This is a genomic window from Streptomyces verrucosisporus (assembly GCF_017114865.1).
Classification (GTDB): Bacteria; Actinomycetota; Actinomycetes; order Streptomycetales; family Streptomycetaceae; genus Streptomyces; species Streptomyces fenghuangensis.
The window spans coordinates 56,548-114,218 of sequence record NZ_JADEYH010000006.1 but is presented as its reverse complement, the minus strand read 5'-3'; the positions used below and the strand labels follow the sequence as shown (position 1 = coordinate 114,218).

At 73.9% G+C, this 57,671-nt stretch carries 42 protein-coding genes and 3 pseudogenes (1 of these 45 running past the window's edge); 30 read left to right on the top strand and 15 right to left on the bottom strand.

The features are described from left to right. Nucleotides 1-1,171, bottom strand: the 5' portion of a protein-coding gene (gene crtI, locus IQ279_RS10005) for a phytoene desaturase family protein (protein WP_206348020.1). Its footprint begins 383 nt before the window's first position; only the first 1,171 of its 1,554 coding nucleotides appear in the window; it begins with the start codon at nucleotides 1,169-1,171; its stop codon lies beyond the left edge, outside the window. Between the two features lie 21 nt (nucleotides 1,172-1,192). Further along, a complete protein-coding gene (locus IQ279_RS10000; protein WP_206348019.1) occupies nucleotides 1,193-2,515 on the bottom strand; it encodes a polyprenyl synthetase family protein in 1,323 nt (440 codons plus the stop codon). A 317-nt stretch (nucleotides 2,516-2,832) separates the two neighbouring features. On the opposite strand from IQ279_RS10000, the gene IQ279_RS09995 reads away from it, so the two are divergent. From IQ279_RS09995 to IQ279_RS09970, 6 genes are all read left to right on the top strand, one after another. Continuing rightward, complete coding sequence (locus IQ279_RS09995; protein ID WP_206348018.1) at nucleotides 2,833-3,780, top strand: MerR family transcriptional regulator; 948 nt, start codon at nucleotides 2,833-2,835, stop codon at nucleotides 3,778-3,780. A gap of 193 nt (nucleotides 3,781-3,973) precedes the next feature. Further along, on the top strand, nucleotides 3,974-4,984 hold the full coding sequence (locus IQ279_RS09990; protein WP_206348017.1) for a zinc-dependent alcohol dehydrogenase: 1,011 nt from the start codon (nucleotides 3,974-3,976) through the stop codon (nucleotides 4,982-4,984). Nucleotides 4,985-5,116: 132 nt separating this feature from the next. Beyond that, nucleotides 5,117-5,845 carry a class I SAM-dependent methyltransferase gene (locus IQ279_RS09985; RefSeq protein WP_206348016.1) on the top strand — a complete coding sequence of 243 codons (729 nt, stop codon included), beginning with the start codon at nucleotides 5,117-5,119 and terminating at the stop codon, nucleotides 5,843-5,845. A 185-nt stretch (nucleotides 5,846-6,030) separates the two neighbouring features. Next, nucleotides 6,031-6,921 carry a S1 family peptidase gene (locus IQ279_RS09980; RefSeq protein ID WP_206348015.1) on the top strand — a complete coding sequence of 297 codons (891 nt, stop codon included), beginning with the start codon at nucleotides 6,031-6,033 and terminating at the stop codon, nucleotides 6,919-6,921. Nucleotides 6,922-7,040: 119 nt separating this feature from the next. Beyond that, entirely contained in the window at nucleotides 7,041-7,520 is a 480-nt protein-coding gene (locus tag IQ279_RS09975) for a nucleoside deaminase (protein ID WP_206348014.1), read from the top strand. A 114-nt stretch (nucleotides 7,521-7,634) separates the two neighbouring features. Then, entirely contained in the window at nucleotides 7,635-8,051 is a 417-nt protein-coding gene (locus IQ279_RS09970) for a hypothetical protein (RefSeq protein WP_241027882.1), read from the top strand. Between the two features lie 30 nt (nucleotides 8,052-8,081). Here IQ279_RS09970 and IQ279_RS09965 read toward each other — a convergent pair whose 3' ends face one another. Both IQ279_RS09965 and IQ279_RS09960 read right to left on the bottom strand, forming a co-directional pair. Further along, nucleotides 8,082-8,765 carry an adenosylcobinamide amidohydrolase gene (locus IQ279_RS09965; protein ID WP_505011408.1) on the bottom strand — a complete coding sequence of 228 codons (684 nt, stop codon included), beginning with the start codon at nucleotides 8,763-8,765 and terminating at the stop codon, nucleotides 8,082-8,084. Between the two features lie 86 nt (nucleotides 8,766-8,851). Beyond that, complete coding sequence (locus tag IQ279_RS09960) at nucleotides 8,852-9,205, bottom strand: hypothetical protein (protein WP_206348013.1); 354 nt, start codon at nucleotides 9,203-9,205, stop codon at nucleotides 8,852-8,854. A 253-nt stretch (nucleotides 9,206-9,458) separates the two neighbouring features. Here IQ279_RS09960 and IQ279_RS09955 point away from each other — a divergent pair, with 253 nt between their 5' ends. After that, nucleotides 9,459-9,887, top strand: coding sequence for an OsmC family protein (locus IQ279_RS09955; RefSeq protein ID WP_206348012.1), 429 nt, complete (start codon nucleotides 9,459-9,461; stop codon nucleotides 9,885-9,887). Between the two features lie 103 nt (nucleotides 9,888-9,990). On the opposite strand, the gene IQ279_RS09950 is transcribed toward IQ279_RS09955, so the two are convergent. Together IQ279_RS09950 and IQ279_RS09945 are read right to left on the bottom strand one after the other, a co-directional pair. Then, nucleotides 9,991-10,662 (bottom strand): class I SAM-dependent methyltransferase, encoded by a 672-nt coding sequence (locus IQ279_RS09950; RefSeq protein WP_206348011.1) that lies wholly within the window; start codon nucleotides 10,660-10,662, stop codon nucleotides 9,991-9,993. Beyond that, complete coding sequence (locus tag IQ279_RS09945; protein ID WP_206348010.1) at nucleotides 10,659-11,678, bottom strand: NAD(P)/FAD-dependent oxidoreductase; 1,020 nt, start codon at nucleotides 11,676-11,678, stop codon at nucleotides 10,659-10,661. The genes IQ279_RS09950 and IQ279_RS09945 overlap by 4 nt, the downstream gene beginning before the upstream one ends. Nucleotides 11,679-11,760: 82 nt before the next feature. On the opposite strand from IQ279_RS09945, the gene IQ279_RS09940 reads away from it, so the two are divergent. From IQ279_RS09940 to IQ279_RS09880, 14 genes and pseudogenes are all read left to right on the top strand, one after another. Next, nucleotides 11,761-12,357 (top strand): helix-turn-helix domain-containing protein, encoded by a 597-nt coding sequence (locus tag IQ279_RS09940; protein WP_206348009.1) that lies wholly within the window; start codon nucleotides 11,761-11,763, stop codon nucleotides 12,355-12,357. Between the two features lie 369 nt (nucleotides 12,358-12,726). Next, nucleotides 12,727-13,848 carry a phage tail sheath subtilisin-like domain-containing protein gene (locus IQ279_RS09935; RefSeq protein WP_443742656.1) on the top strand — a complete coding sequence of 374 codons (1,122 nt, stop codon included), beginning with the start codon at nucleotides 12,727-12,729 and terminating at the stop codon, nucleotides 13,846-13,848. A gap of 45 nt (nucleotides 13,849-13,893) precedes the next feature. Further along, nucleotides 13,894-14,895: a Pvc16 family protein gene (locus IQ279_RS09930; RefSeq protein WP_206348008.1), complete on the top strand. Its 1,002-nt coding sequence runs from the start codon at nucleotides 13,894-13,896 to the stop codon at nucleotides 14,893-14,895. Nucleotides 14,896-14,985: 90 nt separating this feature from the next. Continuing rightward, nucleotides 14,986-16,905, top strand: a complete 1,920-nt coding sequence (locus IQ279_RS09925) for an ATP-binding protein (RefSeq protein ID WP_206348101.1) — start codon at nucleotides 14,986-14,988, stop codon at nucleotides 16,903-16,905. Then, entirely contained in the window at nucleotides 16,896-17,264 is a 369-nt protein-coding gene (locus tag IQ279_RS09920; RefSeq protein ID WP_241027881.1) for a hypothetical protein, read from the top strand. Before IQ279_RS09925 ends, IQ279_RS09920 begins: the two co-directional genes overlap by 10 nt. Beyond that, a complete protein-coding gene (locus tag IQ279_RS09915; RefSeq protein WP_206348007.1) occupies nucleotides 17,261-20,407 on the top strand; it encodes an eCIS core domain-containing protein in 3,147 nt (1,048 codons plus the stop codon). The genes IQ279_RS09920 and IQ279_RS09915 overlap by 4 nt, the downstream gene beginning before the upstream one ends. A gap of 3,160 nt (nucleotides 20,408-23,567) precedes the next feature. Next, complete coding sequence (locus IQ279_RS09910) at nucleotides 23,568-24,788, top strand: hypothetical protein (protein WP_206348006.1); 1,221 nt, start codon at nucleotides 23,568-23,570, stop codon at nucleotides 24,786-24,788. A 17-nt stretch (nucleotides 24,789-24,805) separates the two neighbouring features. Continuing rightward, a pseudogene (locus IQ279_RS27905) lies at nucleotides 24,806-25,480 on the top strand (hypothetical protein); the annotation flags it as partial. Nucleotides 25,481-25,494: 14 nt separating this feature from the next. Then, a complete protein-coding gene (locus tag IQ279_RS09900) occupies nucleotides 25,495-25,875 on the top strand; it encodes a LysM peptidoglycan-binding domain-containing protein (RefSeq protein WP_206348004.1) in 381 nt (126 codons plus the stop codon). Next, a complete protein-coding gene (locus IQ279_RS27900; RefSeq protein WP_241027880.1) occupies nucleotides 25,865-27,004 on the top strand; it encodes a hypothetical protein in 1,140 nt (379 codons plus the stop codon). The genes IQ279_RS09900 and IQ279_RS27900 overlap by 11 nt, the downstream gene beginning before the upstream one ends. A 98-nt stretch (nucleotides 27,005-27,102) precedes the next feature. Continuing rightward, nucleotides 27,103-29,262 (top strand): putative baseplate assembly protein, encoded by a 2,160-nt coding sequence (locus IQ279_RS09895; protein ID WP_372445112.1) that lies wholly within the window; start codon nucleotides 27,103-27,105, stop codon nucleotides 29,260-29,262. Continuing rightward, entirely contained in the window at nucleotides 29,259-33,107 is a 3,849-nt protein-coding gene (locus IQ279_RS09890) for a putative baseplate assembly protein (protein ID WP_206348003.1), read from the top strand. The genes IQ279_RS09895 and IQ279_RS09890 overlap by 4 nt, the downstream gene beginning before the upstream one ends. Before the next feature lie 70 nt (nucleotides 33,108-33,177). Then, nucleotides 33,178-34,851, top strand: a pseudogene (locus tag IQ279_RS27895) (hypothetical protein); the annotation flags it as partial. A gap of 64 nt (nucleotides 34,852-34,915) precedes the next feature. Continuing rightward, nucleotides 34,916-35,287 (top strand): annotated as a pseudogene (locus tag IQ279_RS09880) (peptidoglycan-binding protein); the annotation flags it as partial. Nucleotides 35,288-35,408: 121 nt separating this feature from the next. On the opposite strand, the gene IQ279_RS09875 reads toward IQ279_RS09880, so the two are convergent. The 3 genes from IQ279_RS09875 to IQ279_RS09865 form a co-directional block, all read right to left on the bottom strand. Continuing rightward, nucleotides 35,409-37,631, bottom strand: a complete 2,223-nt coding sequence (locus IQ279_RS09875) for a catalase (protein WP_206348001.1) — start codon at nucleotides 37,629-37,631, stop codon at nucleotides 35,409-35,411. 250 nt (nucleotides 37,632-37,881) lie between these two features. Next, nucleotides 37,882-38,703, bottom strand: coding sequence for an SAM-dependent methyltransferase (locus IQ279_RS09870; RefSeq protein WP_206348000.1), 822 nt, complete (start codon nucleotides 38,701-38,703; stop codon nucleotides 37,882-37,884). A 153-nt stretch (nucleotides 38,704-38,856) separates the two neighbouring features. Beyond that, the gene (locus IQ279_RS09865) at nucleotides 38,857-39,867 is read right to left on the bottom strand and encodes a pyridoxal-phosphate dependent enzyme (protein WP_206347999.1); all 1,011 of its coding nucleotides are present in this window, start codon (nucleotides 39,865-39,867) and stop codon (nucleotides 38,857-38,859) included. A gap of 256 nt (nucleotides 39,868-40,123) precedes the next feature. Between IQ279_RS09865 and IQ279_RS09860 the strand changes: the two genes are divergently transcribed. The 4 genes from IQ279_RS09860 to IQ279_RS09845 all read left to right on the top strand — a co-directional run bounded on the left by IQ279_RS09860 (nucleotide 40,124) and on the right by IQ279_RS09845 (nucleotide 44,607). Next, entirely contained in the window at nucleotides 40,124-41,107 is a 984-nt protein-coding gene (locus IQ279_RS09860; RefSeq protein WP_206347998.1) for an aldo/keto reductase, read from the top strand. A gap of 135 nt (nucleotides 41,108-41,242) precedes the next feature. Beyond that, on the top strand, nucleotides 41,243-41,899 hold the full coding sequence (locus IQ279_RS09855; protein ID WP_206347997.1) for a hypothetical protein: 657 nt from the start codon (nucleotides 41,243-41,245) through the stop codon (nucleotides 41,897-41,899). A gap of 36 nt (nucleotides 41,900-41,935) precedes the next feature. Beyond that, nucleotides 41,936-42,967, top strand: coding sequence for an ABC transporter ATP-binding protein (locus IQ279_RS09850; protein WP_206347996.1), 1,032 nt, complete (start codon nucleotides 41,936-41,938; stop codon nucleotides 42,965-42,967). A 2-nt stretch (nucleotides 42,968-42,969) separates the two neighbouring features. Beyond that, nucleotides 42,970-44,607, top strand: coding sequence for an ABC transporter permease (locus IQ279_RS09845; protein ID WP_206347995.1), 1,638 nt, complete (start codon nucleotides 42,970-42,972; stop codon nucleotides 44,605-44,607). Between the two features lie 141 nt (nucleotides 44,608-44,748). Here the strand turns inward: IQ279_RS09845 and IQ279_RS09840 are convergent, their stop codons facing one another. After that, complete coding sequence (locus IQ279_RS09840) at nucleotides 44,749-44,943, bottom strand: antitoxin (RefSeq protein ID WP_206347994.1); 195 nt, start codon at nucleotides 44,941-44,943, stop codon at nucleotides 44,749-44,751. Between the two features lie 293 nt (nucleotides 44,944-45,236). Here IQ279_RS09840 and IQ279_RS28635 point away from each other — a divergent pair, with 293 nt between their 5' ends. Next, entirely contained in the window at nucleotides 45,237-45,377 is a 141-nt protein-coding gene (locus IQ279_RS28635; RefSeq protein WP_307792286.1) for a hypothetical protein, read from the top strand. Between the two features lie 235 nt (nucleotides 45,378-45,612). Here the strand turns inward: IQ279_RS28635 and IQ279_RS09830 are convergent, their stop codons facing one another. Continuing rightward, nucleotides 45,613-45,852 (bottom strand): hypothetical protein, encoded by a 240-nt coding sequence (locus IQ279_RS09830; protein ID WP_241027879.1) that lies wholly within the window; start codon nucleotides 45,850-45,852, stop codon nucleotides 45,613-45,615. Between the two features lie 60 nt (nucleotides 45,853-45,912). Here IQ279_RS09830 and IQ279_RS09825 point away from each other — a divergent pair, with 60 nt between their 5' ends. From IQ279_RS09825 to IQ279_RS09810, 4 genes are all read left to right on the top strand, one after another. Further along, nucleotides 45,913-46,932 carry a hypothetical protein gene (locus IQ279_RS09825; protein WP_241027878.1) on the top strand — a complete coding sequence of 340 codons (1,020 nt, stop codon included), beginning with the start codon at nucleotides 45,913-45,915 and terminating at the stop codon, nucleotides 46,930-46,932. Between the two features lie 72 nt (nucleotides 46,933-47,004). Beyond that, complete coding sequence (locus tag IQ279_RS09820; RefSeq protein ID WP_206347993.1) at nucleotides 47,005-48,867, top strand: HSP90 family protein; 1,863 nt, start codon at nucleotides 47,005-47,007, stop codon at nucleotides 48,865-48,867. Then, nucleotides 48,867-51,827 carry a tetratricopeptide repeat protein gene (locus tag IQ279_RS09815; RefSeq protein WP_206347992.1) on the top strand — a complete coding sequence of 987 codons (2,961 nt, stop codon included), beginning with the start codon at nucleotides 48,867-48,869 and terminating at the stop codon, nucleotides 51,825-51,827. Before IQ279_RS09820 ends, IQ279_RS09815 begins: the two co-directional genes overlap by 1 nt. A gap of 227 nt (nucleotides 51,828-52,054) precedes the next feature. Next, complete coding sequence (locus IQ279_RS09810) at nucleotides 52,055-52,792, top strand: peptidoglycan recognition protein family protein (RefSeq protein WP_206347991.1); 738 nt, start codon at nucleotides 52,055-52,057, stop codon at nucleotides 52,790-52,792. A 129-nt stretch (nucleotides 52,793-52,921) separates the two neighbouring features. On the opposite strand, the gene IQ279_RS09805 is transcribed toward IQ279_RS09810, so the two are convergent. The 4 genes from IQ279_RS09805 to IQ279_RS09790 all read right to left on the bottom strand — a co-directional run bounded on the left by IQ279_RS09805 (nucleotide 52,922) and on the right by IQ279_RS09790 (nucleotide 57,546). Next, entirely contained in the window at nucleotides 52,922-53,353 is a 432-nt protein-coding gene (locus IQ279_RS09805) for a subtilase-type protease inhibitor (protein ID WP_206347990.1), read from the bottom strand. Between the two features lie 404 nt (nucleotides 53,354-53,757). After that, a complete protein-coding gene (locus IQ279_RS09800; protein WP_206347989.1) occupies nucleotides 53,758-54,642 on the bottom strand; it encodes a slipin family protein in 885 nt (294 codons plus the stop codon). A 185-nt stretch (nucleotides 54,643-54,827) separates the two neighbouring features. Next, a complete protein-coding gene (locus IQ279_RS09795) occupies nucleotides 54,828-56,390 on the bottom strand; it encodes a sodium:solute symporter family protein (RefSeq protein WP_206347988.1) in 1,563 nt (520 codons plus the stop codon). Between the two features lie 229 nt (nucleotides 56,391-56,619). After that, nucleotides 56,620-57,546, bottom strand: coding sequence for a 5-dehydro-4-deoxyglucarate dehydratase (locus IQ279_RS09790; RefSeq protein ID WP_206347987.1), 927 nt, complete (start codon nucleotides 57,544-57,546; stop codon nucleotides 56,620-56,622). Between the last annotated feature and the right edge of the window lie 125 nt (nucleotides 57,547-57,671).

The following is a 57,671-nucleotide window of genomic DNA, read 5'->3' as shown; positions in this document are numbered from 1 at the left end:
GGTCCCAGTCGCGGGGGCCGGTGACCAGGTTGGGGCAGGGGGCCAGCACGTAGTGCAGGTGCCTGCCCTCCGGGGCCAGCGCGGGATCGGTGGCGGTGGGCCGGGTGATCAGCAGTGAGGGGTCGCTCATCAGCTCGCCGGTCCGGGTGAGCTGCCGGAACGTCGACCCCCAGGCGGAGCCGAACGACAGCGTGTGGTGCGCCAGTTCGGGCCAGGTGCGGTCGCCGCCCGCGTGCAGGACGACCGCCGAGGGCGCGTACCGCAGCGGAACCGGGCGGCGCGGCGCGCCGCCCAGCAGGCGGTGGGCGATCGGCAGGTCGCAGGTGAGCACCACCGCGTCGCAGGCGATCCGCTCCCCGCCCGCGGTGCGCACCGCCGCGGCGCGCCCGCCCGGCGAGCGCTCCAGCTGTGTCACCTCGGCGCCGTGGACGAAGCGGGCCCCGGCACGGGCCGCGGCGTCGGCCATGGCCCGGGGGACGGCGTGCATGCCGCCGCGCGGGAACCACACACCGGCGACGGTGTCCATGTAGGCGATGACGGCGTACGCGGCCAGCGCCCGGGTGGGCGGCACCCCGGCGTACAGCGCCTGGAAGGAGAACACACGGCGCAGCCGCTCGTCCTCCAGGAAGCGCGCGACGCGCCCGTGCCAGGTGCCGAATCCGCCGAGCGCGGCCAGTCTGGCCAGGTCGGCGCCCAGCAGCCCCAGCGGCGAGTCGAAGTTGGCGTCGATGAACGAGCGCATCTGCACCCGGTACAGCCGCTCCAGCCAGTCGCGCAGCCGACGGTACCCGGCCGCCTCCTTCGGGCCGGCCACTCGGGCGATCTCGGCCTCCATGGCGTGCGGGTCGGTGTGCACGTCCAGGCAGGCGCCATCGGCGAAACGGGCGCGGTAGGCGGGGTGGAGGCCGATCAGCTCGACGTGGTCGGAGAGCCTGGCGCCCACCGCGGCCATGGCCTCGTCGACCAGGTCGGGCATGGTCAGCACGGTGGGACCGGTGTCGACGCGGTAGCCCGCCCACTCCTCGCGGCCGGCCCGGCCGCCCGGCCCGTCCCCCCGCTCGACGACGGTGACCGAGCGCCCGGCGCCCAGCAGGTGCAGTGCGGCGGACAGCCCGGCCAGCCCCGCCCCGACGATGACGACGTGGTCGCCCGGCCCGTGCAGTCTTCTCATCCGGATTCCTTCGGCAGGTGTTCAGCGGGTGGGGAGGGCGGCGGCGTCGCGGTGGGCGCCGCCCGGGTGGTGGCGGCCGGCGTCCGGTTCGCCCAGGACGGCGTAGAGCAGCGCCGAAAGCTTCCGGGCCGGAACCCCGTCGAGCGCGGCCTCCTCCAGCGCGGCCAGCGCCTCGCCGGCCAGGCCGCCGACGCGCCGCTCCACGGCCTCACGGGCCCCCAGCCCGGTCAGCACGGCGCGCACCCGGTCCAGTTCCCCCTCGGTCAGCGCGGGGTCGCCGAGCGCCCGCTCCAGCAGTTCCCGGTCCGCGCGCCGGCCGCGGACGCGGGCCAGGCGCAGCCCCAGGGCCATCAGGTGGGTGGGTTTGCCCTGCCGCACGTCGTCGCCCGCGGGCTTCCCCGTACGAGCCGGGTCCCCGAAGACGCCCAGGAGGTCGTCGCGCAGCTGGAACGCCACCCCGGCGCACCGCCCGGCCCGTCGCAGCGCCGAGGTGGTGCGCGCGTCCGCGCCGGCCAGCGCCGCCCCCAGGTGCAGCGGGCGCTCCACGGTGTACAGCCCGCTCTTGAGACGGGCGATGCGCAGGGAGGAGGAGGGGGAGGGCGCGCCGGCCGCCTGCCCGTACAGGTCCAGGTACTGCCCGGCCACCATCTCGGTGCGCATCGCACGCCAGACGGGACGGGCCCGCCGCCGGGCCTCCTCGCAAGGGGACGCCGCGTCCCACAGGTCCTCCGCCCAGACCAGGGCCAGATCACCCGTCAGAAGGGCGGCGGACGCCCCGAACACGTCCGCGTCCCCGCGCAGGCCCTGGGCACGGTGCCGGCGGGCGAGGGCCACATGGGCGGCGGGCGCCCCGCGGCGCAGGGGTGAGTCGTCCATCAGGTCGTCGTGCACCAGCGCACAGGCCTGGATCAGCTCCAGCGCGGCGGCCGCGTGCAGCACCGCCTCCGCGTCGGCGTGCTCCGGCGTACCGCCACCCGCCCGCCAGCCCCACCACAGGAACGCCGGGCGCAGCCGCTTGCCGCCGCGCCGCACCAGATCGATCAGGCAGTCGGCGACATCGGCGGTGAACCGGTCGCTGATCCGCCGCGCCTCGGCCCGGCGCAGCGTCAGATGGTCGGTGAGCACGGCGTCGACGGCGGCCGTGATGTCACGGTCGGGGTCCCCGGAGAGGGGGGCGCGGTCCGTACGGCGGCCCGCGGGATGTTCCGCGCGGACCTCGTCCGGACGGTGCGGCGGGCGGGGTGCGGCCCGGACGGTCTGCTCTCCTCCCAGGGCGGCCGACACGGGATGTGCGGGTGCGGGGCTGGCAGGGGCGAGGGCCAGGTCGGTGGCCTGGTGCCGCATCGCGGCTCCTTCCCGGCGCGGGGCCGAGACGCCCGGCGCACATACGGACAGAAGTTTTCACACCCGAACATTGAAGACAATGCTCTCAGTACGGGCGCTCTGGACGGGTGAAGCGGAGGCATCGCGCGGCGCGGATGGGCGACGGGGAGGAGTGCGGTGCGGACGCACGTGTGAATGCCCCCTCCAAGGCGCGACGGGCCGTTCGGGGCGGCTCGTCGCTTCGCGGGTGCCCATGTCCGGCGGAGGCAAACAAAGTTGTGCACAACTTGTACAGCCGGTGACTTGCGCCCGATCCGACCTGGGCGGACGATGACGCCATGCCTTCCGCTCGCCCCCACCGCGCCGCCGCGCGTCCGGCCTTCGGGCAGGAGGTGGACCAGATCCTGCTGCCGGTGGGTGTGGTGGCCGAGCGCCTGGAGATGAGCACCGCCGCCCTCCGCGCCTGGGAGCGCCGCTACGGCCTCGCCCCCTCCGGACGGACCCCCGGCGGACACCGCCGCTACTCCGCGCGGGACCTGGAGCGGCTGGAACGCATGCGTACGCTCGTCCGCCGTGGCGTACCCGCCGCCGACGCGGCCCGCGCGGTGGCCGCGGCCGGCCCGCCGGACGCGGAAGCGGAAGCGGGGGCGGGCGAGTTGACCGAGGCCATGCACGCGCTGGACACCGCGGCCGTCCAGGCGGCGGTGTCGGCCGCGCTGGCCCGGCTCGGGGCCGCCGGCGCCTGGACGACCGTGCTCGCGCCCGCCCTCGTCGCCATCGGCGACCACTGGGAGGAGACCGGCCGCGGCGTCGAGGTGGAGCACGTCACCAGCGGCATCGTCGAGAGCGCCCTGCGCCGTCACGCCCAGGACAGCGCCGTCGCGCTCCCGCCGGCCCCCGGCGCCTCAGCCTCCGGCGCCTCCGGCCCCGTGCTCCTGGCCGCCGCGCCGGCCGAGCACCACACGCTGCCGCTGACGGCCCTGGCCGCCGCTCTGGCCGAAGGGGGCCGTGCCGTCGTCCTGGCCGGCGACCTGCCCCTCCCCGCCCTGACCGACGCCCTCGTCCGTGCCCGCCCCGGCGCGGTGGTGCTGTGGGCCCGCTCTCCCGCGACGGCCGACCTCTCCTGGCTGCGGACCGCGCTGGAGACGGTCCCCGTCCCCGTCCCCGTCCACCCGGCCGGACCGGGCTGGCCTCCGGACGTCCCCGGCGCCGCGGCCCCGCTGCACGACCTGCCCGGCGCCCTGACCGCACTCCTGGGTGCGGACGGAGGCCGGCGCCCCGCCTGAATCCGCGCCGCGCACCGCCGCTCCGCCCGTGCCGCACCACCGCTCCGGCCGGGGCCGTACGGCACCGGGGAATGGGCCGTTCGGTCCCGCGGACTGCTCCTGTCGGACCTGCCGCCGCCCCCCGTGAGGAGGGAGAGTGAGGACTGAGAACAGGAATCCGGTACGCCGGAACCGGACACGAGGAGCCAAGGCCATGAGAGCAGCAGTCGTCCGAACCCTCGGCGAACCCCTGGTCATCGAGGACCGGCCCGATCCGTGGCCCGGCTCCGCGCAGGTCAGCATCCGCGTCGAGGCGTCGGGTCTGTGCCACACCGACATCCACGCCGCCCGCGGCGACTGGCCGGTCAAGCCGAACCCGCCCTTCGTCCCCGGCCACGAGGGCGTCGGCATCATCGAGCGGCTCGGTGACGACGTCACCCATCTGTCGGTCGGCCAGCGGGTGGCGGTGCCCTGGCTCGGCTGGGCCTGCGGGCGCTGCGAGCACTGCCTGTCCGGCTGGGAGACGTTGTGCGAGCGGCAGAAGAACACCGGCTACGGCATCGACGGCGGCCACGCCGAGATGATGCTCGCCCACGCCGACTTCGCCCAGCCGGTGCCCGACGGCATCGACCCCCGCGAGGCGGCCCCGCTGACCTGCGCGGGCGTGACGACCTACAAGGCGGTCAAGGTGGCCGGGGTGGGCCCGACCGATCTGGTGGCCGTCTCCGGCATCGGCGGACTGGGACACCTCGCCGTCCAGTACGCGAAGATCGCCGGAGCCACGGTGGCGGCCGTCGACGTCACCGACGACAAGCTCTCCCTCGCCGGGGAACTGGGCGCCGAAATCCTGATCGACGCCCGCAAGGAGGACCCGGCCGAGGTGCTCCGCAAGCACGGCGGAGCCCACGCCGCCATCGCGCTCGCCGTCGACGACCGGGCGACGGAGGCGCTCCAGCGCGGCCTGCGGCGCGGCGGGAAGCTGGTGCTCGTCTCGCTCCCGGCGGGCGGCGCCCTGAGCATCCCGGTCTTCGACACCGTTCTGAACGGCACCTCCGTCATCGGCTCGATCGTCGGCACCCGCCAGGACCTCGCGGAGGTCTTCGCCCTCCACGCGGCCGGACGCACGAAGGTGGTCTACGAGACCCGCCCGCTGGAGGCCGTCAACGACTGCGTCGAGGAGATCCTCGCAGGCCACGTCAGGGCCCGTGTGGTCTTCGAGATGTGACGCCCCGCCGGCCCCGGCAGGCCGTCTGCCGGAAAAGCTCTCCGCCCCTGTCGCAGCCCCCGCCGGCAGGGGCGGAGAACTGTTCCGCGGCAGCCGGCCCGCCCGCTCGTCACGGTTCGTTACGGTGGTCACATGTTCACGGCCCAGGGCCCGACCCTCCCCGAACTCGCCGTGCAGGCGCTGTCGTCCGTCGAGCGCGGCTACGACCTGCTCGCGCCGAAGTTCGACCTGACGCCGTTCAGGACATCGGACCGCCTGCTGGAGGCCACCGCACGCACGCTCGAGCCGCTGGGGCCGTTCGGAGAGGGCCTGGACGTGTGCTGCGGGACCGGCGCGGGGACGGGCGTCCTGCTGCGGCTGTGCGAACGGCGTGCCGTGGGTGTCGACTTCAGCGCCGGCATGCTCGGCGAGGCCCGCTCCGCCCACCCGGGGGCCCCGGGCGGGCCGGAGGTCGGCTGGGTGCGCGCCGACGTACGGAGGCTGCCCTTCGCCGGGGCCTTCGACCTGGCCGTCAGCTTCGGGGCGTTCGGGCACTTCCTGCCCGGGGAGCGGCCCGGGCTGTTCGCGGGGGTGCGCGCGGCGCTCCGGCCCGGCGGCCTGTTCGCCTTCCCCGTCGGCGCGCCGCCCCGGGTCGGGTCGCGCGCCTACTGGACGCTGTGGGGCTTCGACGCGGCGATGCGGGTGCGCAACGCGCTGTGGCGTCCCCCGTTCGTCATGTACTACCGAACCTTCCCCCTCCCCGGGGTGCGCCGTGAGCTGGCCGACGCGGGGTTCGAGGTGGGCACGCTGCCGCTGGAGGAGCTCGGCCGGCGGGAGGACGGCAGCCCCCGCTGCCGACTGGTCGTGGCCCGGCGCACCTGAGAGGCGGACGGGCGCGAGGAGGCGGGAAGGCGGTCTTGTGCGGGACACCGCAACGGTCCGATACTCATTCCGTTGATGTCAGGTGCACGTCATCAACGGCCCTCGGTGGACACGTCTCCGCGCGCCGCGCGACACCCCCCACGTGCCGTCGCCCACCGGCTTCCCCACCACGAGGAGGAGACCACGTGAGGACCAGGCGCACCACCACGAGGAGCACCACCGGAAGCACCGCCCGCCGCGCCCGGCTGCTGGCCGCCGCGATCGGCCTGGGCATCGCCGCCGTGACCACCGCACCGAGCGCCACCGCGGCCGCCCCGCGCGCCTACGGCGCGGCCGAGCTCTCCCGGGTGAGCGATGCCGTGCTCCACACGGACGTCGACGGCATCGCCTGGCACACCGACGACCGGACCGGACACGTCGTCGTCACCGCCGACAGCACCGTCTCGCCCGCCGACGTCGCGGCCCTGCGGAAGGCCGCGGGCGCGGACGCGGGCGCGATCAGGATCGAGCGGACACCGGGCACCATCGCCCCGCTGGGCTCCGCCGGAGACGCCATCTACGGCAACGGCTACCGATGCTCGCTCGGCTTCAACGTCCTCAGCGGCGGCACGTACCACTTCCTCACCGCCGGGCACTGCGGCGACGTGGTCGGGACCTGGTACGCCGACTCCGGCCAGCGCACGCTCATCGGCCCGACCGTGAAGTCGAGCTTCCCCGGCAACGACTACGCCCTCGTCCGCTACGACAACACCTCCCTGAGCCACCCGGGCGGCTTCACCCCGGCCGACGCCTACGTGGGCCAGTCGGTCAAGCGCACCGGATCCACCACCGGCACCCACAGCGGCACCGTCACCGCCCTGAACGTCACTGTCCGCTACAGCGGGAGCGGCACCGTCCGAGGCATGATCCAGACGAACGTCTGCGCGGAGCCCGGCGATTCCGGCGGCCCGCTCTACGACGGCTCCAAGGCCCTGGGCATCACCTCCGGCGGCAGCGGCGACTGCCGCAGGGGCGGCACCACCTTCTACCAGCCCGTCCCCGAGGCGCTCAGCGCCTACAAGGCGATCATGTACTGACCCGGCCGGGCGGGGGCGCGAGCCCCCGCCCTCCCCGGAGGGGGTGCGGCGCGGACGAGCCCGGCCGGTGAGGGCGCAGTAGCATCCGAGCCGCGGGATCACACACCGCGGAGGCCGTCATGGTGGACGACGCCGGGCTGCGCCATCTGCGCCGCTGCCTGGAACTGGCGACCGGGGTGCTGGAGGCGGGCGACGAACCGTTCGGCTCCGTACTCGTCGGCGGGGACGGGACGGTCCTGGCCGAGGACCGCAACCGGGTCGCCCCCGGCGACCGCACCCGCCACCCGGAGTTCGAGCCGGCGCGCTGGGCCGCCGCCCACATGACACCGCGGGAACGGGCGGCGGCGACCGTCTACACCTCCGGGGAGCACCGCCCGATGTGCGCCGCGGCCCACGCCTGGGTCGGGCTGGGCCGCATCGTCTACGCGAGCTCCTCCGCGCAACCGGCCTCCCGGCTGGACGAACTGGGTGTGCCCGCACCGCCGGTGCGGACGCTGCCGGTGGGGGAGATCGCACCCGGTGCCGCGGTGGAGGGGCCGGTGCCCGGCCTCGCGCGGGAGGTGCGCGAACCGCACCACCGCCTCCACGGCGCGGCCTGACCTCCGGAAGGGGGCGAGCGGCCCGGCGGCCGGGCAACCCGGCCGCCGGGCGGGGCGGTTCGCAGAGGGAGGCGCCTCCCGAGGCGCGGCGGCCCGCCGCTACGCTTCGGTCCCATGCAGCAACCGTTCGAAACTCCGGTGGCCCCCGCGCGCCGCCGCACGGGCCCGCTCCTGGCCGCACTGGCGGCCGGACTGGTGATCGGCGGCGCGGGCGTCGGGGCCGCATGGGCTCTCACCGGCGAAAGCGGCGGCGAGGGCGGCCCGGCGGCCGACGCGCGTGCGGCGTGCGGCGTCCTGGACCGCTTCGACGAGTCGCGGTACACGGACAAGGGGCCGGCCGGCGAGGCGGCGCTCAACCGCTGGGGAGCGGCACAGGCCCTCTCCGCCTCGGCCGCCGCGGGCGACGAGCGGTACGAGCCGCTGGCGGAGGCGCTCAGGAAGTCGTACCACCGGGTTCTCTCGACTTTCGAGTTCGACGCGCAGGCGAAGAAGGACCTGGAGCGGGCGCGCGGGATCTGCGCGGACCTGTGAACCGGGCGGACCCGCGAGCCGGACGGGCCGTCAGCCGTCAGCCACCGCCGTACGGGTGCAGGCCAGATAGGTCGCCCGGTGCACGGCGCGGGCCAGGCGGGCGCCCCACTGGGAGCGGGGGCCGGCGAAGGGCTCGACGGCGGTCGGACGGCCCGGCACAGGCGGCGCGGCGGCGACGCACACCGCGTCGGTCGGTGTGCCCGAGGCGTCCACACCGGCGTCCCGCAGCGCCTGCACCTTGGCCTCGGTGGCCGTGGTCACGGCGTTGACCAGGGCGGCGTCCGACAGTGCGACCGGCACCGAGACCACGATGTTGATGGTGCCGGCGGGCAGCGGTACGTCGCTGCCCGCGCCCGGAGCCGCGGCCCAGCCGTGTACGCCGATCCCGGCCGTGACCAGGGCCTCGGCCCCCTCGTCCACCGCGAGGCAGTGGTCCAGCACCCGGGCGGCGGTCATCAGGCCCACACCGGGGCCCTCCGCGCCCGCCAGCCCGGCCAGTTCGGCCAGGTGCCGTCCGGCGTCCAGGCGCGCGTAGCCCGGAGGCACCTGGGCGTTGAGTACCCAGCCGCGCTCGCCGAGCCCGCCGCCCAGCAGTGCGCTGCTGATCATCCGCCGCCCGGACTCGGGCCGCCAGAACAGCATCGGCCAGGAAGCGTCCTGCTCCCGGTGGTGCAGGACGCGTACGCCGGCCAGGGAGCCGTGAGGGGATCGCAGGAGCACGCTGCACCCTAGCGCGGGGCCCGCGGGCGGGAGCGCGGGGGCGCCCGGTGGCGGGTGCCCGGTGGCGGGTGCCCGGCGGCTCAGCGGAACTCGTGGACCACCCGGATCCGCCCGACGATGTGTGCGTTGAAGTCGTCGAGCTCCTCCGCCGGGACCCACAGCTCGAGGATGGTCTCCCCGCCGGCCCGCCGCACCGGACAACGGGACAGGAAGCCGGTTGCGACCTCGAACCGCGTGACGAAGCCCGCCCCGTCGTGCTTCACGTTCCAGTCCCTGGCGATCCTGATCGCGTAGTCCTCGTTCAGCACCGGGTAGAAGACCGGCTGTTCGGGCAGCCGGGGCGGCCAGGCGCGCCACCGGGACTCCCGCACCAGCGCCAGCTCCTTCGGCCCGGTGGGCCGCCACAGGGTGGTCGTCGGAGGCCGGCCTGTCATCGGGTATTCCTTCGGTGCGTGCGGGAGGCGGAGGGAACGGCGGGCAGGTGTGCAGCCGCGCCGGGCGGGAAGAGACGCTACCGGCGCCCCGGACCGCGGGCCATCGGTTATCCGTTCCGCGCGGTCCGTGGACGCCGGCCCCGGCGCGGCACGCGCCGGGCCCGGACCGGTTCGCCGGACCGGAGCGGCCTTGCCGCATAAACTGATCACCGCAGATCTTCTTGTCACTCACAACCCGTCAGGAGCGACAGTCATGGCCACCACCCGCACCGCCAAGACCCACTGGGAAGGCAACCTCCTCGAGGGCAAGGGCAACGTCGCCCTCGAGTCCTCCGGTATCGGCACCTATCAGGTGAGCTGGCCCGCCCGTGCCGAGGAGCCCGGTGGCAAGACCAGCCCCGAGGAGCTGATCGCGGCGGCCCACTCCTCCTGCTACTCGATGGCCTTCTCGGGCGGCCTGGCGCGCAAGGGCCACACGGTGGAGAAGGTCGACACCCAGGCGGACGTCACCTTCCAGCCGGGCGAGGGCATCACCGCCATCAAGCTGACCGTTCGCGCCACCGTCCCGGGGCTGTCCGAGGAGGACTTCCAGACGGCCGCCGAGGAGGCCAAGGCCAACTGCCCGGTCAGCCAGGCCCTGGCCGGCGTCAAGAACATCACCCTGGACGCCCGTCTCGTCTGACGTGCCGGAACCGGTGCGCGGCCCCGCGCACCGACGGGCCGGCCGGGAACGCGCAGGCGTTCCCGGCCGGCCCGGTCCCGTCTCCGGGCCCGGTCCGGAGGTATCAGCCGGGCAGCCGCCGCAGTTTGAGCACGGCGTCCTCCAGGACGGCCCGCTGCCCCTCGGGGCCGGTCGCCTCACGCCGGTACTCCCCGCTCACCAGCGGCTCCCACTCCCGCTCCGGGAGGCCGAGCGAGCCGAGGACCTCCGCCGACGTGGGCAGAGGCGGGTGGTCGTCGTGGCCGTGGTCGGCCGCCCACGGGGGAGGGCCGGCATGCCCGACGACCAGCAGGACGCCGCCCGGCGACACGGCCGCCGCCGCATCGCGCAGGATCCGCTCCCGGGGCAGCTCGACGGGGGAGGGGGCGTGCAGGAAGTGGGCGGAGACCAGGTCGAAGACGCCGCGGGGGAAGGACTCGGCCAGGTCGTGCCGCTGCCAGTCGATCCGGTCGGCGACGTCCGCCCGCCGCGCCCGCTCGGCTCCGCGTTCCAGGGCGGTCCGCGAGACGTCCACCGCGGTGACGCGCCAGCCCTGCCGCGCGAGCCAGACCGCGTCGGCCCCCTCCCCGCATCCCAGGTCCAGGGCGCTGCCCGGGGCCAGATCCGCCGTCTCGCGGACCAGGGCGGCGTTGGGCTCGCCGCTCCAGACCCGCTCGCCCGCACCGTAGAAGTCGTCCCAGAACTCCCCGGGCGAGGCGCTGTCCGTGCCGTCGCCGTTCGTCGTGTGACCGCTCATCGCAGAACCTTCCCTCCGAGGCCGTCGCGGGCCGCGACGGCCCGGTCGGTCTCCTCCTCGACCAGATCGGCGTTGATCGCCGCCGCCGCGTTCACGCCCGCGGCGGCGGAGCCGACGACCTGCCCCGTCAGATCGGTGGCGTTTCCGGCCACCCACACCCCGGGCACGGCGGTGGCACCGGTGGCGTCGGCGGGGATGTGCTCGCCGACGACGTGGCCGCCCTTCACCTGCCCGGCCGTCTCCAGCCCCAGATCCGCCAGGAAGCCCGCACGGGCGGCGAACCGGGGGGCGACCACCAGCGCACGGCACGGCACGGTCCGCCCGCCCACCAGACGCACCCCGGCGAGACGGCCGCCGTTTGTCTCCAGGCCGGCCACCTCGCCGTCGACGACGGCGACACCGCGGGCGGCGAGCCGCTCGTACTCCCGGTCGCCGGGCTCGGGGCCGGTGTGCCGGAACAGGGTCACGTCCGCGCTCCACTGCCGCCACAGCAGCGCCTGCCGGACGGCCGCGGGCCCGGTGGACAGCACACCGATCGTCCGGTCGCGCACCTCCCAGCCGTGGCAGTACGGACAGTGCAGGACATCGCGTCCCCACAGCCGCGCCAGCCCCGGCACCCCGGGCAGCTCGTCGACCAGGCCCGTGGCCACCAGCAGCCGGCCCGCCGCCACGGCGGTACCGTCGTCCAGGGAGAGGCGGAAGCCTCCGGTGGGCAGGCGCTCGGCGGCCGTGACGGTACCCGGGGCGATCTCGCCCCCGTAGCGCAGCACCTCGGCGCGTCCGGCGGCCGCCAGCTCCGGGGGCGGTGTGCCGTCGAACCCCAGATAGCCGTGGACACCGGCGGCCGGGGCGTTGCGCGGCCGCCCGGAGTCGACCACCAGGACCGAGCGGCGCGCCCGGGCCAGGGTCAGCGCCCCGCTCAGCCCGGCGGCGCCGCCCCCGACGACCACCACGTCGTAGAGGCGCTCGGCGCCCCGGGCGAATGAGATCGTGGAATGCCCGTCATGTCCGTTCATGTCTCTCCTTCCGTCATGCGGCAAGCCTCCGCCCAGGACCGTCCGCTTGACAAACATCTTTGCCGGAACGGCAAATAGAAGGATGGCCGACGACGACCTCGAGAACGTTCTGACCGGTGTGGGCCCCCGGCTGCGGACCCTGCGCCAGGCGCGCGGCGCCACACTCTCCCAGGTGAGCGAGACGACCGGGATCTCGCTCAGCACCCTCTCCCGGCTGGAGTCGGGGCAGCGCAGGCCCACCCTGGAGCTGCTGCTCCCCCTGGCCAGGACCTACAACGTCCCCCTGGACGAACTCGTCGGCGCGCCCGCCACCGGCGACCCCCGCGTCCACCCCCGCCCCTTCACCCGGTACGGGCAGACCTTCGTGCCACTGACCCGCAGCCTGGGCGGCCTGCACGCCTACAAGCAGATCATGCCCGCCGGGTACGGTGCGGGCAGGCGGCCCGAGCAGCAGACGCACGAGGGTTACGAGTGGCTCTACGTCCTGTCCGGACGGCTACGGCTGGCGCTGGGCGAGCACGACCTCGTCCTGGGGGCGGGAGAGGCCGCCGAGTTCGACACCCGCACCCCCCACGGCCTGGCGAACGCGGGGGAGCGGCCGGTCGAGTTCATCAGCATCTTCGGGCCGCAGGGCGAGCGGATGCACGTACGCGCCCGGCCCTCGAAGGACGAGGGGTAGCGGCCCGTGCCGGAGGCCGGAGCGGGCGGCACGGGCCGGGCGTGGGCCGGTTCCGGCCACGGCGCAGGGCGCCGGATCCTCTCCGGGACGGACGGGATCCGGTGCCGGCCCGCGCGGATCGCAAATCGCCGCGCCGAGGCCCGCTCAACCAGCCGGTGCGGGTCACCGGCTTCGCGGACTTCGAGCGCCGCTTCGGCGGGCTCACGGCGCAGAGCGCCATCGCCTACGCCGTACACCAGTTCTTCGGCAACGGCGGCACCACCGCGGTGGTCGTGCGCGTCGCCGCGGCCGGCACCGGCGAGGAGGCCGGCGCCTCCAGGTCGTCGCGGGTTCCACCGACCCCCGTGACACCGTCCGCTTCGTCGGCGAGTGCGCCAAAGACCTGGGCCTGGAGGCCACATCAACCCGCCGGTCTTCCCGCTGACCGGAGGCGTGGACGGAGACCCGCCCGGCCCGCGCGACATCATCGGCGACGAGGCCGGCAAGACCGGGCTCCACGCGCTGCGCGACGTCGACGACGTCAGCCTGCTGTCCCTCCCGGAACTCGCGGCGTACGACTCCACCGACGACATGATCACGGTGATCTCGGCCGCGCAGGCACTCTGCCGGGAACGGCGGATCCTCCTGCTCGCGGACGCCCCCGGCTTCTGGGCCGACGTCGACAGCGCCCGCGCCGGACTGAGCGCCTTCGACCCCGTACGGGACGGGCAGACGGCGCTGTACTTCCCCCAGGTGCAGATGATCGACCCGCTCACGGGAAGGATGCGCTCCTTCCCGCCCTCGGGCGCGATCGCAGGCGTCTGCGCACGCACCGACGCCGAGCGCGGCGTGTGGAAGGCACCCGCGGGCACCGCGGCACGGCTGGCGGGCGTGCGCTCGCTGAGCGTGCGGCTCACCGACCGGGAGAACGCCCTGCTGAACCCGCTCGGCGTCAACTGCCTGCGCACCCTGCCGGCCGTCGGATCGGTGGTCTGGGGCGCCCGCACCCTCCAGGGCGCGGACGCCCTCGACAGCGAGTGGAAGTACGTCTCCGTGCGGCGGCTGACATGCACATCGAGGAGAGCCTGTACCGCGGACTGCAGTGGGTGGTGTTCGAACCCAACGGCGAGCAGCTGGCCCGGCCGCCGCGGACCACCGGCCGCACTGCGGCCCCGCCGCGCCCCGGGACGGAACCCACTCCCCGGCGCGGCGGGCACACGGTCCCGGCGCGTGCGGATCGGGACGCGCCCTCCGCGGCGGCGCCCGCCCCCGCCTCCCGGAACGTGGGCCCCGCCTCCGCACCCAACGCCGCGGTGCCCCTGCGGCCCAGTGCCGCCGGCGCCTCGGCGGCACGTGACGCCGCACGCGCCGCCGGGAGGCGCCGGCCCCGCACGGCGGAGCGGACCGTACACGTTCGGATCGGCCGGCTGGAGGTCAGCGCCGCGCCCCCGGCCACGGATCCCACCGGCGCGGACCGGCCGCAGCGGCCGGCGCGGCCCGCACCCGCGCTGAGCCTCGCGGACTACCTGGCCGGCAGCGAGCGGAAGGACTGAGGAGATGAGCAACGCACTCGCCATCGCCATGATCACACAGGCACTCGCCCTGCTGATCGAACACAATCTGCGGCCCGAGATCGACATGCAGGTCGCGGTGAAGACCGAGCGCCCACCGGCGGAGGCCACCGACGACGCCACCATCACCGTCTTCCTCCACCAGGTCACCCCGAACACCTCCCGGCGCAACGACGACCTGCCCACCCGCGCCCCGGACGGCACCCTGCTCAGGCGCCCGGCGGCGGCCCTGGACCTGCACTACCTGATCAGCGCCTACGGCAACGAGGCGGAGCTGGTCGGACAGCGGCTCATCGGCTGTGTGGTACGCACCCTGCACGAGTTCCCGGTACTACCGGGACATCTGATCGAGGAGGCCGCGCAGCGGCCGTACCTGGCGGGCGGCGACCTGGCGGAAGCCGTCCAGAGGGTGCGCTTCACACCGGCCCGGATGGACATCGACGAGACCTCCAAGCTGTGGGGGATGCTCCACCGGACGCCGTACTCGCTGTCGGTCGCCTACCAGGCGGCCCTGGTGCTGATCGAGGGCCGCGAACAGCCCGTCGTGCCCCGGCCGGTCCAGCGGCACACGGTGCGCGCACTGCCCTTCGGGGCCCCGGGCGCGCCCGAGCCCCCGAGACGGCCTGGCACCGGCACCGCCGATCCCGCCACCGCACCCGCCACCGCCGTACCGGCGGAACGTGCGTCCGGGACGGCCGCCCGGAAGGTGGCGGCCCGAGCCGGCCGCACGAGCGGTATGGCCGCCAGGTCCGCCGTGCCCACGTCGCAGGCGGAGGCCGAGGGTGAGCTGGAGACGCCGGCCCCCGCCAAGGAGACGCCTGCCGGGAAAGTGCCCGCCGAGAAGACCGCCGCCAAGCGGCGCGCCGCGGCCAGGACCGCCGCGCCCCGGACCCGTACGCGTAAGCAGTCCGGCACCGGCTCCACACGCGGAGGCGGGAGCACACCGGCGGGCAGCGACGACGGCACCACGAACGACCGGGAGGGCTGAGACGAGGTGACGACGACGGGGGCGGACAGGCACACGGACGGCACCGCCGGCAGGACGGGCGCTGCCGAGGGCCCGGCGCTGGCCGCAGCCATGCGCGCCGTCCTGGCCCGCCTCGACGCCCACGCCGCCCGTGCCCGAGGGACGGCCGACGGGGCCACGGACACTCCCGAACCCACGAGTGCCTCCGAACCGGCCGGCGCCTCGGAACCCGCCGCGCTCGACGCACTCGTCCGCTGCTTCGGACTGACCCCCTTCGAGCGCGAGATCGTCCTGCTGCTGGCCGCCGCCGAACTGGAGCCCACCACCGGCAGCCGCTGCGCCGCCGCGAGCGACGATCCCGAACGCACCCACCCCACCTTCTCCCTCGCGCTCGCCGCCCTCGGCGAGCCCCACTGGAGCGCCCTCACCCCTGTGGCACCGCTGCGCCGCTGGCGCCTGGCCGAACTCGACGACGAGACCCGGCTGACCACCACCCGGATCCGCCTGGACGAACGCGTCCTGCACTTCCTCCTCGGCTCCCCGTACCTCGACGCGCGGCTGCACGGCATGCTCACCCGAGCCACCTCGCCCGACGGACTGCCGCCCTCCTTCGAACACGCCGCGGACCGCGTCGCCGCGGCCTGGGCCGGGGCCGGCCCCGGTACGCCGCCGAGAGTGGAACTCACCGGCGGCGACCGGCACAGCCGCCACGACATCGCCGCGGCCGCCGCCCGCGCCTGCGGACTCGGCCTCTACGCCCTGAACGCCGAGGACCTGCCCACCGACCACACCGAACGCGACCGGCTCGCCCGGCTGTGGCAGCGCGAGGCGATCCTGCTGCCCGCCGCCCTGCTGCTGGAGGCGGGCGCACCGGACCGCGAACAGGACGCCGCGGTCGATGCGTTCACCGCCTCCGCCGCCGTACCGCTCGCCGTCTCCAGCCCTGATCCGAGACGGACGGAGCGGACGCGCGCCGAGCGCGTCACCGTGCCGGCGCTGGGGGAGGAGGAGCAACTCGGTCTGTGGGCCGACGCCCTCGCCGGAGTACCGCGGATCGGGGAACGGCAACTGCGCGGGCTGGTGGCGCAGTTCGCACTGCCGCCGCACATCGTCCGCTCCGCCGCCGCGGCCGTACGCCGACAGGCCGGTCAGGACGGGACAGCCGGGGCGGACGTCTCCGGACTGGCCTGGCGGGCCGGGCTCGCCGAGGCCCGCATCGGCCTGGACGAACTGGGCCGCCGTATCGAGCCGGAGGCGGGCTGGGAGGATCTGGTACTGCCCGAGCGCCAGTCGCGCGTCCTGCGCGAGATCGTCGCCCATGTACGGCAGCGGGGCACCGTGCACCAGGAGTGGGGCTTCGCCCGCACCCTGCGCCGGGGCCTGGGAGTCACGGCGCTGTTCGCGGGCGGTTCTGGTACCGGCAAGACCCTGGCCGCCGAGGTGATGGCCCGCGAGCTGGAGCTCGACCTGTTCGTCGTCGACCTCTCCCAGGTCGTATCCAAGTACATCGGCGAGACCGAGAAGAACCTGCGCCGCGTCTTCGACGCCGCCGAACGCGGCGGCGCACTGCTGCTGTTCGACGAGGCCGACGCCCTGTTCGGCAAGCGCAGCGAGGTCAGGGACAGCCACGACCGCTACGCCAACCTCGAGGTCTCCTACCTGCTGATGCGGATGGAGGCGTACCGGGGCCTGGCGATCCTGACCACCAACATGAAGAAGGCGCTCGACACCGCCTTCATGCGCCGCATCCGCTTCGTCGTCGACTTCCCCTTCCCCGGCGAGGCCGAACGGGCCGAGATCTGGCGCCGGGTGCTGCCCGGGAGTGCCCCGGTCAAGGACATCGATCCCGAGCTGCTGGCACGGCTTACGGTCGCGGGCGGCTCGATCCGCAACATCGCCCTCTCCGCGGCCTTCCTGGCCGCCGAGGAGGGGGACGTACTGCGGATGCGCCACATGCTCGCCGCCGCGCGCACCGAGTACCTGAAGCTGGAACGCTCCCTGACGCCCTCGGAGGTCCGCGGATGGGTGTGAACGAGGCGCCGCGCCACGCCGCGCACGACGCCGTGCGCGACACGGCCCGCAACACAGTCCGCGACACGGCGGTCCGGGTGGACATCGGCGAGCTGGTGCTCGACGGCTTCGACGCGAGGGTTGACCCGGAGCGGGGCACGGCCGCGTTCGAGGCGGAGCTGGCCCGGCTCGTGCGGGAGTGCGGCGTACCGCTGGCGGCGGACGGCGGGGGGCGCGCCCTGGAGGCCCTGTCCGGCCTGCCGCCGCTGCCCGCCACCACCTCGCCGTCCCGCCTCGGCGAGGCGCTGGCACGCGCGGTGCACGCGGGTCTGTCGGGACGTGGCGAGACGGGGCCCGCGGACGGGAGGGGGCGCCGATGAGCTCGCACACCGCGTCACAGGAGACCCGCTCGGCGCAGGACGCCAAACGCCGTAGGCGCAGGGAGCGAAAGGAACGCGGCGCCAAGTCTCCCGTGCCCGAGCCCAAGGACATCGTCGGCGGCGCCGGACTGCCGCTCGACGCGAGCGTCCGCCGCGAGCTGGAGGAGCGGCTCGGCCACGACCTGGGCCGCGTACGCCTGCACACCGACCGGGACGCCGCCGCCCTCACCGACCTGCTCGGCGCGGACGCCGTCGCCGTCGGCCAGGACATCTTCTTCCGAGAGGGCGCGTACCACCCGGGCGCCGCCGACGGCATGCGCCTGCTCGCCCACGAACTGCTCCACACCGTCCAGAACCCCGAGGGCCTCGGCGCGCTGCGCGCCGGCCGCGACCTGGGCTCGGTGAGCCTGCCGCAGCAGACGGTGGAGCGCGAGGCGGAGACGGCGGCGCAGGACGCGTTCCGTGACGGCGGGGCGAACGGCGCGGTGGCCGAGCGCGTCGAGGAGGGCCGGGCCACCCCGGGCTGGATGCGCTACGCCACGGTCGACGCCGATCAGCGGCGCATGGAGCAACTTGATCCGGCGATGCTGCTCGACCGTCTGACCAACGGTGTGCTGCGCTCGCTGCGCGGCGACCCGCAGGACCGCTCCAAGCGCGTGCGCATGCAACTCGCCCGGTTCTCCTCCGAGATGCAGGACGCCGTTCTCGACCGGCTGGAATCACGCCTGCTCCCCTTGGAGTTCGACAGGCTGATCGAGCTGGTCGAGGAGACCGAGGACGAGGGCACACTCGCACCGGAGGCGCTCGGTGCCCCCGAGGCCGTCCCGGACGCGGCCGAACTACCGCAGGAGGAACGGGAGGATGCCGGAGCCGCCGACCGCAGGCAGCAGGCCGAGGACGAGCGGTCCCGCGACGACCGGAGCGACGGACAGCCGACGGGCGAGGAGCGGCAGGACACCGAGGGGACTACCGGACAGGAGGAGAAAGGGAGGACCGCACCGGAGCGGCTGGACCGGCGACGGCGTGACCGCAGCGGCACGGACGCGGTCCGCCCGGGCGCACGGCGGCCCGCCGGGAGCTCCGGGAGCTCGGGGAGTTTCAGCGGAGGCCCGGGAACGGCGGGTACGAGCGGCGGCCGGGACACGGCTCCGGGCGGCGGAGCCGCCCAGCCCCGGCAGCAGGACGGCAGCGGTACGGGCGGCCGCTCCGAGGAGCCCCGAGTCAGTGCCCCCGCGGTGAGCAAGGAGGAGTCCGCGGCCAGGAACCGGCCCGGAGCCGTGGAGCCCCTGATCGCGGGGCAGCGACCGGGCCGGGCGGACAAGCGGGACACGCGCGAGGGCAGGCGGGCCGGCGTGGAACCCGGCCCCCTGCTGAGGACGGCCGACCCGGGCGACCGCAGCACCCTGGAAGGAAAGCGGCCCCAGGACGAGCCGGCGCTCACACAGGACGAGCCGATCGGCCTGGAACCCGGCCCGAGCGGTGAGCCCGGAGTGCTCGACGGGCTCGAGGACGGGCGGGCCGCCGACGGGGACAGCGCGTGGAACGTGGAACTCAAACCCGAGGACTTCCTCCCCGCCACCGACCTGGACGTCTCCGGCGTGCCGACCGCAGACGAGAGCATGCCCGGCTCGGGCACCGGCGGGCGGATGCCGGGCTTCCCCGAACCGCCCGCCATCAAGGCGGAACAGGTACGGGCCAGGCGGGACGAGGAGGCCGCTTCCGAAGACACCGGGCTCGCCGAACCGTTGCCCGCCGGCAGCGGCGCGTCCGTCTCCCCGGCGGCCGATGCCGAAGCCGGTGACCGTACGGCGCGTGGCCTCGGCACCTGGACACCGGGTCGACGGGAGGCCGACTTGCGGCCTTCGTCCTCCGAAACCTCCGGTACCGCCGACGACCGCACCGACTCTCCTGAACCGAAGCCCGGTCCCGCGGCTCCAGAAGCCCCGCGGCAGCAGGAGGAGGAGCGGGAAACCGAACCGGAGAGGGGGCCGGGACCCGAGACGGCCGATACGGGGGCCTCGAAGGAGGAAGCGACGGATTCCGAAGATTCTGGGTCCTCCGGCACCGACACCTCCTCCGGCACGTCCCCCGCGTCCTCCACCGCCACGGCTCCGAGCGCGGGTACCTCGGGCGGGCCCCCAGGGGGCGGCGCCGTCGGTACGACAGCTCCCGGACCGGCCACGGACACTCCGGCAGAGGCGTCCCCGGCCCGGGACACTCATGTCGCGGGCGCGGACGGCGGTGACGGATCCACCGCCGGCGCCACGCCGGGGGACGGGGCGGGCTCCCGGCAGCGGCGGGAGCCCCCGACCCCGGCGCCCCGGCCCGAGCCCGCTCCCGCGCCGAGGTCCACATCCAGGCCCTCACGGTCGGTCAGCGGCGGTGGCGGCACCCGTAGCGCATCGGGCGGCGGCGGGGGAGGGGGCGGCGGTGCCCGCCCCACCGCCTCGTCCCGGCCGAAGAAGGACCCCGCGGCCCCCAACCTGTCGAAGGTGACGCCGGAAGCCAGCCTGTCCACCGCCGCCGGGCTGAGACCGCACCGCGCACTCGAAGCGCTGGGCGGAGTGAACGGCGCGGTCGACAAGACGGTCGGTGACGAGCACCAGGCCCTCCAGGACGCGCCGCCGACGACGGAACGCCCCGCGGGCGCCCCGCAGACCCTGCACGGCGCGCCGAAGACTTCGGCTCCGGGACAGTACTCAGGTGACCCGGCCGCCCGGGTCGACGCTCCGGAGAAGGAGAAGGCCGAGGTCACGGGAGACAAGGCTCCGGAGGGCGAGATTCCGGGGAGGACATCGAGGAGCTCAGCACCCTCGAAGGCCTTCTGGCGGGCGGGGCGCAGCTCGTGGTGGGGGCGATCAACGGTGTCGCCGACTTCCTGGGAGCCGACGAGGACCTCATCGACTCCGACGCGGTGGTCCAGTGGATCCTCGACCTGCCCACCGAGGACGAGATGCTCGCCCAGGCGGACGTCGGCACGGCGCCAGGGGTCGGCCTCCAGGGCGAGACGGACGGGCGCGCTGGCGAACAGGGCGGTGAACTCGACGCCAAAGGCCAGGAACTCCACGCCTCCGGACGCGACGACGCCGGGCGCCCCCTGGGCGAGGCCCAGATCTACCCCGATGTGCCCGAGGAGACCCTGACCGCGAAGGTCCGGCGCGGAGGGGGACAGGGCGGCCCCGGCGGAGGCGGCGGTCCGTCCGTGGGCGGACGCATCCCGCCCGAGGCCGTGTCCGCGGTGGCGGAGCACGAGCGCGGACCGCAGATCCAGACCGCGTTCACCGACGGACAGAAACAGATGTCCGGCAAGCGGCAGGCCAAGGACAGGGGCTTCCGGGAGTCCCAGGAGCGCCACAGGCGGCAGGTCCGCGGCGAGGTCGAGAGCAACACCCGTACGCAGGCCGCCGAACGCCGGAAGACCAGGGCCGAGGCGGAGTCCTCCCGTGAGCGGTGGCGCAAGGAGCAGGACGGTGAACTCGATTCCCTCGGCACGAAGAAGACCGAGAAGACCGAGAAGATCCGCAAGGACGTCAGGGAGAGGGAGGAGCAGACCGACAAGGACGCCGAGGAGCACCGCAAGAAGAAGCAGGAGGACATCGGCAAGGAGAGGACCAAGGCCGAGGACGACGCCAGGAACAAGCGCGACACGGCCAAGAGCGACTCCGGCAACTGGCTCTCCAGGGCGTTCGACTGGATCCGCGACAAGCTCATCGAGCTGAAGAACGCGATCGTCGGCTTCTTCCACGCCGCCCGCGAGGCGATCACCAGCCTCATCAAGGACTTCAAGGGCACCGTCACCGGCTGGATCGAGGCGGCCCGGCAGTTCATCGTCGACAAGTTCAGGGAGTTCACCGAGGCCCTGGTCCAGCTGGGCAAGGACCTCCTCGACGCGATCGTGGAGATCGCGAACCGGCTGCGGACCCTCATCATCCGCATCAGGGACGCGGCCATCGCCCTGGTCAACCGGATCGCGGACGAGCTGAAGCGGGTCGTCACCGAACTGCTCGACGAGATCGGCAAGATCCTCAGCGGCGTCCTCGATGCCCTGATGGAGGGCCTCCGGGCGGCGGTCGATGCCGTCAGGAGCGCACTCAAGGGCATCATGGACTTCGCCATGGGCCTGCTCAGCGCCCTGGGCGAGTGGGCGATGATCGCCGCCGACATCCTCTCCGACCCGGGTGGCTGGCTCAGCGGCGCCAAGGCATCGGCCGAGGACGGAGCCAGGAACCATCTGTTCCGGGAAGTCACCTCGGCGATCAGGAACTGGTTCAACGAGAAGATCCAGGAGATCCTCGGGCTCCCCAAGGCCGTCTTCGACAAGCTGATCGGCGGGGGTGTCAGCAGGGAGCGGATGGCCAAGGAGGCGTGGGACGCCGCGCTCCCCCAACTCCCCGTCATCATCGGGGAGATCATCATCACCAAGGTCATCGCCAAGCTGATCCCCGGCGCCGGCTGGGTGATGGCGATCATCGACGCCTTCAAGGCGGCCTGGGAATCGCTGAGCGAGATCCTGCGGGCCTTCGGCGCCTTCATGGACTACCTCAAGGCCGTCAAGGGCGGAAACGCCGGTGTGCTGTTCGCCAAGGCCGTGGCCTCGGGCGTGGTGGCCCTGCTGGAGTTGGCCTACCAGGCACTGCTCAGCGGCATCGGCAAGTACGTGGGCAAGGTCGGCGACCGGCTCAAGGGCGTAGCGGCCAACCTCGGAAAGAAGAAGCCAGGCGCCAAGGACGAGGACGAACCGCGGGACGCCGACAGGCCGCCGACGGTGGACAAGCCGAAGGACGATCACGACCCGAAGAAGCGCCCGGACCCGCAGGAGGAGGCGAGGAGGGCGCAGGAGCGCACGCGCCGGGCGAACGCGGAGATGTCACGCAAGCCGCCGGCCAAGCCGAAGCGGCCCCGCCCGCAGACCCGCCCGATCCGGCGGCCGGACTCGCCCCGGTCCCGCCCCGACACCCCCCGCCCGGACGACCGCGCACGTACGGACCGGCCCGGCCGCCGCACCCAGGACACCGGACGGGACGGTGACCAGGACCGTGCCCGGACCCGTCCGCGCCATGAGACGGAGGGCACGAGGCCCACCACCTCGCGCCGGCGCCGCCCCTTGCCGGAGAGCCGTGCCGCGAACCGAGTGAAGCAGACGGTCAAGGCCGCCCGGAACCGCATCCGCAGGGCCAAGCAGGCCCTGGACCGCAAGGACCGCGACGGCCGCCTCGGCCGCTCCCTGGACAACAACGCCCGCCGCATGCGCGACGCCTACCGCCGTCGCCGCGACCTCCTGCTCGACCAGCGCCGTCGCCGCCAGGAGCGGAGGCGACAGCAGCGGAGAGCAGGTGAACAGAGGCGGTGGCAGCATGAGCGGCGACGGCTGAGGGAGAACTCCCCTGAGTCGAAGACGGACAGACTGCGGAGGATCGTTGCGCGAGTCCGTCCCCGGCTGAAGCGTTTGCTCGACCGGGGGGTGCACCGCCAGGTGATGCGGGCGACGCTGGCGGGAATGCGCGCCTGGTACCGGCTCACCGCATTGGAAATTCAGGGCCGGGAGAAGTTCGCCATCATGGCGCACCTCAACCCCGAAATGCCGGCGGGGGAGGGTGAGGTCGACGTACCATTGAATCCGGAATTGGATAAGCTTCTCAAGGACCACCCTCTTGATGTCCCGAAGAACCAGTACGTGCAGATCGGTGAGACGCTCCCGTATGTGGAGGGAGCACGTATCCCGCGCGACGGCATACCCCGGCCGGGACAGCGCGCAAAGAAGAAAGACGATTTGACGCCCGACCACATTCCCTCCGGTGCCGCGGTCTTTCTGGCGGCGAAGAACAGCCAGAAGGTGAAGCTGGAGGAAGCGGCGGCGAGAGATCCGCGACTGCGGGAGCTCCTGGACCAGGAGGCAGGTGAGGAACTGACCGAGCGAAGCCAGGCAGAACTTGAGAAAAAACGGGAGGAAGTGCTCGGTGGGCCGGTTCTGCGTACGCGGAAGGATCCCAATGGAAGGGCTCATTACAATAATGCCCTGGCGGTCATGTTGCCTAATAGAATACACAAGGAAGGGCGTACCTACGGTAACAAGAACACCGACGCTCAGATCCAGGAGGATGCCAGGAATCTCACCCTGGCGGCGAAGAAGGACTTTGAATACTATTTCAAGTTCCTCAAGGGGCCGCCACCTCCCGACGAACTGACGAAAGAATACGTAACCCACTTCGCCCGACACTACAAGAACTTGGTCGACAAGCGGATCATCGATAATTCTCTGGAGATCGATGCGCTGATTTTGAAATACCTGAAAGAAGCCAAGAGATGAAATTTCTGCATGAAGTCGAGAAAATTCTGGCACGAGAGGACATCTCGGTTCCGGAGCGGCGGGTGCAGGTGTTCGCGCGGCTTGCGGCGGAGCCGGACCGTGGAATCTCGGCCGCGCTCGAGTGCCTCCTTCGGACTGACAACCGGCGCGTTGCCGCCTATCTCACGCAATACTTCGAGTTCATTCCCGGGGCCGTGGAGGAGAAGACACGCGCAGCGGACCGGTTGCGACATGAACCTCGGCTGCTCTCCGCCGTCTCGCGGTTGGTTCCCTGGCTGCCCGGGGCGATGATCGACGAACTCGTTTCGGACTACCTGGCGCGCGGTGATTCCGTGCCCGCACTTTCGGACGTGGTCTTCGTTGTCGGGAAGTATTTTCCGGAACGGCTTCGTCCGTTCGCGGAACGGATCGATGACGAGTACGTCCAGCGAGCCTTGCTGTCCGGGGCGCCCGACAGTAAGACGGAAAGTTTTCTGAAGGACTGGCGCCGCAGTGGTGACCCGCGCGCATTGATCGCTCTCGCCTACGCTCGAACCGAGCGGTCCAGGGAAATCATTCGCTCTCTGCGTGGCGAGATCGAGGATTCTGCGCGGTGGGAGACGCTGCTCGAACTGGCGGGACAGCTTCCGGATACGGGGAAGCCGGCGGGGAGTTGGCCGGCGTTTAGGGGGTTTGTATCCGGCCGAGAGGAGGGCCCTCATGCCGTTGGAGGCAATACGGAGGGCGAAGTGCCGGTGTGCCATATGTGTGAGGCACCCGCAGCGCGCCTACTCGAACTGTCCGCACAATCACTTCCGTATGAATTTGCAAACGACCCGATTTTTTACTGGTACTCATGTGACTGCGGCGTCATGGATTCGGTCACCGTCCGGGTGGATGCCAGTGGCATGCATGTCTTCTACGGCCCCAAGGGGGTGAGTGATCCAGGTGTGTCAATTACGCCGGGGGAACTGTCTCTTGTTCTGGAAAGGCATCCGAATCAGACGGGAATCAGTCTCCGGGAAATGCCGGGAAATGCTGGTCATCAGGTTGGAGGTCTACCGGCATGGCGAGATCCGGACATTCATCCCAGGTGTCCCGACTGTGGAAATTCCATGCCCTATGCCGCGACGATGGACTGCGGTCGGACTCCGTTCGGTGACATGAATTATGACGGGATCATCTACTGCTTCTGGTGTGACGGATGTCGTGTGTCGTGCACGCAGATCCAACACTGACGAGATCGGGGAATCCTTTGACCCGCTACGCGGACATTCCCAGGCCCATCCGGTCCGGGATCGTGATCGTCGACCCCGAGCGGGGGATACCGCAGCGCATCATCGTGCTGCAGTTCAACCCCGACACCCTGGAGCGCAGCATCAGTCCGCAGGCCGCGGGTGGGAGCGGTGACGCCGGGGGCGGGGGGAGCGGAGGGGACCGCAACGAGGCGCTGCGGCTGAAGGGGCCGGCGCAGGAGACGTGGAAGTTCACCGCCGAGATCGACGCCACCGACCAGCTGGAGCTGGCGGCGCCCGACGGAATCCATCCGCAGCTCGCGACGCTGGAGATGCTCGTACAGCCGACCACCGCCCAGATGAGGGAGGCCACGCGGCTGTCGAGGAAGGGCGCCATCGAGATCAGCCCGATCGAGATGCCGCTGACCCTGTTCACCTGGGGCAGCAAGCGCGTCATGCCCGTGCGGCTGACGGAGCTGTCGGTCAACGAGTCCGCCTTCGACGTGAACCTGAACCCGATACGGGCGAGCCTGAGCATCGGGATGAAGGTGCTGACGGTGAGCGATCTGCCCGCCGGGCACCGCGGCGCCGAGCTGTACCTGGCCCATCTGGCGCAGAAGGAGCGGCTGGCCGGCACCGCGCGGGCGGGGACTTCGGGGGCGCTCGGTCTGACCGGGGCCGACATCGGAACGGGAGGGTGTGAGAGGCCATGGCCGACGAGAGCGGGACCTACGGCGGTCCGCAGGACGGGATCCCAGGATCACATCCGTATCCGAGGACGAGCCGCTACCACGACGCCGAGATCGCCGTGCACCGGATGCCCGACGGCACCGAAGTCCGTTACGCCAGACGGCGGTTGCTGCCCCCGCTCCCGGAGGAGGGGGAGGAGGGGACCGCCGTCCACACCGTCAGCGGCGGCGAGCGCCCCGACCAGCTCGCCCAGCGCTACTTCGGCGACCCCTCCCAGTGGTGGCGGATCGCCGACGCCAACCCCGTCCTCGACCCGCGCGAGCTGACCGCCGAGCCGGGACGGGAGATCGACGTGCCGCTGCCCGGCGGCTTCCCGGGAGGAGGCGCGCATGGCCGATGAGCGTGTCGGCGGCGGGCCGATCCACCTGACCCTGAGCATGGGCCCCCACCTGGCCCGGCCCGTGCCCGAAGCGGTGAGCGAGGCGCTGCTGTCCGCGCAGATCACCAGCACCGCGGGCGAACGCTCCGGTTTCCAGCTGGCGTTCGACCTCACCAAGAAGGGCGCGATCATCTCGAACCTGCTGCCCGAGGGGTTCTTCGACCCGCGCACCCGCGTCATCGTCACCACGACCGTCAAGGGCACGCCGACCGTCCTCCTCGACGGCCTGATCGTGCGCCAGGAGATCGGGGCGAGCAATCAGCCCGGCCGGACGACCCTGACCGTCACCGGCGAGGACCTGAGCATCCTGATGGACCTGGAGGAGAGGGTGGACCGCTACCCGAACCTCTCCCCGGCCCGCCGGGTGGAGCGCATCCTGGCCCGGTACGCCGACTACGGCGTCCACCCGGACGTCCACCCCGAGCAGATCGTCCAGCAGCCCCGCGCCGAGCACCGCGTGGACTACCAGACCGGCACGGACCTGGCCTACGTCAAAGAACTGGCCCGCGCCAACGGCTATGTCTTCTACCTGGAGCCCGGCCCGCGGCCCGGCCGCTCCACCGCCTACTGGGGCCCGCAGCGCCGCGTCGGCCTGCCGCAGCACGCGCTCAACGTCAACATGGACGTCCACTCCACCGTCGACCAGCTCACCTTCGCCTACGACGGCGCCGCCCGCGAGGAGCCGCAGGCCCACTGGCAGGATCCGCGCACCCGCGAGTCCACCCTGATCCCCCAGCCCGACATCGGCCCGCTGCGGCCGCCGCTGGGCAGGCGCGCGAGCCCGGCCCTCAAGCGCCGCCGGCTGACCGGCACCGCCAAGAAGGACCAGGCGCAGGCCAGGGCCGAGGCGCTGGCGAGGGCCGCGACATCCGCCGACGCGATCTCCGGCTCCGGGCAGCTCGACGTCAACCGCCACGGCTACGTACTGCGCCCGCGCGAACTCGTCGGCGTGCGCGGGGCGGGCGTGACCTACGACGGCGAGTACTACGTCACCTCCGTCACGCACAACCTCACGCCCGGCTCGTACCGGCAGAACTTCACGCTCTCGCGCGAGGGCCTGATCGCGCTCAGGGACACCGTCCGCCCGTAGGGGCCACCGAGACCACACAGACCGACGAGGGGAGCGACGAGGCCGCCGGCGAGGGCCGCCGGGAGCGGCGGCTGGACCTGCGCCCCGGCGACCTGCTGGTGCTGGAGGAGGTGAAGGGCCCGCGCTCGGGCACCCCCGGCGACGCCGACCCCACCCGTCGGCAGGCGGTACGGCTGACCTCCGTCACCCCGGCCGTCGACCGGCTGTGCGACCAGCCGGTGCTGGAGGTCACCTGGGCCCGCGAGGACGCGCCGGCCTCCCCGCTGCACCTGACCACGCCCGGCGGCCGGGACTGCGAGCCGGTGGAGGACATCACCGTCGCGCGCGGCAACGTGGCCCTCGTCGACCACGGCCGCTCGCTCACCTTCTGCGGAAACCTCCCCGAGCGCCTGCGCGTACCGCCGGTGCCCGCCGTCGTCCCGTCCTGCGGGCCGTCATCCGGCTGCCGGACGGGCCCGGACGCGGCGGAGGGCAACCGGCCCGGCAGGCTGATCATGGACCGGCTCCGGCAGACCGGCTCCGGCAGACCGCTGACACCGGCGCACATCCGCCAACTGTCCGAGGCGGTCGGCGAGGAGGCGGTACGGCGGGCCGGGCTCGGTGTGGAGAGGGCGGGACGGAAGGGGGAGAAGGCGGTGCCCGGCACCGCCTACGAGCAGGAGGCCGCGCTGGAGGCGCTGCTCGCCCAGTCCGTCCACCCCGGTATCGCCCCGCGTCTCCGCCCACGCCTGCACCGCTTCCCCGTCGCCCAGACCGCGCCGTTCCCCGACCCCCGCCATGTCTCGGCCGGCCAGGCCGAACGGCTGGCCGCCGTCCCCGGACGGGCGCGGCAGCGGCTGGTGGAGCTGTGGCGCAGCGCCCGCGACCGCGACGGGCTGGACGAGGGGGAGATCGCCGAACTGGCCGTGCTGTTCGGGATGGGGACGCTGGAGCGGCTGGAGCTTCGCCGCCGCCCGGTGCCCGCTCTGCGCGAGCTGCTCCACCGAGCCGAACGGCTGCTGGCGGCGAAGCTGCGCCGGCTGGAGGTGCTGACGGCACGGGCCCGGGCCGGACGGGTCCTGGACGGGCGCACGGCCTGGGAGATCGCCCACGACTGGGGCCCGGTGTACGCCGCCGGACTCCACCCGGACGAGCCGGAGCTGCACGGACCCGCGTCCGCGCTGACCCCTGATCCCCGCGCGGCGCTCCCGGCCGTACGGCTGACCGGCGGAAGCGGAAGCGGAAGCGGAAGCGGGGACGGCGGGGACGGAGAGGAAGCCGTGTGGGAGCCGCGCCGCGACCTCCTCGGCAGCGGCTCCCGCGACCGCCACTTCACCGGTGAACTGGAGGACGACGGACGGCTCGCGCTGCGCTTCGGCGACGGTGTGCACGGAGCCCGGCCCGAACCGGGCACCACCTTGGAGGTCCACTACCGGCTGGGCGGCGGCACGGCCGGCAACGTCGGAGCCGAGGCCATCAACCACCTGGTGCTGTGCCGGGAGGCCGGGAAAGCCGGAGAGGCCGGAGAGGGGACGGACGCGGGCGAGCCACTGCCCGTGGCCGGGGTGCGCAACCCGCTGCCGGCCGCCGGCGGCACCGGGCCGGAGCCCGTCGACCAGGTGCGCCGGCTCGCCCCGTCGGCCCCGGGGCGGGTGCGGCTGCGCGCCGTGACCGCGCGGGACTACGCCGAACTGGCCTCCGCCCTGCCCGGCGTGCGGCGTGCGGCGGCCGAGATCCGCTGGACGGGCAGTGTGCGGGAGGCGCACGTGGCCATCGACGCCGACGGCACCGGACAGGCGCCCGCGGAACTCCTCGATGCGGTGGCGCAGTCGCTGGAGGCCTACCGCCTGATCGGCCACGACCTGGTGGTCGGGCCCGCGCGGCCGGTGCCGCTGGACATCGAGGTGGAGGTGTGCGTGACGCCCGGCCACCAGACGGGCCGGATCCTGGCCGACCTGCGCATGGTGCTCGGCAACCGCCGGCTGCCCGGAGGCCGGCTCGGCCTCTTCCACCCGGACGCGCTCGGTTTCGGCGAGCCGGTACGGCTCAGCCGCCTGGTGGCCGTAGCCGCGGCCGTCCAGGGAGTGGAGAGCGTACGCGTCACCAGGCTGCGGCGGCTGTTCGCGGACTCCTCCACAGACGCCCCGGATCCGGCAGGCGGCCCGGTACCGGACGACGGGGTGCTGCGGCCGGCCCCGCTGGAGGTCGCCCGATGCGACAACGACCCGGAGCGGCCGGAGAACGGCCGCCTCGTCCTGAGGCTGGGAGGTACGCGATGACCGGTGACCACAGCGGCGGCCGCTCCCACGGCCGCGCACCCGGCGGCGGGCGCCACGACGAGCGCCGCGCGCCGCGGGCCCCTCACAATCCGCCGGGACGCACCGCGCTCGACCACCGGGTGGGCGAGTACGGCTCCTTCCTGGCGGCGATGCTCGACCGGCTCGCCTCGCCCGCCTATCCGGCCCTGCGCCGGCTGACCGTCCGCACCCCCGACGACCCGGCGATCACGCTGCTGGACGCCTGGGCGGTCCTGGGCGATCTGCTGACCTTCCACTCCGAGCGGATCGCCGACGAGGGCTATCTGCGCACCGCCGACGACCACCGCTCGCTGGTACGGCTGGGCCGGCTGGTCGGCTACCGGCCGCGCCCCGGGATCGCCGCCGACACCCATCTGGCGTACACGGTGGACCGCGACCCGCGCAGCCGCGAGGACGTCCCCGTGCTGATCCCGCGCGGCTCGCGAAGCCACAGCGTGCCCGCCTCCTCCCGGGAGGAGGCGCAGACGTTCGAGACGACCGAGGACCTGACGGCCCGCTGGTCGTGGAACGACCTGAGGGTGCGGCGGCGCCGCCCGGCCCCGCTGACCCACGAGGATCTGCGGGAACGCTCGGAGCTGTACGTCGCGGGCACGGCCAACGCCCTGTCGGTGGGCGACCGCCTGCTGTTCGTCTTCGGCGGCGCCGGCCCCCAAGGCCCCGGAGCGCCCGAAGGCCCTGCGGGCTCCGGGAGGCGGCTGCTGCTGCCGGTGACGCGCGTCCGCATCGACCGGGACGACGACAGCACGGCCCTCGGCCTGCCCGTCTCCCCGCCCCCGACCCTGGCCGAGCTGGTCGGCGAGCTGCAGCGCTGGATCACACCGGCCGCCGACAGCCCCAACCCCCGGCCGGTGGGCAGCCTGCTCGTCGAGGAGTTCGACGAGCAGGTGCTCGGCCGGCTGCGGGCCGACCTCGACCTGCTGGACACCCCCGCGGCGCTCACCCGCCGGATGGAGGAACCCGTGGACCGGCTGGAGGAGGCGCGGGCACTGGCCGGGCCCCACCGGGAGAGCGCCGCCTGGTTCGAGCGGCTGGCCGCCGTACTCGTCGACCTCCGGGAGAGGGCGGCGGAGCTGGAACCGCTGCGGCCGGACGGCTTCGAGGGCCGGTTCGCGGCAGGGGGCACCGCGGGCACCGGAGCCGGCGAAGGGCCGGGTGGCGCGGCCGCCCGCGCGCTCGGCGGGCTGCTGCCCGCGCTGCGCTCCCCGGGCACGGGCACGGGATGGGCGACGCACCGCCCGTCCGCGGCCGGCGCCGCACCGGCGGACCCCGCACGGCTGTTCGGACCGGAGTCCGACCTGGGCGCACGGCTGGCGGCGGCGCTGGACCCGTCGCTGTCCGGCGAGCTCCACCGGGCCTGGCGCCGCTCGGCGCCGGCCGCACCCCCGGTCCCCGGGGCCCTCACCGATCTGCTGGCGATGCGGGTGACGGCCGCGCCCTTCGGCTCGACGGCGCCCCTCAAACCGGTGCAGGACGAGCGCGGCCGGGTGATCCGGCAGTCCGACTGGCCGCTGACGGGCAACACGCTGACCACCGCGCGGATCGTGTTCGACACGACCGGGAAGGTGCCGGTCAGGGCCGAGTTCGTGCACGCGGAGACGACCGCGTCGGTGCAGCGCGCCGAGAACCTCCCCGCCGATGTCCGCTTCGCCCTCGGCCCCGGGGAGGTCCGGCTGTCCACCCGCACCGGGCAGGACAACGACCTGAGTCGGCTGCGGCGGCGCCCGGTCGACTCCCGGGAACCGGGGGTCACGGCAGAACTGAGCGGCGGGCTGCCGGAGTTGACGCTGTTCGTCTCCAGGCCGGGGGCGGACGCCCGGGTGCAGGTCGCCATAAGGAACGGCGAACCGCCGCTGCAGTGGCACCTGGCCCCGGACAGGCCGGAGCGGGCCACGTACGGCGGCCACGAGCTGACCGTCGTGTACCGGACCGGCGGGGGGCCGGCGGCCGTGGAGATCGGCATCGCCACCGTCCCCGAGGCCGTCCACCGCAACGTCCTGGCCCTGGACACCGTGCACGAGAGGATCACCGCGGGCAGCTGGGTCGCGATCGAGCGCCCCCGCAAGGGCGCCCCGGACGGCGTCCCCGGCGACAGCGGGCTCTCGCTGGTCACCACCCGTGTGACGGCCGTGCGCACCGGCTCCTACGCCCGGTACGGAATCACCGGGCGGGGCACCGAGCTGACCCTCGCCGACCCCTGGCTGGACGAGCACGACGTGCTGCTGTCCCACATCCGGGACGCCACCGTGCACGCGGCGGGCGAGCCGCTGCGGCCCGCCGACGAGCCGCTGGGCGACGACGTGGGCGGCAACGAACTCGAACTGGCCGAGCTGTACGACGGGCTGAGGCCCGGCCGGACGCTGATCCTCTCCGGCGAGCGCACCGACGTCCCCGGCACCACCGGGGTGCGCGGCACCGAACTCGCGGTGATCGCCGCCGTCGAACAGCGGGTCGATCCGGAACTGCCCGGCGACCACGTCCACACCGTGCTCACCCTCACCGCCGATCTCGCCCACCGCTACCGGCGCGAGACGCTGGTGATCCACGGCAACGTGGTGCCCGCGACACACGGCGAGAGGCGCGACGAGGCCGTCGGCAGCGGCGACGCGGGCCGGGCGGGCCAGAGATTCGCCCTCTGGAACGCCCCGCTGACCTGGCTGCCCGCGGACAGCGCCCTGGGCGCCCGGCCGGCCCTGGAGGTACGCGTCGACGGACTGCTGTGGCACCCCGTCGGCAGCCTCGCCGGACACGGACCGCAGGAGCGGGTGTACGTCATCGGCGCTGATGCCGAAGGCCGCACCACCGTCACGTTCGGCGACGGTGTGAACGGCGCGCGACTGCCCACCGGGCACGAGAACGTACGGGCCCGCTACCGCTCCGGCACCGGCGGCGCCGCCAACGTCGCGGCCGGCCGCGTCACCCAGGCCGTCTCCCGGCCGCTGGGCGTCACCGCCGTCACCAACCCGCTGCCCGCGACCGGCGGCACGCGGGCCGACGGACCGGAGGCGACCAGACGCGGCATCCCGCTCGCCGTCTCCGCGCTCGACCGGCTGGTCTCCGTCCAGGACTACGAGGACTTCACCCGATGCCGGGCGGGCATCGGCCGGGCCAGCGCGCGGGAGGTGTTCGACGGGCGGCGGCAGGTGCTGCACGTGACGGTCGCGGGCGTGGACGACGCGCCGATCGGCGCGGACGCCGACACCCTGCACGCCCTGCGCACCGCCCTCGCCGCCCACGGCGACTCCCGGCTGCCGGTGCGCGTGGACGTGCGCGAGCCGGTGCTGCTGCTCCTGGCGGCCCGGGTGGCGGTCGGGCCCGACCACTCCTGGGCCCTCGTCGAGCCCCGGCTGCGACAGGCGCTGCTGGACGCGATGGGCTTCCAGGGGCGGGAGCTGGGGCAGCCCGCCCGGCTGTCGGAGGTCCTGGCGACGGCCCACTCGGTGCCCGGCGTGGAGCACGTGGACGTGGACGTCTTCTCGGGCGTGCCCGCGTCCGCCCTGCCCGGCGGCCCGCTCCTCCCCGGCGGGGGACGTACCGGACCGCAGGAGACCGTGCAGGCCCGTCCCGCCCGGTACGACGAACACGTCCACACCGTCACCGCCGAGGACGGCGAGACGCTCGGCTCGATCGCCGCCCGCCACGGCATCACGCTCGCCGAACTGCTGCGGCTCAACCCCGACGTCACCGACACCCGGCCGCTTCCCAGGGGCCGCTCGGCCTACGTCTTCCGCGGTGTCCGCCCGGCCCAGCTCGCGATGCTCACGCCCGCGGCGGCGGACACGCTGATCCTCACGGAGGCCCCCCGATGAGCCCGGCGGCTCCCACGGTCCGCACGGCCCCGATCCCCACGACCCCGACGGACGACGGAAGGACACGGCCATGAGCAGGGAGCCGGACGGGCTCGCCGAACTGCTGCCGCAGTGGCACAGGCTGCGGGACGGCGGACACGGGACGCGGGAGGCGGGGGAAGAGCCCCTGCATGCCCTGCTCGCCGTGATCGCCGAGCAGGTCGACCTCGTACGCACCGGAGTGGAGCAGCCCTACGACGACTGGTTCGTGGAGACCGCCGCCGACTGGGTGCTGCCCTACCTCGGCGATCTGGTCGGCTACCGGCCGCTGCCCGGCTACGAGCGGGTCCTGGCCACCGGCCTGCGGGACGGCAGCCCGGACGACGTCTCGCGGCAGCGGCTGGCCCGCGCGCTCGCGCCGCGCCGGGACGTGGCGTCCACGGTCGCCAACCGGCGCCGCAAGGGCACCCCCCACCTGCTGGAGGAGCTGGCGCGGTCGGCTGCGGACTGGCCCGCGCGAGTGGTGGAGCTCTCCCGGCTGACCGCCCACCACCAGCCGGTCGGACTCCACGGCACGGGCACCGCGGCGGCCGGCCGGCGGCGGCTCGAGCGCGGCCGCCTGGCCGACCTGCGCGACGGGGCGGCACTGGACCTGGCGGGCGGCCCCTTCGCCACCACGGCGCGCTCGGCCGACGTACGGCGCGCCGGCTCGCGCCGCACGCCCGGCGGGCACACCCCGGCCGGAGTCGGCCTGTACGTGTGGCGGCTCAAGCCGTACCCGGTCACGAACGCCCCCGCCTACTGCGTCGACCGGGCCCGCAGCCTCTACACCTTCTCCATCCTCGGCAACGACACCCCGCTGGTGACCCGGCCCGAACCGGAACCGTCGGCCACCCACGTCGCCGCGATCGACAACGTCCCCGCGTACATCCGCCGCCGGCAGCTGAGCGACCGGCTCACGGACTACTACGGGCCGGGCAAGTCCTTCGTGATCCGGCGGGACGGGGACGGGGAGCCGGTGCCGCCGCCGGACATCACCGTCGCCGACCTCACCGGCTGGCGCTACCGCCCGCGCCGCGGCCAGGTCGCGGTCGACCCGGTGCTCGGCCGGATCGCCTTCGGCCCCCGCTCCGCGCCCCGCCGGGGTGTCTGGGCCGACTACCACCACGCCTTCCCCGACGACACCGGCGGCGGCGAGTACGCCCGCCCCGGCCGCACCACCCCCGACGCCGCCACGGTCTACCGGGTCGGCCCCGGCCGTGCCCACCAGCGCATCATGGACGCCTACGCGCGGTGGCGCGAGGACCGGCGGGCCGGGCGCTGCGGTCCCGAGGGCGTCATCGAGATCACCCACAGCGGCGCCCACCAGGAGCAGCTCGACTTCGACCTCGGCCCCGGCGACCGGCTCCAGCTGCGCGCCGCCGAAGGCGCCCGACCGGTGATCCGCCTGCTGGACTGGTACAGCAACCGGCCGGACGCGCTCAACATCCGCGCGGACGAGGAGTGCGCACCGGGCCGGGACGCGCCGCGCGTCACCCTGGACGGACTGCTGGTCAGCGGACGCGGCCTGAACGTCACCGGGCCGGTCGGCGAGGTCGTCGTCCGGCACTGCACCCTGGTGCCGGGCTGGTCGCTGGAACCGGAGTGCGAACCGCGTTCACCGGACGAGCCGAGCCTGGTCCTGGAGCGCACCACCGCGTGCGTGCGGATCGAGCGCAGCATCCTGGGCACCGTCCGGGTCACCGGCGACGAGGTGGGCGCCGACGAGCAGACGGCGATCCAGCTGCACCGGGCCCGCACCGTCGCCGCCGACCTGATCGGACGGCCGGGAGTGGCAGCCGGGCAAGGTGGACCCGCGCGGCTTCTCGATGGACGCCCTGCGGGGCCGTATCGCCGGGCGCCTGGGCAGAAAGGCGGACGGCCCCGCCGAGCCCGCGCCCGAACCGCCCGCGCGGTACGAGCCGTACCCGGGCGCGGACTTCTTCCGGGTCGGCCGCAGGAGCGCGATCGTCACCGCGATGGGCAAGCGGCTCGTGGCCGAGGGCTGCGGGCGCTACAAGGTGGGCCCCGGCCCCCGGTGGAGCGAGGCCGACCGGCAGTCCTACGCCGCCTGGCAGCGCAAGCTGGGCTTCACCGGCAAGGACGCCGATGGCATCCCCGGCCCCACCAGCTGGAAGAGGCTGCGCGTCCCCAACGTCTGACGGCACGCCACGCGCCACGCGCCTCCGACGGGCGCCGTACGGGGCCGTGTCGCAGGCGGGAAACCGGCCTTCCCGGCGCGCCGGGCCCGGCCTTCCGGCCGGGCCCGGCGGGGGATGATCGTCATAGGGCCGCGGGGAAGCGCTCCCAGACCCGGTGGCGGGCCAGCAGCCGGACGACCTCGGGCAGGACGTCCAGGCCGTCGCCGCCGCCGACCACGCCGGGCGCGTCGGAGGCGATGCCCGCCGCCCGCCAGACCCGCTCGGCGCCCGCCCAGCCGCCGAGGGCCTTGGAGTGCCGGTACGCCTCGCCGGCCAGCAGCACCACCCGGGGGTCGACCGCCGACCCGGCGTCCTCGCCCCGGTTGCCGCTGCCGGCCTTGGCGTCCCGGGCCCCGTGGGCGTCGGCGGCCGGAGCGGGCGCGCCGGCCAGGAGCAGGGCGTCGAACTCGATGGAACGGGCGGCCGCGAAGGTCCGCTGGACGGTGACGGGGTCACCGGTGTCCGCGCCCAGCACACCGCCGGTGGGCGCGACCACCAGCGGCACCATGCCCTGGTCGAGCACCGCCTGCCGGACCGCGCGCACGGACTCCAGATCGCCGCCGTCGGTGACGATCCCCACGATCCGCCCGGCCACGGGCCACTCGCGCCCCACCTGGGAGAGCGCCGGGCTGGACGCCACATCGGCCAGGGGCTCGGACGGCTCGGGCGCCGGCAGCCCGAGACCCTCGGCGACCTCCCGGCACAGCCGGGGGTCGATGTTGGCGAGCGTGCGCAGCACCCGCTCCCTGATCGCGTTCTCGTAGCACCGGCTCAGCTCGAAGGTGTAGGCGGAGATCACGTGCTCCTGCTCGACCGGCGACAGGCTGAGCCAGAACTGCCGCGGCTGGCTGAAGTGGTCGGCGAAGGAGGCCGGGGCCTCCCGCACCTTCCGGCCGGCCGGCACCTCCACGGGCACCTCGACGTACGCGCCCGCGTCGGCCCCGGCGGTGAACGGGCAGCCCCCGTCCAGGGAGTTGGGCCGGTAGGGGGCCGTGCCCCGGTGCACGGCGGTCTGGTGCATGCCGTCCCGCAGCATGTCGTTGACCGGCGCGTGCGGGCGGTTGATCGGCAGCTGGGCGAAGTTGGGTCCGCCCAGCCGGGTGATCTGGGTGTCGATGTAGGAGAACAGCCGCCCGGCCAGCAGCGGGTCGTCGGTGACGTCGATGCCCGGCACCAGATGGCCCGGGTGGAAGGCGACCTGCTCGGTCTCGGCGAAGAAGTTGCTCGGATTGCGGTCGAGCGTCAGCAGCCCGATCGGCTGCACCGGGGCCAGCTCCTCGGGGACGATCTTGGTCGGGTCCAGCAGGTCGATGCCCTCGAAGGTCTGCTCGGGCGTGTCGGGGAACGTCTGGATGCCCAGCTCCCACTGCGGGTGGGCGCCCGCCTCGATCGCGTCGGCGAGGTCGCGCCGGTGGAAGTCGGGGTCGGCGCCGCCCGTGATCTGGGCCTCCTCCCACACCTGGGAGTGCACACCGAGCTTCGGCTTCCAGTGGAACTTCGCCAGCGTCGTTTTGCCGTCGGCGTCCACCAGCCGGAAGGTGTGGACGCCGAAGCCCTCCATCATCCGGTACGAGCGCGGGATGCCCCGGTCGGACATGTTCCACAGCGTGTGGTGGGTGGCCTCGGTGTGCAGGGAGACGAAGTCCCAGAAGGTGTCGTGCGCGCTCTGCGCCTGCGGGATCTCCCGGTCCGGGTGCGGCTTGCCCGCGTGGATGACGTCGGGGAACTTGATGGCGTCCTGGATGAAGAAGACCGGGATGTTGTTCCCCACCAGGTCGAAGACGCCCTCGCCGGTGTAGAACTTCACCGCGAAACCCCGGGTGTCCCGGACGGTGTCCGCGGACCCCCGGGAGCCGAGCACCGTGGAGAAGCGGACGAAGACCGGGGTCTCGACGTCCTTGCCCAGGAAGGCGGCCCTGGTCACACTCGCCGCCGTGCCGTACCCCCGGAACACGCCGTGGGCCGCGGCGCCCCGCGCGTGCACCACGCGCTCGGGGATGCGCTCGTGGTCGAAGTGGGTGATCTTCTCCCGCAGATGGTGGTCCCGCAGCAGCACCGGCCCGCGGGCGCCCACCTTCAGGGAGTGGTCGGTGTCCGGCAGCCGGTGTCCCTGCGCGGTGGTGAGGTACTCCCCGCCCTGCGCCATCACCGCCCGGTCCGCGCCGGTGGGCTGCCCGGTGGGGCTGACGGTGGCGGGGCCGCTCTGGTCGGGCTTGGGAGGCAGCGGCCCCCGGGGCTCGGTCGGCTCCTCGAGCGAGGGCGGCTCGGGACCGGGGCGGCCGGGAACGGGGTGCTGCTGTTCCATATTCACTCCTCCGTGGGGGCAGACGGGCAACGGCACACTCGTCACCTGCGAACCGGACGTCGAAACGCGAAAAGCGAAAAGTCACCTTCCCGTACCTCCCGTCCGTTCCGGTCAGCCCCCCGGAGCCCCGGCACGCACGCGGCTGTTCCCCCGGTGGGCCCTGCGCGCCCCCGCCCGGCCCGAGTCCCCGCCACCGCCGTGCCCGCCGCGCTTCCGCCGGCCCGCCGGTCCGGGCGAGCCCGGGCGTCCGTCAGGGCTTGCGGGCCACGCCGCAGTAGAAGGCCACCTCGTCGGGGAGTCCACCGGCCGGCGAGGGCTCCGGCCGCCATCGCGAGCACGACACCACGCCCGGCTCCAGCAGTTCCAGCCCGTCGAAGAACCGCGCGACCTCCTCGGGCGTGCGCTGGTGGAGCTTCGGCGTGCCGACGCTGTTCCAGTACTCGACCGCCGAGTCCACGTCGTCCAGCCCGGGGGCGGTGATGGTGTGCGACAGCACCAGGTGACTGCCGGAGGGGACCGCGTCCATGAGCCGCCTCACGATCGCGCGGGCCCGGTCGGTCTCCTCGACGAACATCACGATGCCCAGCAGCATGACCGCGACCGGCTCGGTGAAGTCCAGAGTCCTGGCCGCATCCCGCAGGATGGCGTCGGGGTCGTGCAGATCGGCGTCGAGGTAGTCGGTGACACCCTCGGGGGTGGAGGTCAGCAGGGCCCTGGCGTGCGCCAGCACGATGGGGTCGTTGTCGGTGTAGACGATCCGGGCGTCCGGGGCGGTGCGCTGGGCGACCTCGTGGGTGTTCTCGCTGGTCGGCAGGCCGGTGCCGATGTCCAGGAACTGCCGGATGCCCGCCTCGCCGGCCAGATGGGTCACCGCACGGCCCAGGAACGCCCGGTCGGCCCGGGCGTAGTCCAGGATGCCGGGGTGGATGCTGCGGACCTGGTCGCCGGCGGCCTTGTCCACCTCGTAGTAGTTCTTGCCGCCCAGCCAGTAGTCCCACATCCGGGCCGAGTGCGGGACGGTGGTGTCGATCCGGGCCGACACCTGCTCGGACGTGGTCGTTCCATCTGCCATAACAGCCCCTTCCTGAGGTCCTGCGCGATTGCTCCCGCCAAACTACGCGCTCGAACTCGCCCTGGCAGCACGTCTGTTGATCAGATGTTGATCAGAGTCGGCCGTCGGCAGCCGGCCGGGCGGAAGCCGCTGCGAGGAGACGGAGGAGGCGGTTCAGAGCCCGGCGGCGTCCTCGTCCGTGTCCTCGGCGGTCAGTCCGGACTCCGCAGCGGCCAGCGCCGGCGCGTGGCCGAAGAGACCGGGCAGACCGCCGGAGTGCAGCAGGACCGTGCGCTGCCCGGGCCGGACCGTGCCGTCCGCGACGGCCGCGGCCAGACCGGCCAGTGCCCGGCCGGTGTAGACGGGGTCGAGCACGAGCCCCTCGGTGCGCGCGGCGAGGAGAAGCGCGGACCGGGCCGCTTCCGTCAGGGTGCCGTAGCCGGCCCCCACCTGGTCCATGCGCAGTCGCAGCGACTCCGGCCGGCAGTACGCGCCGGTCAGGCCGGAGGCCAGGCGGGAGACGGTGACGGCGGGGGCGGACACGGCGCCGACGTGGACGCCCAGGACCCGGTGCGCGCCCAGCTCGCCGACGAGCCCCGCCATGGTCCCCCCGGAGCCGACGGCCGTGACCACCGTGTCCAGGCCGGGAGCCTGGGCGAGGAGTTCGCGCCCGCACTCGGCGTAGCCCCGGGCGCCGGGCACACTGGAGCCGCCGAAGGGGACGAGCGACGGAACGGCGCCCTGCCGGCTCAGCTTCTCGGCGATCCCGTGTGCGACGGAGTCGAGCGCTGCCGCGCCGGTGTCGCCGGCCCACACCACCCGGGCGCCGAGGAGCCCGTCGAGCGCGAGGTTCCCGGAGGAGGACGCCCCCGGACGGCCGGCGAGCACCAGGACGGCCCCCAGGCCGAGCCGGGAGGCGGCCGCCGCCGTCAGCCGGGCGTGGTTGCTCTGCGGCGCGCCGGTGGTGACCAGGACGGTGGCACGCTCGGCCAGGGCCGCCCCGCACAGCCACTCCAGCTTGCGCACCTTGTTGCCGCCGCCGCCGAGACCAGTGAGGTCGTCCCGCTTGATCCACAGGTCCTCCGCCTCCAGCCCGAGGGCGAGGGCGAGGCGTGGCGCGGGTTCGAGCGGCGTCGGCCAGGTGGCGAGGACCGCCCGCCGCGGAGCGCCGTCCGGTGTCGTCAACTGTGTGGTCACCTTGGTGTGCCGTCCGTGAGCGGGGCCTCGGTGGGGGACATGGTGGCACACGGCGGCGGCGCTCCGGGGGACCCCGGCCTCCGCGACCCCGGCGTCGGCCTACCGCGCGGGGTCCGCCGCCGCGCGGTTGACCGCCGGGAGCCGCGGGGACGGTTCACCTTCGTAAGGGTCTCCCGTACCCGGGAGCCGCGGCAGCGGCGGCGTGACGCGGTGACGCGGTGTCGCAGGAGGAGGAAACGGCGGGATGAGAACGAACCGGCTGGGGCGCAGCACGGTCGAGGTCACGGAACTGGGCTTCGGCGGCGGACCGCTCGGAGGACTCTTCGAGCCACTGGACGACGACACCGCGGCCGGGGCGCTCGCGGCGGCCTGGGAGGGCGGCATCCGCTACTTCGACACCGCCCCGCACTACGGCATCGGGCACTCCGAGCGCCGCATCGGCGGCTTCCTGCGGAGCAGGCCCCGGGAGGAGTACACGCTGTCGACCAAGGTCGGCAGGATCCTGGTCCCGCAGGAGGCGGAGGGCCGCACGGACGAGAGCTTCCAGGTGCCCGCCACGCACCGCCGCGTCAGGGACTTCTCCCGCGACGGGGTGCTGCGCAGCGTCGAGGACTCGCTCGCCCGCATGGGGGCCGACCGCGTCGACGTGCTCTTCCTCCACGACGCGGAGGAGTGCTTCGAGGACGCGCTGCGCCACGGATACCCGGCGCTCGCCGAACTGCGCTCCCAGGGCCTGGTGGGCGCCATCGGCGCGGGGATGCACCACACCGGCATGCTGACCCGGCTCGTGGAGGAGACCGACGTCGACGTGGTCATGCTGGCCGGCCGCTACACCCTGCTGGACCACAGGGCCCTGGACGACCTGCTGCCCGCGTGCGCCGCACGCGGCGTCTCCGTGCTGGCGGCCGCGGTGTTCAACTCCGGGATCCTCGCCGAGCCGCGCCCGGCCGCAGGGGCGCGGTACGAGTACGCGCAGGCCTCGCCGGAGGCGCTGCGGCGGGCGCACCGCATCGCCGACGTCTGCGAGGCGCACGGGGTGACGCTTCCGCGGGCGGCTATGGCGTTCCCGCTGCGCCACCCCGTCGTCGCGGGCATCGTGCTCGGCATGCGCTCGGCCGGGGAGGTGCGGAGCGACATCGAGGCGTTCGGGGCGGGCGTACCGGAGGGCCTGTGGGCCGACCTGTACGAGCAGGGCCTGATCGACGGGCGCGCACAGGCGCCGGGCTGAGGAACCGCCCGGCGCGGCCCGGTCCGGGCGCCGGGCCGCGGGGCACCGCACGAGCGCGGGTGCGCCCGGCCGGGCATCCTGGACCTCGCGGGGCGATCCGGCCGGGAACGCCCCCTCTCGCCGGAAGGGGTGCCCATGGTGCGGAACGCCCGGCGGTTCCACGGGTGGATCGCCGGTGTGGGAACGTCCTCCGGGACGCGGATCGTCCTCGGACACTGGCCCCGGTCGCCTTTCGGCCCGTTCGGCGACGTGATGCTGGAGCGGGCCGACGGGCAGCGGCTGCTGCTGGCCCCGTCCCGGCGGGTCGCGGACTTCGTCGCCGCGGTCTACCGCTTCGACCGGGTGCTGGTCGTCCCGGTGGCGGTGGAAGCGGCCGGACGGCACTGGCACGTTGCGGCCGGACCGCTGCGGATGCGCTTCACCACCGGCCGCCGGGGCGCGCTCGGACTGCTGCTGCGCTGCGTGCCCGCACCGCTCGCCGCCCGGCCCGCCTGGGTCGCGCTCACCGATGTCCCCGCCCGGCTGATGCCCGGGGTGCGGACCAGGGGCAGCGCGGGCGGCGGATACCGGGAGTGGTACGGCGTACGGGACCTGCGCGGGATCACCACGGTCGAAGCCTCCTGGGAGGGCCGGGACCTGGGGCCGCTCGCGCCGGTCGACCCGCCGGTGCGGTTTGGGTTCGGCTCCGCGCCCCGCACGCCCGCCCTGGTGCGGGTGGTCACCACCGTCGCGGGGCCGCCGGGATCCCCCGTCCCGGCTTCCGAGCCTGCCTCCGGCCGAGGAGATCTGTAGCGTGGGAGGTGTCCTTTCGGACCTCGGAGGTGCGGCATGCGCGTTCCGGCCATACACACCGAGGGGCTGACGAAGCACTTCGGTACGGTGACCGCTCTGGAGGACCTGGACCTCCGGGTGGAACAGGGCGAGATCTTCGGCTTCCTGGGCCCCAACGGGGCGGGCAAGTCCACCACGATCCGCCTGCTGCTCCACCTCGTCCGCCCGACCGCCGGGACGGCGCGGATCATGGGGGTGCCGGTCGAGGACGTCGAGCGCGCCCACCGGCACGTCTCCTACGTCTCGGGCGACGTCTCCCTGTGGCCGCAGCTGACCGGCATGGAGATCCTCACCCACCTGGCCAACCTGTCCGGCGGCGCCGACGAGGCCTTCCGGGACGAGCTCATCGAACGGCTGAGGGTCGACCCGGGCGTGCGGGCCCGCTCGTACTCCAAGGGCAACCGGCAGAAGATCGCGCTGACCGCAGCGTTCATGACCCGGCCCGACGTGCTGCTGCTGGACGAGCCGACCAGCGGTCTCGACCCCCTGATGGAGGCGGAGTTCCAGGCGCTGGCCCGGGAGGCCGCCGACCGCGGCCAGACGGTGTTCCTCTCCTCGCACCTGCTGGACCAGGTGGAGGACATCTGCCACCGCGTGGCGATCCTGCGCGCGGGGCGGCTGGCGGAGGTCGCGGCGCTGGAGGATCTGCGCAAGCTGAACACCACGGTGTTCGAGGCGGTCCTGGACGGTCCCGCGCCCCGGCTCGACGGAGTGCCGGGCGTGGTCGCCGTGGAGCGGATCGACCGGGGCCTGCGGGTGTCCGTCACCGGACCGCCGTCGGCCGCACTCTCCCGGCTCGCCTCGGCCGGGCTGGTCAGGCTCCGCAGCCGGGAACCGAGCCTGGAGGAGATCTTCCTGACCTACTACGAGGCCACCTCCGGGCAGCGCGGGGCCGTCGCCGCCGCGCACGGCGCCCCGCCGGGCGGTGCCGGACCCGGTGCCCGGGAAGGGCGGGGCCCGGCGGATCCGCAGGGCGCGCCGAGTCCGCGAGGCGCACCGGCCCCCGGGACCCGCGCCAGGAGGCGGTGACGATGGCCGGGGCCGCGCCCGCCCCCCGGATCGCCCGCCCGGCGCGGCGGCACCGCACGGAGGCTGCGATCGCCCGGCTGGCGGCCCGGCTGATCCGCCGGGGCACCCTCGTGCTGGCCCTGTCGACCGCCCTCTACGCGGTCGTCGAGGTCCTCACCTATCTCGCCGCCTACCCCGACGCCGCGTCGCGCCGCACCATCTCCACCTTCCAGGACAACCCGGCCGTGCGGATGCTCCAGGGCATCCCGCACGCCGTCGACACCCCCGGCGGCTTCGCCGCCTGGGACGCCGGCTGGCTCCTGGCCGCGATCGCCGGGATCTGGGCACTGCTGGCCACCGGACGGCTGCTGCGCGGCGAGGAGGAGACCGGCCGGGCCGAGTCCGTACTGGCGGCACCGGTGCGGGCGGGCCGCGCCCTGCTGGCGCACCTGCTGGTCGTCGCCGCCGCGATCACCGTGATCGGCGCCGCGATCGCGACGGCACTGACGCTGTCGGGCGCCGCCGCGGCGGGATCGGCGCTGTTCGGGCTGGGCGTCGCGGGCTTCGCGGCCACGTTCGCCGGGGTCTGCGCCGTCACCGCGCAGGTCTTCGAGGTGCGCCGCCGGGCCACCGGCACCGCGGCCGCGGTGCTCGGCGCGTCCTTCCTGCTCAGGATGGCCGCCAACAGCAGCGACTCCCGCGGGTGGCTGCGCTGGCTGACCCCGTTCGGCTGGATGGACGAGCTCCACGCCTACCGCGACCCCCGGTGGGCGGCCCTGCTCCTGCTGCTGGCCGCGCCGGTGCTCCTGGGCGCCGTCGCCGTGAGGCTGCGCGCACTGCGCGACACCGGCGGCGCCCTGATCGCCGGCTCCGACAGCCGCCGCGCCCGGCTCGGGCTGCTGGGCGGCCCGACGGCGTTCGCCTGGCGCGGAACGCAGGGCATGCTGGCCGGCTGGCTGACGGGTATCACCCTCTACGCCCTGGTGACCGGCTCGGTGGCCAAGGCGGTGACCGACTTCGTGGCCGAGCAGGCGTCCTACCGGGAGATGCTCCGGCGGCTCGGGTGGGACCTGCAGCGGGTCACCGAGGGCTACCTGGGCACCATGGGTCTGCTCTTCGGCCTGCTGCTCTGCCTCCACGCCTGCTGGCGGATCGGCGCGGCGCGCGCCGAGGAGGCCTCCGGACGGCTGGAGTCCACCCTCACCAGGCCGGTCTCCCGGCGCCGGTGGCTGGGCGGCCACATCCTGCTCGCCCTGGCCGCCTCCCTGCTGCTCGCGGCCGTCGCGGCACTGGCCGTGTGGGCCGGCTCGGTGGCCGGCGGGGCAGAGGTGGAGGCGGCCGGCGCGTTCGGATCGGTGCTGAACACCCTGCCCGTGGTGGTGCTCCTGACCGGCCTGGCCGTGCTGGTGTACGGCGTCGCGCCCCGGCTCACCGTGGGTCTGCCGGTGGCCGTCGCGGTCGCCGCCTACCTGGTGGAGACGATCGGGACGGCGCTGGACTGGCCGGAGGCAGTACTGGACCTGTCGCCGTTCCACCACCTGTCCACCGTGCCCGTCGAGCCGTTCGAGCCGCTGCCCGCGGCGGTCATGACCGGCCTCGGGCTGCTGGCCGTACTGGCGGGCGTCGCGGCCTTCGAACGCCGGGACGTCGCCGGGGACTGAGGGCGTGTGGGCCGACGGGCCGGTCACACGCCCTCAGTCCTCCGGAGGGGGCTTCCGCGGACAGGGAGGGCAACGGGGCCGCCGGCGCTTTCAAGCGCCGGCGGCCCCGCCGCCCGTACGAGGGCCCTGCCTCGGTTCGCCCTACCGCAGCTGGTCCTCGTCGTTGCCGTAGGAGCGGCGAACGGACTCGGAGGCCTTGTCCGTCTGTGTGTCGTACTTGCCGCCGGTGCGCTCGTCGATCGTCTGCTCGGCGCGGTCGACGCCCTTGTCCGCCTGGTCGGGGTGGCGCTTGGCCATCTTCTTGGCCTTGTTCGCCATGTCGCCCAGCTTGCCCATAACGGCCTCCTCGCAGTGGTGTCGTACCGTCTTGTCCTGTATCGCCTAACCGCTGGCAAAAGGTGGAAACGTGTCGTTCTCCAGTGGATGGGCGCCGGGGCCGGGAAACCCGGGCGCGGCCCCATCCTGTGCCGATCGCCGCAGGTCACCGGAGCCGACCGGTTTTCCCGGCCCCGGCGCGGGGGCACGCGGTCGTATGCCGTTCCGGCGCCCCCGCCCTTCGGCAGGAGGGCCCGCCCCGGCGGGCCCGGCCGAGGCCGGGCGGCAGGCGGCACCCGGGGAGCGAGCGCTGTATGACCGTCTCTTCCGATCCGCCTCCGATCACCTCCCCCGACGAGCTGGTCCGCCTGGTCGAGAGCGGCGGGCGGCTTTACGTCCGCTGGTCCCGCGGCCCCGGGCCGATCTGGGGTGGACGGCCAGCACGGACGACCTGACAGGCGTCCCGCTGCCGGGGCTGTCCGTCAACGCGCTGGACGCCGAGCCAACGAGCCGCTGGTCAGGGAGGTGGAGCCGATCGCCCGGGCCGACGCGCGGGTGATCTTCGAGGCGGAGGAGGTGGCCCGGCAACGGGGGAGGTGGGGGCCGCTGGACCGGACCGCGGGAAGCGGGGCGCAGCCCTCCCGCTGACCGGGCGCGGCTCCGCGCCCGGCCGCCGGCGGCCCGGCGCGGTCAGCCGGGCGGCTCGGCGTCCTTCCGCGCGGCATCGATCGCGAGCCCCGCGAGGCACGGCTCCACCGGCAGCGGCCGTACGGCACGGCCCGCCGCGGTGATGCGGTAGCGGGTACGGACGGGGAATCCGCGCAGCCGCTCGCGGGCCACCAGGCCGTGTTCCCCGTCCGGACCGGCCGCCGCCGGTGACTGACTGTCACCGGCGGGAAACCCCTGGCCGAAGCATTGTCGGTGCCGCATGATATTCGTTCTCCGGACGATCATCAGCGGCCCCCGACGGGGCTTCACGGGGGGATGTACATGGCAACCATTAGTCGGCACTCCGCGGCCGGGGAGCAGTCGGCGGGCGGACGGCGCCGGCCGGTGTTCCCGTTCGGGCCGTGGAAGCGCAGACCGGCGGCACGGCTGGTCGACGACTTCGGCGATCCGGAGCTGGCCCGGCTGCGGGAGGCGGTCGGAGCGGGGGACTGGCCCGCCGTCCGCGAGCGGCTGGCGGCCGTGACCGACGGGGAGGAGCTGTGCCGGCTGGTGTGGCACGCCTCCAAGGCGCCGGGCACCACCGAGCTGATGGGCCGTGTCATGGACCACGAGCCGGACGGGACCCTGGCCCTGCTCATGGCCGGCGCGCACCACATCGACTGGGCCTGGGAGGCCCGCACCGGCGCGCGGGCCTCCCAGGTCTCCCGCGAGCAGTTCCGGGTCTTCCACCAGCGGCTGGAGGTCGCCGAGGACCTGCTGTACCGGGTGGCCGAGCGCGAGCCGGAGTGGGTCGCCCCCTGGTTCATGCTCCAGGTCTCCGGGCGCGGCCTCCAGGTCGGACCCCGGATCGCCCGCCTCCGCTTCGAGGCGGCGGTGCGCCGCTGCCCCGGGCACCCGGGCGCGCACCGGCAGCACCTGCAGCAGCTGTGCGCCAAGTGGGGCGGCTCGCACGAGGAGATGCACGAGTTCGCGCGCGAGTCGATGCTCTCGGCCCCCGAGGGCAGCCCGCTGGGCGAACTGGTGGCCCTCGCCCACCTGGAGCACTGGCTGGACCTGGAGCCGGGGGAGGACGCGGCGTACATCGGCCGCCCCGACGTACGCGCCCGGCTGCTGGAGGCCGCCCACCGGTCCATCGGGGACCCGGCCTTCGGACGTCCGCACGACTGGATCGGCGTGCACAACACCTTCGCCATGGCCCTCTCGCTGGCCGGCGAGCGAGAGGCCGCGGCCGCCGCCTTCGCGCCGCTGGAGGGACGGGTCACCGAGTTCCCCTGGCAGTACCTCGACTCCGGCGATCCGGTCGCGGCGTTCCGCAAGTGGCGCTCGCGCGCCGGCCGCTGACCGAGCCGTCCCGCCCCACCGTCCCGCCGACTCGGCGGCCCCTCCCGCCACCCACGGAAGAAAGCCCACCCGGTGTCCCAGCATCAGACGTCCCACACCTTCCAGGTCGATCTGCGCGGCCTGGTCGACCTGCTCTCCCGCCACCTCTACTCCAGCCCCCGCGTCTACCTGCGCGAGCTGTTGCAGAACGCGGTGGACGCCATCACCGCCCGCCGGGCACTGTCCCCGGGCGCCCCTGCCCGGATCACCGTGGAGACCGGTGAGACGCTCACCGTCACGGACACCGGCGTCGGCCTGTCCGAGAAGGACGTCCACACCTTCCTGGCGACGATCGGCCGCAGCTCCAAGCGCTCCGCCGACGGAGGCCTCGACGGAACGGCCATCGCCTCGGCCCGCTCGGAGTTCATCGGCCAGTTCGGCATCGGACTGCTCGCCTGCTTCGTGGTGGCCGACGAGATCACCGTGGTCAGCCGCTCGGCGGCCACCTCCGACGCGCCGGTCGTCGAATGGCGCGGCCGCGCCGACGGCAGCTACACCATCCGCACCCTGCCCCCGCACACCAGGCCGGAGCCGGGCACCACGGTGCGGCTCACCCCCCGTGCGGACGGCACCGAGTGGACACGTCCCGACCGGGTTCTGGAGCTGGCCCGGCACTACGGCGGTCTGCTGCCGCACGAGGTCACCGTGACCGACGCCCGCGGCACGGCCGCCCGCATCGACCGGACCCCGCCGTGGCAGGAGCGCCACGCCTCCCCGCGGGCCCGCCGCGAGGCGCTGGCCGAGCACTGCCGCTCCACCTTCGGCTTCACCCCGCTGGACACCGTCGAACTGGACCTGCCCGTCGTCGGGCTGCGCGGCGTCGCCTACGTCCTGCCGACCGCCGTCAGCCCCTCCCGGCGAGCCGGCCACCGGGTGCACCTCAAGGGCATGCTCCTGTCGGACCAGGCGCCCGAACTCCTGCCCGACTGGGCGTTCTTCGTGCGCTGCGTGGTGGACACCACCGGTCTGCGGCCTACCGCCTCCCGCGAGTCGCTGTACGAGGACGAGACGCTCGACGCCGTACGCGACGCGCTCGGCGACCGGCTGCGCGACTGGCTCACCGGCCTGGCCGCCGGCGATCCCGCCCTCCTGCACCGCTTCATCGAGACCCACCACCTGGCCGTCAAGGCACTGGCCCGCCACGACGACGCGCTGCTGCGGATGCTGCTGCCGTGGCTTCCCTTCGAGACGACCGACGGCAACGTCACCCTGGACGAGTTCGCCCGCAGCCACCCCACGATCCTGGTCACCCGGAGCGTGGAGGAGTTCCGGCAGGTCGCGCCGATCGCCGCGGCGGCCGGCCTCGGAGTCGTCAACGGCGGCTACACCTACGACCGGGACCTGGTGCACCGGCTGCCGGAGATACGCTCCGGCACCACCGTCGGCGACCTGGACCCGGCCACCGTCACCGCGCACCTGGACGCGGTGGAGCCCGCCGCCGAACTGGCCGCCGCCTCCTTCCTGGCCGTGGCCCGCGAGGTGATCGGCGTCCACGACTGCGACGTGGTGCTGCGCAGCTTCCAGCCGGTGACCGCCCCCGCCCTCCTGCTGGACAACCGGGAGGCCCGGCACGAACGCACCCGCTCCGAACTGTCCGGCACCGGCGACGGACTGTGGGCCGACATCCTCGGCTCCCTGCGCACCGAGGCCCCCCGCGCCCAACTGGTCCTCAACCACCTCAACCCGCTGGTCCGCCGCGCGGCGACGATCACCGAACGCGGACTGGCCACCGCCACGGCGGAGGCACTGTACGGGCAGGCGCTGCTGCTCAGCCGCCGCCCGCTGCGCGCCGCCGAGAGCGCGCTGCTCAACCGGGCCTTCCTCGGCCTGCTCGACCACGCCATGCACGACCGGGCCGACACCCCTGGCGGCCCGGTGTCCCGGAAGGAGCCGTGATGCTGGAGACCCCGGAGGCCGTGCTCGACGCGCTGCGGGAGAACGACGAACGCCCCTACGGCCTGCCCCGGACGGTGCGGGCCGAGGAACTGGTCGAAGCCGCCGGGCAGTTCGAGGAAAAGGGCCTTCTCGTCACCGCGCTGCTGGAGCTGATGGAGTCCTACGAGTACACCGGCGAGCACCGTAAGTCGCCGGTGGTCTTCGCCCGGCTGCTCCAACTGTGGGACGAGGACCGCGGCGCCTTCAGCGAGTGGGAGGGCCACCAGGTCTACTGGCGCTTCAAGTGGGTGACGACCTCGCTGCTGGAGGTGCCGGACGTACCGCTGGCCACCGTCGAGCAGTGGATCGGCCGGATGCGCGAACGCTACCGCGAGGCCGGCCACGGCATGCAGCCGGTGGCGGCCATGGCCCACCGCGTCGCGCTGCACACCGGCAGCGGCCTGGAGTCCGCCTACGACCTGTGGGTGACCCGGCCCCGGGAGCCGCTGAGCGACTGCGAGGCGTGCGAGATACGCCACCGGGCGCTGCACCACGTCGCCCTGGAGGAGGACGAGCAGGCCCTGCGGATCTGGGCGCCGCTGTTCGCCGGGGCCGTGAGCTGCCAGGAGGAGCCGTACGTCAGCCACGCCTTCGCACTGCTCCCGCTGCTGCGCACCGGCCGCGTGGACGAGGCCCGCTCGCACCATCTGGCCGGATACCGCTACGCCCGCGGCAAGACGGGGATGGCCGAGGAGATCGGCCTCCACCTGGAGTTCTGCGCCCTGACCCGCAACGAGGGCCGCGGACTGGAGATCCTCGCCGAGAACCGCGGACTGTTCGAAGCCACCGGTGCCCCCAAGGCGCGGCTGGCCTTCCTCACCGGCGTCCAGGTGCTGCTCGGCCGCCTCGTGGAGCAGGGGTACGCCGACACACCCGTCGCCGGGCCGCCCGGGCGGCAGTGGACGGCGCGGACGCTGAACGAGGAGATCGGGGCCGAGGCGGACGAGCTGGCCGCCGCGTTCGACCGGCGCAACGGCACCGCGGCGGTCGGCGAGCGCCGCCGCGAGCGCCTGGAGCGGCGCCCCCCGCTGGACGAGCCGCTCGCGCTGGGGCTGCGCGTCACCCCGCTGACCGGCCCGAAGGACGGCGGGGCCGCCGCGGAGCCCGCGCCCGCCGCCGCACACCGGGTGGCCGTCCCCGAGGACTTCGCCGAGCTGGTCGCCGAGGCACGGCGGCTGGCCGACCAGGGGCACCCCGGTGACACACCGCTGTGGGAGCGCGTCGCCGAGCGCGTGGCCGCCGGCGGATACGTCCACGACCCCGCGCTCGGCCACCGGGACCTGCTCCTGGCCGAGCTGGCCGAGCAGCGCGCGTTCGCCGAGGACGAGGGGGGCGGGGACGGCCGGGCCGCGATGGCCGAGGCGGCCGGCCTCTACGCCCGGGCCGGTCTGCCCTGGCACGAGCTGGCCGCCCGGGCCCGCGTGGCCTGCCGGCCCAGGGCCGGGAAGGGACACGGTGAGCACGGTGAGGAATCCGCCGGCAAGCCCGCCGAGCACCTCGCGGTACGGCGGGAACTGGAGCCCCTGCTGGAGCTCGCCGAACGGATGCTCCCCGGCGGGGACCGGGAGCCGGATGCGGACTTCCGGCCGGACAAGTACCTCGTCGTACTCCACTGCCGGGCCTTCGCCGCGCACACCGAGCTGGTCGACGTGCTGCCGGACGCCGGCCCGGAGACCGCCGCGCGCTTCCAGGATGCGGTCGCGGCGCTGCACGCGGCGGCCGAACGCTGGGAGATCCCCCACCAGAGGGCCGCCGCCCACCTCTACGAAGCCGACATCGCCGCCCGCACCGGGCGCATCGAGGAGGCCGTCGAACGGCAGCGGCGCTCCCAGGAGATCCTGGAGGAGACCGGCACTCCGTGGCGGGCGACCCGCGGCATGCTGCTGCTGGGCCAGATCCTGATGCGCACCGGCCGGCCGGGGGAGGCGGCCGAGGTGTTCCGGCAGGCCATGGCCCGGGCCGCGCGGTACGACGACCGCTCCTTCCCGGTCACGGCCGTCCACGCGATGCTCGGCCACGCCTGCCGGCACGCCGGTGAGCTCTCCGGTGCCGTCCGCCACCTGTCAGAGGCCGCCGCCCGGATGGAGAGGGAGGGGGACCACAACGGCGCAGCCGAGTGCCGTCTGGAACTCGCCGACGCCCTGGCCGCCTCCGGGCAGCCGGAGGACGCCGTCGCGGTGCTGGAGTCCGTGGCCCGCGAGGGCGGCGCGGAATCAGGCGGTCCGCTCGACGAGCGGCTGCTCGCCCAGATCCGCCTCACCCTCGCCCGGGGACTGACGGATCTGGAGGAGCACCGCGCGGCGGCCGAGGAGTTCCTGGGCCTGGCCGACACGGTGGCCGGGTGGGAGGAGCAGTTCACCCACACCATGGTCGCCTCCCAGGCGGCCGCGACACTGGCCCGGGCGGGCCGCCCCCAGGAGGCCGGGGCCGCGCGCGAACGCGCTCTGGCCTCCCACCGCCGGGCGCCGAGCCCGGTACCGGTCCTGGAGATGCTCCGGGAGTTCGCCGACCTCGCCACGCGCGGCGAGGAGGAGGACCTTCAGGCGGCTCTCGACCACCTGGCCACCGCCGACGAGTTGCTGGCCGAGGTCCCCGAGGACCCGGAGGAGTTCCCCCACTGGTACCACACCGGCCACAACCACCTGTGCCGCGCCCGCTGCCTGGCCCGCGCCGAGCGCTTCGAGGAGGCGCTCGCCGAGGCGGACCGGGCCGACTCGCGCCTGGCGGGGGGCGGCCCGGACGGGGAGGCGGGCCGGGCGGAGACGGCACGGCTGGCCGCCCTGATCGAGGGCAACGGGCTGGAACGGCCGAAGGACGCCGTGGCCCGCCTGGACGCGGCGGTCCGCCGCTGCGCCGGGGCGGGACTGGAGGAAGCGGCCAGGATCCTCACAGCGCTGCGCGAGGACATGGCCTCCCGCTGAGCGGTCGGGCAACCGATCCGCTGAGCCCTGTAGCGGCTTCCCGGCCGGGACGGCACACCGCCGTCCCGGCCGGGAAGCCCGCGTTCGGCCGCGCGGGCGGGGCCCGCCTCGACCCCCCCTGATCTACCCTTTGAGCTGCACAAACATCTTTCCGGGCGGTCGTTCGCCGTCACCCGACCGGCCCTGCCGGCCGCGAGATCCGCGGCGAGCCGGGGCAGGGTGGGGGCATGTGGTACCCACGACTCGTGCTGGGCGCCGCCCTTCTGCCGCTGGCACTGCTGGTGGCGCGGGACGTTCCCGCCCATCTCCTCGATCCCCCGGTGCCGGATACCGCCGGCCCCGCCACCGCCTACACCGCGCCACGGCCCGCGGTCGTCAGCCGCAAGGCCTGGCGCGCCGACGAGAGCCTGGTCAGGGAGGAGGCCAGCTACACGGGCCCGGTGAGCGCCGTCTTCGTCCACCACACCGGCCACCCCAACGGCTACGACTGCTCGGACGTCCCGCAGCTGCTGCGGGCACTGGAGACGGACCACGTCGAGGGCCAGGGGTGGGACGACATCGGCTACAACTTCGTCGTGGACAGGTGCGGGACCATCTACGAGGGGCGGGGCGGCGGCATCGGACGCCCGGTGTACGGCGCGCACACCAAGGGATTCAACCGCAACAGCGTCGGTGTGGCGGCGCTGGGCACCTTCGGCGCGGGGCAGGAGGTGCCACGCGCGGTGATCGACGCGATCGCCGAGGTCGCGGCGTGGAAACTGCGGCCCGGCGCGGACCCGCAGGGCAGGGTGCGGCTGGTCTCGACGAACGACGAGAGCCGTTACGACGAGGGCGAGGCGGCGACGTTCGACGTCATCGCCGGCCATCGTGACAGCCACCAGACCGACTGCCCGGGCCAGGCGCTGTACGACAGGCTGCCGGAGATCCGCGAGGAGGCCACCCGCCTGCGTGACCTCGACCCCTGACGGACCCGCCGCCACCGGTTCCGTCCACCGCCGCAGGGCCGCCGCCGTCCGTACGGTGGCGGCCCTCCGGCGTCCTCGGGCAGGCGGCAGGGCTCCGGGTCCGGGCTCCGGGCGGGGCCGTCCGCGGGCTCAGAAGGAGAAGACCGCGGGGGCGGTGTCCGCCATGACGCAGGCGTTGGAGAAGGTGTGCGCGTACGAGACCCTGCGGCCCTCCCAGACACCGTCGGCGGCCACGGTGACCGGATCCCAGATCATCGGGCACATCCGGTCACCGGGCTCGACCAGCGAGGCGAAATCGCCGTCCGCGGAACGCAGCTCACCGCACGCCTCGGCCGGCGCCGGGTGGGTGCCGCCCGGTGCGGGCGAGCAGCTCAACACGACGGCCCGCAGCACGGTGGCCGTCGCCGGATCCTCCCCCTCGCCGACGGTGAGCACCAGGGCCGAGGGCGCGTACAGCCCTCCGGGCTGCGCGGGCGAGGCGGCCGCGGCGGCCGCCTCGCCCGCCAGGCAGGTGACGGCCAGAGCGGTGCCCACTCCCAGGGCCTTGATGGCGTACCGCATTTCGAACACTCCTCGGTTCGATTCGTCAGATTCCGAACAGGAGTCTTGCCGGAGCGAAGCGCGAACGCACATCGGATGAATCACTTCCGGTCACCTTGGGCGACGATTCGATTGCCCAAAGTGGCGCCGGGGCGGCCGCAGGCCTTCCGGTCTCCTGCGAGGACGTGTCCGGCATGCGAACAGATGAGGTGACGGCTTCCGGCGGGGCGCCCGTGACCTGCGGTTCGGCGAACGAGGCCGCTTTGTCCGAACACCCGCCCCGGCCGGAGAGCGGTGTGGTTCTCTTTGGCCGACAGTGTCGGGTGGGCTCTACTCCGGGTTCGTCCGGGGGGCCGAGGCGGCACGGGGATTGCGGCCGTGCGCATGCGCGGGTCCGGCGGTCCGGGCCGCCGGACCCGCATGCCTCACCCTCCCCCGGCGCGCTGCCCGTCATTCCCGGAGTCCGCCGGCGTACTCGCGGAGGAGGCCGCCGTGTACGGGATCTGCGTGGACGGGGCCTGCGCGGAGGGCGCCCCGCCCGGCTGGGGAGCCTGCTGGGCCTTCTCCAGGAACCGCAGCAGTTCGACGGGGAAGGGCAGGACCAGGGTGGAGTTCTTCTCGGCCGCGACCGCCACCACCGTCTGAAGAAGCCGCAACTGCAGCGCGGATGGCGTGTCGGCCATCTGCTGCGCGGCCTCCGCCAGTTTCTTCGACGCCTGGAACTCCGCGTCGGCGTTGATGACGCGGGCCCGCCGGTCGCGGGCGGCCTCCGCCTGGCGGGCCATCGACCGCTTCATCGTCTCCGGCAGGGAGACGTCCTTGATCTCGACCCGGTCGACGTGGACGCCCCAGCCCACGGCCGGGCTGTCGATCATCAGCTCCAGGCCCTGGTTCAGCTTCTCCCGGTTGGACAGCAGGTCGTCCAGGTCGCTCTTGCCGATGATGGAGCGCAGCGAGGTCTGGGCCATCTGGGAGACCGCGAAGCGGTAGTCCTCCACCCGGACGATCGCGTCGACGGGGTCGACGACCTTGAAGTAGACGACGGCGTCGACCCGGACGGTCACGTTGTCCCTGCTGATGCCCTCCTGCGCGGGCACGGGCAGGGTCACTATCTGCAGATTGACCTTGCGCATCCGGTCGACGAACGGAACGATCATGGTGAAGCCCGGTGATCGTATGTCCTTCATGACCCTCCCGAGTCGGAAGACCACTCCGCGCTCGTACTGTTTGACCACCCGGGCTGCCAGCGCGACGTAGACGGCGCAGACGCAGAGCAGCACGATCCCCGCCGCCGCGAGTCCCTGGAGCATCGCAGACACCTACTGTCCATGAGTTGGGCTGTTTCCCCCGTCCGGTTTGCCTGGTATTTACGATATCTCCCTGCGGTGATCGACGGGAGTCCCGTCTCCGGAACGCCGGGAGCCGCGCCGTGCGGGCGGCCGCCCCCGGGCGCGACGGCGCCCCGGGCGCGGTGTGCGCCCGGGGTGGCTCCCGCTCAGCGGGTGGAAACCGTGCCCGACACGGCGTCGCCGTCGAAGGAGGGCGGATGCTCGGCGAACCTGCTTTCCACCTCGGCCCGTTCGGCCTCCGACGGGTCGCTGTCGAGGGAGTCGAGCAGCACGTCGCGCGCCGTGCTGCCCTCGGGCCGTATCAGCCCGACGGCTATGTACAGCGTCAGTGAGGTGAGGACGGGCAGGCCGACGCTCACGGTCTGGTTCGCGTCGTCCACTCCCCAGTACAGATACGCCCAGACCGCCAGGCCGCCCGCCCAGGAGGCGAGTGCCGCGCGCGGCCCGTGGCGACGGAACCAGGGCAGTAGGCCCAGCATCAGCGGAATGGAGATCGGCCCCATGGTGGCCGCGACGACGCTCACCACGACCGTCATGATGAAGCCGTCCGGGTCGGCGAGGAGGGCGAGGGCCATGCTGAACGTGACGAAGGCGACGGTGGTGACCCGCGCGAACATCAGCTGCCCGGCTTCCGTCAGACGCCGTACGCGAGGGAGGATCACCGGGGCGAGGTCGCGGGTGATGACGGCGGTGATGACGTTGGAGTCGGAGGCGACCATGGCCATGGTGTGGGAGAAGAAGCCGGCCAGGAGCAGTCCGATGAGTCCGGCGGGCAGCAGTTCCTGGGCGAGCATGATGTACGACCTCTCGCCGTCGTCCAGGCCGGGGACGATGAGAGGGGCGGCGATCATCGGAACGAAGAGGATGAACGGCCACACGATCCACAGGAAGCTGGAGAGCAGCGCCGACCTCCTGGCCCGGGAGCCGGAGGGCGCGGCCATGTAGCGCTGCGCCAGGTTCCACATGCCGCCGTTGTACTCGAAGGTCTTCACCAGCAGGAACGCCATGATCAGCCCGGTGGTGACGGGGCCGTTGACCGGGTCGCCGCGGTCGGCCGGGAGGTCGTCCCACATCGTCCAGAGCGTGGCCACCCCGTCGAGGTGCGCGAAGAGGGCGAACAGCATCGCGAACCCGGCGACGGCCTGGATGACGAACTGGCCGAAGTCGGTGAGGACGTCGGCCCACAGGCCGCCGAAGGCCATGTAGAGCATGGTGCAGGCGCCGGTCAGGACTATGCCCCACACCAGCGGGATGTCCGCGAAGCCCTGGAGCAGCAGAGCGATGGCGACCCACTTGGCGGCGATGTCCACCACCTTGAGCGCGGTGCCGCTGTAGGCGAGGACCTGCTGGGTGGGCAGGTCGTAGCGGACGGCCAGGTAGGCGAGCGGAGAGTTGACGCCGTGTCTGGAGCGCAGCCGGTTCCAGCGAGCGGCGAAGAGGAAGGCGCCGACGCCGATGCCGAGCCCGATGGTGAGGGGCCACCAGAAGTAGACGGTGACGCCATGGTCGTACGCGACCGCGGCGAAGGTGACGAACATGATCGCGCTGTAGCCGGACATGTGGTGCGATATCCCGGAGAGCCACCAGGGGATGCGGCCGCGAGCCGTGAAGAAGTCGGCGATGGTGTGGATGCGCTTCCTCGACCAGAGGCCGATGCCCACCATCACGAGGAAGTACGCGCCCAGCACGGTCCAGTCCAGTGCGGCCATGACGGCTCCTTTTGTTCATAGATATGAACATCTGTCAACTCTATGAATGCGTGCCGTCACAGTAGGAGTGCCCTCGCGGGGCGTCAATACGTGCGAACGGATGGAACCACAAGAAGGGTGGGACGAGGCGGATGCCTTGGGTGGCGTTCATGGATGTGGATTCTGCTGCGCCCCTGCTCGCTGCCGGGGCCGTCCGTGCGGAGGCCCTGTCCGGGCCTCCGCACCCGCCTCACGCCAGCAGGGCGCGCCCGTGTTCCATCAGGGCGGACAGCTCTTCGATGTGCGCGCCGTCCGGCTCGCTCAGCGGTGGCCGCACCCCGCCCACGTCCAGACCGCGCAGGCGCACCCCGGCCTTGACCAGCGAGACCGCGTAGCCGCGCCCCTTGTTCCGCAGCTCCACCAGGGGGCGGTAGAAGCCGTCGACCAGCCGGCGCACGGTGGCGTCGTCGCCCCCGTTGAAGGCGCGGTGGAAGGCGACGGCGATCTCCGGTGCGAAGCAGAAGGCGGCCGAGGAGTAGAGACCGACCCCAATGCCCCGGTAGGCGAGGCAGGTGAGTTCGGCGGTGGGCAGCCCGTTGAAGTACAGGAACTCACGGCCGGGCTCCGCGGTCCGCACCGCGCTGACGATCCGCTGCATCAGGTCGAGGTCGCCGACGCCGTCCTTCAGGCCCGCGATCCTGGGGTGGCGGGCGAGTTCGGCCACGGTGGCCGGAGCGAGAACGGCGTTGTCCCGCTGGTAGACGATGACGTCCAGCCCGGTCGCGTCGGCGAGGGCGGTGTAGTGGGCCCGCAACCCCTGCTGATCCGGTGCGACCAGATAGGGGGGCATGGCCAGGAGCCCGTCGGCGCCCGCCTCCTCCGCGGCGCGGGCGTACCGCACGGCGAGGGCGGTGCCGTAGCCGGTGCCCGCGACCACCGGCACCCGCCCCGCCGCCTCCGCCACCGCCGCGGAGACGCACGCGCCGAACTCCTCGGGGGTCAGGGCGTGGAACTCGCCGGTGCCGCAGCAGGCGAAGACGGCGGCGGCGCCGGCGTCGATGCCACCGCGCACATGCTCGCGGAACACGTCGGTGTCGAGGGCGCCGTCCGGTCCGTACGCGGTGACGGGGAAGAAGAGCAGACCGTCGAGCCGGGCGGTGAGAGAAGGTGTTGTCACGGCACTCCCTGGGTGTCGCGGGGCGGCAGATGCTGTACACATTCACGACCGCTGTCCACATTCATGAACAACGCTACGGTAGGACAGTGTTCTGCGGCGGTCAAGGTGGTCTGTTGTTACGGGGA

Coding starts and splice junctions, on each gene's coding strand:
- IQ279_RS10000 (WP_206348019.1), bottom strand. CDS start 2,515: ATGCGGCACCAGGCCACCGACCTGGCCCTCGCCCCTGCCAGCCCCGCA.
- IQ279_RS09995 (WP_206348018.1), top strand. CDS start 2,833: ATGCCTTCCGCTCGCCCCCACCGCGCCGCCGCGCGTCCGGCCTTCGGG.
- IQ279_RS09990 (WP_206348017.1), top strand. CDS start 3,974: ATGAGAGCAGCAGTCGTCCGAACCCTCGGCGAACCCCTGGTCATCGAG.
- IQ279_RS09985 (WP_206348016.1), top strand. CDS start 5,117: ATGTTCACGGCCCAGGGCCCGACCCTCCCCGAACTCGCCGTGCAGGCG.
- IQ279_RS09975 (WP_206348014.1), top strand. CDS start 7,041: ATGGTGGACGACGCCGGGCTGCGCCATCTGCGCCGCTGCCTGGAACTG.
- IQ279_RS09970 (WP_241027882.1), top strand. CDS start 7,635: ATGCAGCAACCGTTCGAAACTCCGGTGGCCCCCGCGCGCCGCCGCACG.
- IQ279_RS09960 (WP_206348013.1), bottom strand. CDS start 9,205: ATGACAGGCCGGCCTCCGACGACCACCCTGTGGCGGCCCACCGGGCCG.
- IQ279_RS09955 (WP_206348012.1), top strand. CDS start 9,459: ATGGCCACCACCCGCACCGCCAAGACCCACTGGGAAGGCAACCTCCTC.
- IQ279_RS09950 (WP_206348011.1), bottom strand. CDS start 10,662: ATGAGCGGTCACACGACGAACGGCGACGGCACGGACAGCGCCTCGCCC.
- IQ279_RS09945 (WP_206348010.1), bottom strand. CDS start 11,678: ATGAACGGACATGACGGGCATTCCACGATCTCATTCGCCCGGGGCGCC.
- IQ279_RS09940 (WP_206348009.1), top strand. CDS start 11,761: ATGGCCGACGACGACCTCGAGAACGTTCTGACCGGTGTGGGCCCCCGG.
- IQ279_RS09930 (WP_206348008.1), top strand. CDS start 13,894: ATGAGCAACGCACTCGCCATCGCCATGATCACACAGGCACTCGCCCTG.
- IQ279_RS09925 (WP_206348101.1), top strand. CDS start 14,986: ATGCGCGCCGTCCTGGCCCGCCTCGACGCCCACGCCGCCCGTGCCCGA.
- IQ279_RS09920 (WP_241027881.1), top strand. CDS start 16,896: ATGGGTGTGAACGAGGCGCCGCGCCACGCCGCGCACGACGCCGTGCGC.
- IQ279_RS09915 (WP_206348007.1), top strand. CDS start 17,261: ATGAGCTCGCACACCGCGTCACAGGAGACCCGCTCGGCGCAGGACGCC.
- IQ279_RS09910 (WP_206348006.1), top strand. CDS start 23,568: ATGAAATTTCTGCATGAAGTCGAGAAAATTCTGGCACGAGAGGACATC.
- IQ279_RS09900 (WP_206348004.1), top strand. CDS start 25,495: ATGGCCGACGAGAGCGGGACCTACGGCGGTCCGCAGGACGGGATCCCA.
- IQ279_RS27900 (WP_241027880.1), top strand. CDS start 25,865: ATGGCCGATGAGCGTGTCGGCGGCGGGCCGATCCACCTGACCCTGAGC.
- IQ279_RS09890 (WP_206348003.1), top strand. CDS start 29,259: ATGACCGGTGACCACAGCGGCGGCCGCTCCCACGGCCGCGCACCCGGC.
- IQ279_RS09875 (WP_206348001.1), bottom strand. CDS start 37,631: ATGGAACAGCAGCACCCCGTTCCCGGCCGCCCCGGTCCCGAGCCGCCC.
- IQ279_RS09870 (WP_206348000.1), bottom strand. CDS start 38,703: ATGGCAGATGGAACGACCACGTCCGAGCAGGTGTCGGCCCGGATCGAC.
- IQ279_RS09860 (WP_206347998.1), top strand. CDS start 40,124: ATGAGAACGAACCGGCTGGGGCGCAGCACGGTCGAGGTCACGGAACTG.
- IQ279_RS09855 (WP_206347997.1), top strand. CDS start 41,243: ATGGTGCGGAACGCCCGGCGGTTCCACGGGTGGATCGCCGGTGTGGGA.
- IQ279_RS09850 (WP_206347996.1), top strand. CDS start 41,936: ATGCGCGTTCCGGCCATACACACCGAGGGGCTGACGAAGCACTTCGGT.
- IQ279_RS09845 (WP_206347995.1), top strand. CDS start 42,970: ATGGCCGGGGCCGCGCCCGCCCCCCGGATCGCCCGCCCGGCGCGGCGG.
- IQ279_RS09840 (WP_206347994.1), bottom strand. CDS start 44,943: ATGGGCAAGCTGGGCGACATGGCGAACAAGGCCAAGAAGATGGCCAAG.
- IQ279_RS28635 (WP_307792286.1), top strand. CDS start 45,237: ATGACCGTCTCTTCCGATCCGCCTCCGATCACCTCCCCCGACGAGCTG.
- IQ279_RS09830 (WP_241027879.1), bottom strand. CDS start 45,852: ATGCGGCACCGACAATGCTTCGGCCAGGGGTTTCCCGCCGGTGACAGT.
- IQ279_RS09825 (WP_241027878.1), top strand. CDS start 45,913: ATGGCAACCATTAGTCGGCACTCCGCGGCCGGGGAGCAGTCGGCGGGC.
- IQ279_RS09815 (WP_206347992.1), top strand. CDS start 48,867: ATGCTGGAGACCCCGGAGGCCGTGCTCGACGCGCTGCGGGAGAACGAC.
- IQ279_RS09810 (WP_206347991.1), top strand. CDS start 52,055: ATGTGGTACCCACGACTCGTGCTGGGCGCCGCCCTTCTGCCGCTGGCA.
- IQ279_RS09805 (WP_206347990.1), bottom strand. CDS start 53,353: ATGCGGTACGCCATCAAGGCCCTGGGAGTGGGCACCGCTCTGGCCGTC.
- IQ279_RS09800 (WP_206347989.1), bottom strand. CDS start 54,642: ATGCTCCAGGGACTCGCGGCGGCGGGGATCGTGCTGCTCTGCGTCTGC.
- IQ279_RS09795 (WP_206347988.1), bottom strand. CDS start 56,390: ATGGCCGCACTGGACTGGACCGTGCTGGGCGCGTACTTCCTCGTGATG.